The following is a 55,955-nucleotide window of genomic DNA, read 5'->3' on the forward strand; positions in this document are numbered from 1 at the left end:
AGCTTTGTGCCAAGGAATTTGTGCCCGCCCGCAGCGATCACCACATATTGGCGGCCATCCTTTTTCAGGCGGTAGGTCATGGGCGTAGCCTGTCCCCCGGCAGGCAGCCGAACGCGCCAGACGACCTTGCCGGAGGCGATGTCATAGGCCCGCAGATAATTGTCCGTAGTCGCGCCAAGGAAGACCAGCCCCGAAGCCGTGGCGATACTGCCGCCAAGGTTCGGCACGCCAAGCTTCAACCATATGGGCGGCGGCGCCTGGTCGCGCGTGGTGCCGAGCGGTACATTCCACAGCGTCTTGCCTGCTTTCAAATCGATCGCGGTCAAGCGGCCCCAGGGCGGCCGGTTGCACGGCGCACCGAATGGCGAGAGCATCGGCTTCATCTGCAGACCATAGGGCGCGCCTTTGGTGGGCAGGATGGCCTCGCCCGCGGCGGTGCGGGACGCGACCTCTGCCTGCGGGATCAGCTTCATGATCGCGCCCACCTGCGTCGTGTTGGCGATCAGGATGCCGCGTTGCGGATCGATCGTCACCCCGCCCCAGTTGGAAGCGCCCTCGAAGCTTGGCCACTGCAGCCACCCTTTTGTCGAGGGAGGGGTGAAGACGCCCTTATAGTTCACCGATCGGAACAGTTCCCGGCACTTATATTTGTCATAGGGGGTGAAGCCCCACATATCCTCTTCGCGCAAATCCGGGTCACGAATGATGAACGCGGGATTGGCGGGGAATGGCTGGGTGGGCGACAGCTTTTCGCCCGGCACCTTGCCCTCTTGCGGGACGGGCCGTTCGACGACGGGGAAGATCGGCTTGCCGGTGCGCCGATCGAGAATGAAGATATGCCCGACCTTCGTGGTCTGCGCGAGCGCGGGGATGGACCCGTTCGCCGTAGGCAAGTCGAACAGCACCGGCTGCGCAGGAAGATCATAGTCCCACACATCGTTATGGACCGTCTGGAACCGCCATTTGACTTCGCCGGTCGTTCCGTCAAGCGCCACGACCGAACTTGCATAATAGTCCAGGCCACGCCGGTTGGCGGCATAATGGTCGGGCGGTGCGTTGCCCATCGGCACATAGACGAGGTTCAGCTTCGGATCGACCGCCATCGGCGCCCAGCTATTGGGCGTGCGCCGGACGAATTGCTCACCCTCGGGCGCATCCTTGGCATCGCTCATCCCCGGCGGCAGGCCGTTCCACGACCATAAGGGCTTGCCGGAATGGATATCGAACGCACGGATTGCACCCGCGGGCATGTCGACCCGCATATTGTCGGTAAGCCTGCCATTCACGACAATGGCATTGCCGATGACGACGGGCGGCGAAGAGATGGACAGGTCGCCCCGCTCCATCTTGCCAAGGCCAGGTTTCAGATCGACCACGGCGTTGCGGCCGAAGGAGCGGCACTCGCGGCCCGTGGCGGAATCGAGCGCCACCAGCCGCCCGTCCAGCGTCCCGGCGAAGATCCGCCCCGCGCATTCCGCACCGGCTGGCACGCTTTCGTCACGGGCATAGGTGACGCCACGGCAGTTCAGCAGATAGGTGCTGAAATTGTCCGAGCTTGGCTGCTTGGCCCAGATTTCCTTGCCCGTCTCCGGGTCCACCGCAGCGATGCGGCCGTTACCCGAGCAGAGATACAGCCGGTTTTCCGCGATGATCGGCGTCGCCTGGAATGTCGGGGAAAGCGGCTCAGGGGCCGTCACCATCCCGATATGATAGGTCCATGCAGGCTTCAGCGCCCAGACATTTTCAGGCGTGATCTGGGTCAGCGGCGAATAGCGCGTCCCGCCCGCATCCCCGCCATAATAGCTCCAGCCCGCCGTTGGTCCGCTATAGTCGATCGCGGGAGTCGGCCGGAACAGGTTCTCACTATAGGCCCAATATGCGCCGCCCAGGACGGCAATGGCGCCAGCACCGATCAGGACAGCGCGGCGCCAGCCACGGCGGCCCTTCTTCCCCCGCGTCCCATTGCCGCCGCCCGCCGCCGCAGGCTCCACATCCTGAAAGGAAAGGCGTGTATCAGTCCGGTTCATATGGCCTCGATCATCGACATTTCCGGACCGCAGCGCACATTCCCCCGCTGGTTCCGCATGAATATGGGCCGGGCATTCACCCGGCTATTGCGTCCACCGCCTCCGCCGCGCCGCGCATCGCCCCTTCGATATAACCAACCCCCTTGGCATCGCCGACGACGTGAACGGCAAAGCCCTGTTCCTGCAATTGGTTGGCGAGCGTCAGGTCCCCCGTTGCGCCCTTCGCGACAATCACATGATCGGCAGCGGCCGACTGCTCCACCCCATCCTTGTCCATGAAGCGGACGGCATCCCGCTCGATCCGGATTGCGCTCGATCCGGGATGGAGATCAACGCCATGCTCCTTCAGTTCCGCGAGCAACCGCATCCGGCGGACGATCGTCAGACCGGCGCCAAGGCGCGGGGCATCATCGACCACGACCACCTCGCGGCCACGTTCATTCAGGAACTCTGCCAGTTCAAGGCCGACCAGTTCTCCACCGATAATGACTATCCGCTTGCCCAGCGGCATCCATTGGTGCGTCGCCTTGCGCACGAAATCGAGGTTGGCGGTTATGCCCGTCATGGAGCCGAGCTTCGTCGCGGCCCGCGTCAGCAGCCCGGTCTTGCGCTTGAGTTCGTCGGAACTTTGGCCAAGCACCATTCGGCGCATGTCATCGCCCGAGAACACATGGGGCATATCATTGCCCGGTATGTCCGGCATCCCGCGCACCGCGCCCGTCGCGACCACGACCGCGTCAGGCTGAAGCGTACGCAGAAGCTCTGGCGTCGCGGGGGTGCGCAGCCGCACATCGACCTGTGAAGACGCGATCTGCCGTTGCAGCCAGTCAAGCAACCGCTCATTGGCCGGATAGGCGAGCGCCGCGAAGCGCAGCGTGCCGCCCAGATATTCACCCTGTTCAAGCAGGATGACCTGATGCCCCAGGCCATCCAGCCTGCGCGCGGCTTCCATGCCGCCCGGCCCGCCGCCAATGACCACTATCCGCTTGGGCGCCGACGATGGCGCGTCCGAACGCAGATATTCAAATCCCGTTTCCGGATTGACCGCGCAGCGCAGCGGATCGCAGACATAGATGGCGCTGATGCAGGTATAGCAATAGATGCAGGGCAAGACATCTGCCGCCCGGCCTTCCGTCAGCTTGCGCGGCAGGTGCGGATCAGCCAGCAACTTGCGGCCCATTGAAACAAAGTCGATCTGCCGGTTGGCAATCGCCTTGTCGCCGACATCAGGCTCGATCCGGCCGGATGCGATGACGGGAATGGAGACCGCAGCCTTGATCTGCGCCGCATAGGGAAGGTTCACGGCGGGTTCGTGGGGCGTGTGCGATCCCGAGTGCAGCTTTCCCTGCGCCGTGTCGTGATAGGCCGTCACCGTGATCGCGTCGGCGCCTGCGGCTTCCGCCATGCGGGCGACCTGCGCGGCGTCTTCGATCGTCAGGCCGCCCTTTTTCCCGACTTCGCGAGAGTCCAGCTTGCACCAGACGGGGAAGTCAGAACCTACAGCCTGCCGAACGGCCTGGATGACCTCGACCAGGATGCGGACGCGGTTCTCCAGCGGCCCGCCATAGGCATCCGTCCGCCGGTTCGATTTCGGCGAGATAAAGGACGACAGAAGATATCCATGCCCACCATGAATTTCCACGCCATCGAACCCGGCGCGCTTCGCCCGGTCTGCGGCGGCGGCGAACTGGCCGATGACCGTCCGGATGTCTTCAAGCGTCATTTCCTTGAAGCTGACAGCCTGGATCTTGCTGAACGGCGCGACGGCGAGTTCTTCGAGCAGGAACGCCTCTGTAAAGTCGCCTTCGGGTGCTTCGGGCAGCGACGGGCACCAGACCGGTCGGCCGCCCAGCATATCCTCCATCGCGACCAGGCCGCCATGATGGATTTGCGGCGCGATCTTCGCGCCATGCTTGTGGACCGCTTCCACGAGCGCCGTCAGGCCCGGCAGGAAGCGATCGTCGGAAATCGCGATCTGGTTGACCTGATTGCCTCCGACCGGCCACGCCACACCGGCAACGCCCGTTATGATGAGCCCGACGCCGCCCTTCGCCTGCTCCTCATGATAGCGGATGATCCGCTCGCCGCAGTGGCCATCGGCTTCGGCAAGGCTCGCCCCCATGGCCGTTACGGCAATGCGGTTGCGCAATTCCATGCCGCCGATCCGGCCGGGGGAAAGAAGATGTTGCAAAGAGTTGGAGGCCATTGAAGTCGTCGCCTGTCTGGAGAAAGTCCTGATATACGTCGTTCATATCTGTTGAGGATCGGGCGAGATCGTCTCCATCTCATCCCAGATGGGGCCGGTCAGCGTCCGGAACAGCGCTTCGTCCGAATACATGCGCTCTCCGGTCAGCCCTTGTTCTCCAAAGACCAGGATCGCCATGATGCGATGCCAGCTGAGCTCTGTTTCCCCGATTAACCTGATCTGGATGTCATATTCCTGCACTACGCCCTGCGGGCCGACGGACTCACTGATGACATGATAGTTCGCGATACGCGGCTGCACGTCATCGATGAAATGGCGGTAGAGGCGGCGCGTCTTTTCAAAACCCGTAAAGCTTCTCCCAACAGGGAAATATTGGTAGGTCGGCTCGCCTTCCATCGTCGCCATGATCGCATCGAGATCCTGCCCGCTTTCCGTCAGCGCATGCCGGCTCGCCACTCCAATGAGATGGACCAGGCTTGTCCCCACCGGATTTTCTCCCCTGCCTCTCCAACAGCCTTATACCATGCCCGCTCTCGGCCGCCGATGCCTACCGCATGCTCTGGCGCGTCATCAGCCCCAATTTATGTCGCGAAGCGCGCATAATCGTTCGGATCGATCATCCTTCGCCAGCTTCCTTGACCCATCGCATCGGATCGACGCCTGATGCTTCCATCGTTATGGGTCGGCCGATGAGCAGCGAAAATCTTGAATCTTCCCCTGTCGAGGCGGAAGGGCCGCCACCTGCTGCCCGCTCTGTCGGACGGCCGCGGCGATTGACCTTGGCGCAGATCCTGGACGCAGCGATCGAGATGGGGCTGGATGGCCTGAGGATCGCGGCGCTCGCCGATCGGCTCGGCGTTCGCCCGGCGGTGCTCTACACCTATGTCACCGGGCGGAAGGAACTAGTCCGGCTGGCGGCGCAGCGCGCTTCGGGGGCCGCCACCTTCCCGGAGGACGAAGGCCAATCCTGGCGCCAATATGCCACCCAATATGCACAAGCGCTCCACAAGCTGGTGGAGGAGGGGCAGCTTGTCTCCACCCTCGTCAGCGGCAATCTGGGACCTGCGGTCGAAATCGACAGTTCGGAACAATGGCTGCAAGTCATGCTGGCGCGCGGGTTCGACCTGCCGGAAGCGCTCGACCTGTTACGCTCCATCGACCTGATCGTGCTGGGCGGCGCGTTCCTCTCTTCCTACGCCCGCGCGGTGGCAGGCGGCGAAGCGGAATATCGCGACGCCGTGCGCGCTTCGATCGATCAGCGTTCGGCGGAAGATGTGCCGGTCATCGCCGCGCATCCTGACCGTTATGCCGACACTGCCCTCCCCCGCTGGCGCACCACATTGGCACTGGTGCTCGACGGAGTGGCGGCGCGACGCGGCGAATAGTCGAACATCTTTTCGGAAATTATTGCAGGCTGGGCGACGATGGGATATTCCCACCTTCGACCCTGCCGTTCACGTGGGGAAATCGATCGCTGGAGAGAGCATATGCCTGCCGATGTCGCTTCCACTTTCCTGCCCGTCGCGCCGCCCAGGATCGTCGACGATCTCTACACCGAAGACCAGCATCAGCGAGTCTTGGATGTCATTCGCCGCGAAGGCCCCTGGTCCCTCATTCTCGCGCAATATTTCTCTTCGCCCGAAGAAGTGATCGCGACCTCCACCGGCTCCATTCCGGAAGGGTTCACGCCGACCTGGGACATGTTCATGAACCCGGTGTTTCGCGGCTACATCGCCGACAACGGCGTCAATCGCTTTCCCGAACTCGACGACTGCTTCTACAACAAGAAGTTCCTGGACATGGCGCGCAGCTATTGGAACACGCCCTATGTCGAATGCGACCAGCTGATGTTCAACATTCAGGGTCCAAGCTCGGCAGGCGGTTCACCGCATGTCGATGGCACGCAGTTTCGCGGCCTGTACGAAGTCAACTGCCCGATCTGGCTGCTGAACATCATGGCGAAGTCCGGCCTCTTCAAACGCTGGCAGGCGAAGAAGGCGCAGGTCATCGCCTGGTATTATCAGGGTTCGATCGGCGGCGGATTCCACTATTGGCCGAACGGGCCGCAAAATGACCCTGCCTGCCTGGAAGCGCCGATGTGGGGACGCGGCGTCGTCGTGGAAAATGAGATGATGTTCCACACCGCGCAGGGCTGCGGCCCGGTGGATCAGCGCAAACCGGCGGGCCTCGCGATCAATTCGACCATGTCGGCTGATCCTGATGTGGCTGGCGGCTGGCGGATCATGACCGGCGACGATGTGGTGGCGAAGATCCCGGAGCAGGAGTTCCGCCTGCTCCTTCACTGGAACGCCCAGGTTTACACTGACCTTAACGACCTGCGGATTTCGCGCGACCATACAGACGACATCACGACAGACATGGCGTTCGAGATTTTCGTGAAGGACCTTCGGGCGCGCGGCGAAATCTTCGAGATGCCGAGCGATCCGCTGCATGACACCAATTTCATCGGCCTGCTGACCCGCGTCTATGATGTCGGCAAGCCCAAGGGCGTACCGCAGGACCCGGTCGAACCGCGTCTGGTCGCCTGACCTCGCTACCTCCGCCGGGGTGCTTCAACTGACTGAAGCGCCCCGGCCCAGCAGTGCTTCCGATCGTTCTCGCAGCATGTCGGACACCGCCAAGATGCGGGCGAGCTTCGCCATTTCCGGGTGCGTCACCAGCCAGAAGGAGCGTGCAATCTCCACCTCCTCCGGGAAAAGGCGCACCAGCGTCTCATCATCGGCCACGATGAAATCCGGCAGCACGCCGATGCCTGCGCCGTCCAGGATCAGTTGGCGCTGCATGCCGATGCTGCTGGACCTTAGCGAGGCTTCCAACCCCGCTTGCACCTCGTCCAGATAATCCAGTTCCGGCGAATAGAGGAACTCGGGGACATAGCCGATCAGCATATGCTCATGCAGCTGTTCCCGGGCTGCCGGAGCGCCGCGCGCCGCGAGATAGGCGGGCGAGGCATAGAGATGCAGCGTGTAATCAGCGAGCTTGCGCACCGCCAGATGCCCGCGCTGCGGCCGCGCCAGCATCACCGCCATGTCCGCCTCCCGCTTTGACGGATTAAGGAAACCGGAAGCGGTGATGACGTCCAGCCGGATGCCGGGATGACGCGCATGAAAGCCGGGAATCGCAGGCGCCAATATCCATCGGCCAAAGCCTTCCGCCACGGACAAGCGCACCTGTCCGTTCAGACTGTGCCGTTCCCCCTTCACATCGACGATGGCCGACATTGCCGCGCTCTCGATGCTTTCTGCATGGCGGAGCAAGGCCGCACCATGCTCCGTCAGCGCCCTTTCCGCCCCCGTCTGCTCGAACAATTGCGCATCGAGCGCCTGTGACAGGCGCGACAATCGGCGGGAAATCGTCGTCGCATCAATGCCGAGCATCCGCGCCGCCGGAGCCACTCGCTTCAACCGCGCGACCGTCAGGAATATCCGCAAATCGTCCCAATCGAACATCAACCGCACCCATGCAAAAATGCAGATCAACTCTGCAATAAAGGGGAATTGAATGCATTATCGCCTTTCGGCATGATAAGGCAAATCTCATCGAGAGGATGCCATGCGCGATATTTCCCACAAGCTCGCCTTTGCCCATGACGGCGAAGCTGCGCGTTACAGTGATGTGTTCAATCCCAATGACGGGCAGGTTCAGGCCCGCGTCGCCCTGGGCGACCGTGCGCTGCTCGACCGGGCGGTCGAAGCGGCGAAGGCGGCGCAGCCTGCCTGGGCAGCGGTCAATCCGCAGCGGCGCGCCCGCGTCATGTTCAACTTCAAGGCGCTGGTCGAAAAGAACATGGACGAACTCGCCCATCTGCTCTCGTCCGAACATGGCAAGGTGATCGCCGATTCCAGGGGCGACATTCAGCGCGGCCTGGAAGTCATCGAATTTTGCTGCGGCATCCCCCATGCGCTGAAGGGCGAATATACCCAGGGCGCGGGCCCCGGCATCGATGTCTATTCCATGCGCCAGCCGATCGGCATCGGCGCTGGCATCACGCCGTTCAACTTCCCGGCGATGATCCCGCTGTGGATGTCGGGCGTCGCGATCGCCACCGGCAACGCCTTCATCCTGAAGCCATCCGAGCGCGATCCGTCCGTCCCCGTGCGCCTTGGCGAACTCTTTCTGGAAGCTGGCCTGCCCGAGGGCATTTTCCAGGTCATCCAGGGGGACAAGGAGATGGTCGACGCCATCCTCGACCACCCGGATATCGGCGCGATCAGCTTCGTCGGATCGTCCGACATCGCCCATTATGTCTACAAGCGCGGCGTCGACAACGGCAAGCGCGTCCAGGCAATGGGCGGCGCGAAGAACCACGGCATTGTCATGCCGGACGCCGATCTCGACCAGGTCGTCAACGATCTGTCCGGTGCGGCCTTCGGTTCGGCTGGCGAACGCTGCATGGCGCTGCCCGTCGTCGTGCCGGTGGGTGAAAAGACCGCGCTTGCCCTGCGCGAAAAGCTGATCCCCGCGATCCAGGCGCTACGCGTCGGCGTCTCGACCGATCCCGAAGCCCATTATGGTCCGGTGATCAACGCCGCGCACAAGGCGAAGATCGAGAGCTACATCCAGATGGGCGTCGATGAAGGGGCTGAACTGGTCGTCGATGGCCGTGGCTTCACGCTGCAGGGGCATGAGCAGGGCTTCTTCGTCGGCCCGACGCTGTTCGACCAAGTAAAGCCCACGATGCGGACCTACCAAGAAGAAATCTTCGGCCCCGTGCTGCAAATGGTGCGCGCCGAAAGCTTCGAGGACGCGCTCGCCCTGCCCAGCCAGCATCAATATGGCAATGGCGTGGCGATCTTCACCCGCAACGGCCATGCCGCGCGCGAATTCGCCGCGCGGGTGAATGTCGGCATGGTCGGCATCAACGTGCCGATCCCGGTGCCGGTCGCCTATCACACATTCGGCGGCTGGAAGCGGTCGGCCTTTGGCGACACCAACCAGCATGGCATGGAAGGCGTCAAATTCTGGACCAAGGTGAAGACCATCACCCAGCGCTGGCCCGATGGCGGCGCGTCCGGCGACAGCGCCTTCGTCATCCCCACCATGGGATGACAGCCGCGAGGGGAGAGCGCATGCTCTCCCATCACTCCACAGGATGCATGATGACCCAGTTCGACCTTACCGACGACCAACGCCAGATCCAGGAGATGGCGCGGCGCTTCACCGCCGACGCGATCACGCCCCATGCGGCTGAATGGGATGAAAACCATATCTTCCCGCGCGACACCATCCGCGCGGCGGCAGAGCTTGGCTTCGGCGGCATCTATGTGTCGGAAGAATCCGGCGGCATTGGCCTTGGGCGGCTGGAATCCGCGCTCATCATGGAAGCCATGGCCTATGGCTGTCCGTCGACCAGCGCGTTCATATCGATCCACAACATGGCCGCCTGGATGATCGACCGCTTCGGCGCGCAGCCGGTCAAAGACAAATATCTGCCCGCGATGGTGCCGATGGATCGGATGGGCAGCTATTGCCTGACCGAAGCGGGATCGGGTTCGGACGCGGCGGCGCTCAAGACGCGCGCCGTGAAGGACGGCAGCGACTATCTCGTCACCGGGTCCAAGCAATTCATTTCCGGCGGCGGTGAAAACGACCTCTATGTCACCATGATCCGCACGGGCGATGACGGCCCCAAGGGCATCAGTTGCCTCGTCATCGAAAAGGACATGCCGGGCGTCAGCTTCGGCGCGCAGGAGCGCAAGCTCGGCTGGCATTCGCAGCCTACCGCGCAGGTCAATTTCGACAATGTTCGCGTGCCTGCTGAAAATCTCGTCGGCGCCGAAGGGGAAGGTTTCCGCATTGCGATGATGGGCCTTGATGGCGGGCGGCTCAACATCGGCGCCTGCTCGCTGGGCGGGGCGCAGCGCTGCCTGGACGAAGCCATCGCCTACACCAAGGACCGCAAGCAGTTCGGGCAGGCCATCGCCGACTTCCAGAACACGCAATTCACCCTGGCCGACATGGAGACGGAGCTTCAGGCCGCGCGCGCGCTGCTCTACATGGCGGCGGTCAAGGTGACGGAAAACGCGCCCGACAAGACCCGCTTCGCCGCGATGGCCAAGCGCCTCGCCACCGACGCCGGGTCAGCCATCGCCGACCGCGCGCTGCAACTGCATGGCGGCTACGGCTATCTGATGGACTATCCGGTCGAACGCTTCTGGCGCGACCTGCGGGTGCATTCGATCCTGGAAGGCACGAACCAAGTGATGCGCATGATCGTCGCGCGCGACCTGCTGCGTCAGTGAAGGGGCCGACCATGACCGACCAACTGCTGATATCGGCAAGCAACGGCGTCGGGCGCATCCGCCTCAATCGCCCCCGCGCCATCCATGCCCTGACGCTGGACATGTGCGATGCGATCAACGCCGCGCTTCTCGAATGGCGCAGCGATCCGGCGATCAAGGCGGTGATGATCGACCATGCCGAGGGGCGCGGCTTCTGCGCGGGCGGCGACATCGCCCTCATCGCCAGCAGCGCCAAGGCTGACGGGGTCGAAGCGGAGCATTTCTTCCGTCACGAATATCGGATGAACCATCTGCTGTTCACCTATGAAAAGCCCATCGTCGCCTTCATCGACGGCATCGTGATGGGTGGGGGCGTCGGCCTGTCGCTCCCCTGCCGCTATCGCGTCGCGACCGAGCGGACGACCTTCGCCATGCCCGAAACCGGCATCGGCCTTTTCCCTGACGTGGGTGGCGGATGGTTCCTCCCCCGCCTTCCAGGCCGGATCGGCACGTGGCTCGCCGTCACAGGCGCGCGGATCAATGGAGCGGACTGCACCGCGATCGGCATCGCCACCCATTATATCGCTTCGGACAAGCTGGATGCGATCAAGGAAGCCATCCTCGACCGTCCAGATGATCTGGCCGCCATTCTCGACCAAGCGAACGAGACCGCGCCCGCATCCTCGCTGACGGAGCAACGGGCCGACATCGATCGCCTCTTCGCCGCCGATAGGATCGAAGACATCATGGCCGCCCTGCGCGCCGATAGGTCCGACTGGGCGCAGCAACAGCTGGCAACGATCGCCACCAAGTCGCCGCAAACCGTGAAGGTCGCCCTGCGCCAGTTGCGCGAGGGCGCGGGCTTCACCGATTTCGCCGACAATATGCGCAATGAATATCGCATCGCCTGCCGGGTCATCCGCCGCCCCGACTTCATCGAGGGCGTGCGCGCGGTGATCGTCGACAAGGACAATGCGCCCAAGTGGAATCCGGCCACGGCGCAAGAGGTCGATGACGCCGTGATCGACAGCTTTTTCGCGCCCCTGCCCGCTGACAAGGAATGGACGCCGCTGCCCGAAACGCAGCGGTGATGGCGCTGTGCATCAAGATAAGGACGAAGCAGGATGACTGAAACGATCGCCTTCATTGGCCTGGGCAATATGGGCGGCGGAATGGCCGCCAATCTTGCGAAGAACGGCTTCACCGTCCGCGCCTTCGACCTGTCCGACGACGCGCTTGCCAAGGCGGAGGCAGCAGGCGCCATCCGCACGGGCAGCGCTGCCGAAGCAGTCACCGGCGCGGATGCCGTCGTCACCATGCTTCCGGCGGGCAAGCATGTGGAAGCCGTCTATACCGGCGAGGTGTTCGGCGCAGCCAAGCCCGGTGCGCTATTCCTCGATTGCTCGACCATCGACGTGGCAACCGCCCGCCGCGTGATCGCCGCGGCGAAGGCGAAGGGCTTCCAGATGGCCGACGCGCCCGTTTCCGGCGGCATCGCGGCGGCCAGTGCCGGGTCGCTCACCTTCATGGTTGGCGGCGACGATGACGCGTTCTCCAAGGCAAAGCCCATCCTGTCCGCCATGGGCAAGGCGGTGATACACGCTGGCAGCGACGGCAATGGCCAAGCGGCGAAAATCTGCAACAACATGCTGCTCGGCGCGACCATGGTGGCGACCTGCGAAGCCTTCGCCATGGCGGAGAAGATCGGGCTCGACGCGCAGACCTTCTACGATATCTCCAGCGTCTCGTCAGGACAAAGCTGGTCCATGACAAGCTACTGCCCCGTCCCGGGCGTCGGCCCCCAATCGCCCGCCGACAATGGCTATAACGGCGGTTTTGCCGTCGCCCTTATGCTGAAGGACCTCAAACTCGCACTCGAAGCGGCAGCGTCGGTCAACGCCAGCGTGCCCATGGGGGCGCAGGCGGAAAGCCTCTACCAGTTGCTCGCGAACAAGGGGGAAGCGGGTCAGGATTTCTCCTCGATCATCAAATTGCTGTGCTGAACCGGATCAACATACAGGCTGCTTAGCTGCATGATCTGCAGCAAGGCCCATGCAACTGAACGTCGCGCCTTCCGTTACATTGATAGGTCGTCAAAAAAATGAGGCAAATCAATGCGGATGGAAAGCGCGACAGGCTGGTCGGCAACATATAGCTATTCACCCCTCTATCGGGAAGATGAGCCAAACCATTGTCCCGGATGTGACCGGCAACAATGGATCATCGGGCGGATGACTGCCGAATGTACTTTTTGCGGCTCTGCCATGCCGCTTGAACATTTCAGCACCTACAGCGCTTCGCCGCGGATCGAGTGCCGCGATTATTCGGCCGACGATCTGCCTGACCATCTGCGGCCAGTGGCCTGAGCTGTTCCAGACACAAAGAGCCCCACCTCCTGATCAGAAGGCAGGGCAGTTTGGGTCGCACTGCAGGATAACCTGCGGGCAGCCAACCAGCATCTCGGCCCTCGGGTTCCGAGGTCGAAGTGAAGGCGGTATCGCCGCCTCGATGGTTAATATGTTGAAACGTCCCGGAAACAGGGGCCTTTGGCGCCCGCTATAACCAAGGCTATAATCAACAATATCACCCGCCAGGGCACGAAATCGGGCCACTCAACCCCGCGCCACCGCCTCGCTCGTCGCCGCATAGCTGCGCAGCCCGGACCATGCGGCCAGAGCAGCGAAGAGCGACGCACAGAAGCCCACCGTCGCCAGCGCCGGGCCGATCTGCCCCTGCCCGCCAAACAAGGCGCTGTCGATCAACGGCACGATGGCAGTGCCCAGCGACAGCCCCACCAGACTGTTGGCAAGCAGGAACAGCGCAGCGCCCGTCGCCCGCATGCTCGGCGGCGTTGCAAGCTGGATCGCGGCCAGCGAGCAGCCGAAATAGCCGTTGAAGCAAAAGGTCAGCAGGGAAAAGAACAGCAACAACAGCGGCGCCGACGACATGATCGGCGCAAGGGCGGCCGGGACCAGGCACAGGAAGGCGAGGATCATCGTCATCCGCAAATTGGCATCGCGAACGCCCTTCAGCGACAGCCTCTCCGCCGCGAACCCGCCAGCCAGCGACCCGAGGCTCCCGAGGACGAGGTAGATCAAGCCCAGACGAAGCGACGCCTGACCCGCTGTCATGCCAAATGTACGGATCAGCAGCGTCGGATACCAGGCCATCAGGCCATAACCCATGATCCCCAGCATTGTGGAATTGCCGTAGATCGCGGCGAACGTCCGCCAATGCGCGCGCAGATGCGACAGCGCGGCGCGCAACGGCATGCCCGCGCTTACCCATCCCGCCCGGCGCGCCGGTTCACGCGCGAGGAAAACAAGCGCCGTCACCACCAGGCCGGGCAGCGCCACCAGAATGAAGGCCGCGCGCCACGTCGGCATCGGCCCGACTCCGGGAACCATCAAGGCCCCCTGCTCGGCGACCATGTCCACCACTGCGCCCCCCACCAGCAACGCAAGCCCGCCGCCGATCGTGATGCCGAGATTGTAGATCGCCATTGCTCGCGATAGCTGCGCGGGCGGATAGGCATCGCTCAGCCAGCTATGGGCCGATGGAGAAAGCGACGCTTCGCCCAGGCCCACGCCCATCCGCGCGGCGAACAGATGGGCATAGCTTCCCGCAAAGCCGCAAAGGGCCGTGCAGGCGCTCCAGAATAATACGCCCACCGCGATGATCCGGCGGCGGCTGATCCTGTCGGCCAGCATGCCGATGGGGATGCCGACGACCGCGTACAGCATGGCGAAGGCCAGCCCCTGCAACAAGCCGACCTGCAAATCACTGAGGCCCAGATCCTGTTTGATCGGCTCGACCATCAGGCTCAAAATCTGCCGGTCGACGAAGGACAATATGTAGGCGAGAAGGAATATGCCAAGCGCGACATGGGCCCGCCGCAAACTGGTCCTGCCGCCTGCTTCGACAGATTCTTCGCTGCTCACTCGCTCATCCCCTCGCGCCACGGCTTTTGATTCCGCCCTGAATTGTCGTGCGTCTCTGCAGATTTTAGGGGGCAGAGGTCAAGCTTGGACATCGACGCGCTTAGGCGTGACGCTAAACCATTGCCATGGCCTTCTGTACTATATAGTATCGTACGTAAATGATGGAAGAGGTTGGCGAGATGAAGAATGTGCGGCGGCTTTTAAGAACCCTGGCTCTCTCAGCGGCTGGAGTGACCGCAATGGCCCAAGCCCAGCCTCCCGCCACGACCTCAGCCCCCGCGGCCGCCCCTTCGTCACCTCAATATGTGCGCCAAGCGCCGAAGGGAGCACCCAACATCGTTCTCGTGCTGCTCGATGATGTCGGCTTTGGCGCCACCTCGACGTTCGGCGGCCCGGCGCAGACCACGACGCTCGACGGTCTCGCTCGCGATGGGCTGCGCTACAATCGCTTCCACACGACCGCTATCTGCTCGCCGACCCGCGCATCCCTGCTGACCGGCCGTAATCCGCATGCCACCGGGATCGGCTCCGTCATGAATTCCGCCGACGGGCGGCCAGGCTATAGCGGGTTCCAGGGCAAGGATACGGCAACGATCGCCCGTATCCTGCGTGAAAATGGCTATGCGACCGGGGCTTTTGGCAAATGGCACCAGACACCCGATTGGGAACTGAGCCAGGCGGGCCCGTTCGACCGCTGGCCTACGGGAGAGGGTTTCGACACCTTCTACGGCTTTCAGGGTGGAGAGACCGATCAGTTCAACCCGACGCTCTATCAGGGCACCACGCCAGTCATGCGGCCAGCGGGCGACAATTATCACCTGACGGAAGATCTCGCTGCCCGCGCGACGGATTGGGTTCACACCATCGGCTCCTCAGCGCCCGGCCGACCCTTCTTCCTCTATTTTGCGCCGGGCGGCATCCATGCCCCGATTCAGGTGCCCAAGGAATGGATCGACAAATATCGCGGCAAGTTCGACCAGGGCTGGGACAAGATGCGCGAAGAGATTTTCGCGCGCCAAAAGAAGCTGGGCGTGATCCCCGCCAACACCAAATTGACGCCGCGCCCGGCGGAAATGCCCGCCTGGGACAGCCTGACCCCCGAACAGAAGCGCTTCTCCTCGCGCCTGATGGAAAGCTACGCCGCTTTTCTCGCGCATACGGACGCGCAAGTCGGCAAGCTGGTCGACGAACTGAAGGCGAACGGCCAGTTCGACAACACGCTCTTCATCTATGTCGTCGGCGACAATGGCGCGAGCGCGGAAGGCGGGCTGGAAGGCAGCCTCGATTATATGGGCAGGCTGACCGGCGTGTCGCCCGCGCCTGACGCAAAGTCATTCGCCCGCATCGATGAAATCGGCGGCCCTTCGACTTATGCCCATGTCAACTCCGCCTGGGCCTGGGCTTCGGATACACCCTTCCAATGGACGAAGACCGTCGCTTCCCATCTTGGCGGAACGCGCAACGCCATGGTACTCAGCTGGCCCAACCGGATCGAGCAGAAGGGCGGCATCCGCGGCCAGTTCGGCCATGTGAACGACATCGTCCCCACCATATTGGAAGTCACCGGCATCCCGACACCAGCCGAAGTCGATGGTGTACGGCAAAAGCCGATGAACGGCGTCAGCCTCGCCTACAGCTTCAACGATCCCAAGGCGCGCGAGCGGCACACGACCCAATATTTCGAAGTCTTCGGCAATCGCTCCATCTATCATGATGGCTGGATGGCCTCGGCCTTCCATGGCCGCTATCCCTGGATGGCCTATGCCCCAAGGGAGCGCCCGCTGGAAGAAGACGAGTGGGAACTGTACGACCTTCGCACCGACTTCTCCCAGTCCAATGATCTTGCCGCGAAGAACCCGAAGAAGCTGGAAGAGTTGAAGGCGCTCTTCATGACGGAAGCTGCGGCCAATCAGCTCCTGCCGCTGGGCGGCCAGGTGCTCGACAAGAGCAAGCTTCCCGATCCAACCGGCGGCCGCCGCGCTGCGGACTATCGCCAGGGCGACATCGGCGTTCCAGAGGTATCGCTGCCTCGCCTGTTCAGCCGTTCCTGGACCATGCGGGCCACCATCGATGCGACCTCCGGCGCGCGCGGCGTCGTTGCTGCGCTCGGCGGCACGGACTCCGGCATGGCGCTCTATCTCGATGGCGAAGGACGGCCCAAATTCACTTATCGTCTCTACGATGTGAAGACCGTCGACCTCGTCGGCCCTGCTCCCCTGTCATCGGGCAAGCACAGCATCCAGGTGGATTTCGACTATGCGGGCGGCGGCTTTGGCAAGGGCGGCACGTTGAAGATGACGGTGGACGATCAGCCGATCGCTTCCGATACCATCCCGGCCACCCCCGTCTTCTTCAGCATTCACGAAACGTTCGGCGTGGGCCTCGACACGGGAGCGCCCGTGGGCAGCTATCCGTCCGATGCTCCGCTCGGCTACCCCATCAGCGGCGCGAAGGTCGACAAGGTGACCATCCGCACCCGGTAAGGGACCCTGCGCAGGGCGGCCCATCGAAGGGGCTCGCCCTGTGCAGCCATGGCCAGCTATTTGGACGTCGTCGTCTGACGATCGATCACGGGCTTTTCGCCACGTTCCTTGTAGATCGACATGGAACGGGATCGAACCTGCCCATCCTTGCGCACATGGGTGTTGGTCATTGACCGCGCCCGCTCGTCATCATCGCGCGCGGTGGCGACGGAACGCTGCCGCGCCATATTGTCATTGAACTTGGCGCGCGAGTCCGTCGTCGCCGTGCCGCCATCCGCCGCCGTGGCGGTGCCGCCACCCGATACGCCGACGCTGTTCGCATCCGTGGTGCCGGAGCCGTAGGTGCCAGCCGACACGTCGCCTGTCGTCGGGGTGGAGGATTGGGAAGCCGCGCTGTTGGTCTGCGCGGAAACACCGCCCGCGCCAGCCAGACAGGCCGACGCCAGGATTATAGCTATTGCTCGCTTCATCATTCGTTCCTTTCCGGTCGCTCGTCGATGATGATCCGGCATCCTTCCGGCCCGCGCGTCACTGTCATGGATCGCCCGGAACCATCGGACGAGCTGGACGCACTGGACGATGCCCTGGACCCGCCTGCCGATGAGGAAGAGGCACTGACATGCGACGAAGCATGCGCGCCATGCGAACTGCTCGACGCAGCCGAAGCGCCTTGGCCATCATCCGCCATGACAGAGGTTTCAACACGGCCATCAGCAAAAATATGGGTGCGACGGCACGTTCCGTCCGACGACTGAACGCCTGCCGCCGCCGCGATCATCATGATGATGGGTCCCATGGTGACACCTTTCTTGGGGACAAGCATGCTTGTCCCCAAAAGGTGGGAGTAAAATCAGCGAGACGGGTTGGTGGAATTCGCCGTGGAATCACCATAGACCTCGCCGGTCGAGCCATTGCGATCGGTCGATCCATAGGCGTCGATCGACGTCGAAGTGCTCTGCGATCCCGTGCCGCTGGCCGAACCGCCAGCCGTCACGCCGCCCGTCGCACGATCACGATCGGTATAGATGGTGCCCGAACCATAGGTGGACGCCGAATTGGAGGTCGCCCCGTCGCGGCGGCTCTCACGATCATGGCGCTTTGCCTTGTGCTTGCCGTGGGCGCGGTCATTGCTGCCTGCGGTCGCGCCGCCAGCCACCGAACCTTCAGGAGTGGACGCCGATACGCCACCGCCTGCCGTCGTTTGAGCGATCGCGCTCGTTCCAAGCAGGCCCGCGGCGGCCAGAGTAGCGATAATCATTCCGTTGCGCATAATGCTCTCCTTCCATGATTGTCCTGATGCAGCGCATGAGGTCAGTGCACAGCGCAAGGGGAGTGAATTAGTTCAACGACTTGCCGCAGCTTTTCTGTCGCCCTGTCGTGTCTAAACCCAGGATGAACAGAGATCATGCAGTGAAAGTGCGGCGATCCGGCAATCATGCTAAATTAAATGCACCCCTAGAACCAATATCCTTTCCGCGCATTTCTACGAACAACAATGGACTTGTGCCCGGTGCTACCGGTCATATCCATGGCGGTTCCAGGAGAATGCAATGAGCACGAAGATAGAATATAGTTTTTCGACCCGCCGCGAGGCTGAACTGGCGGTGGAGCATCTGGTGCAGGAACATGGGTTCGAACGCACCGACATCTTCATCGAACCCAAGGGATCGAACAACAGTGTCGGCGAGGAGATCAGCGGAAGCGACGCCGCCGCTCCTCTGGAAGAAGAACGGGACGACGCACCGCTGGAAACGCCGATCCTCGTATCGATCGACCTGAACGACGACAGCCGCGCCACTCTTGTCAATGACGTTTTCAGCGAAGCGGGCGGCAACAGGTCCTGAGGATAGAGCCTGCGACTATTCCGAACCGGCGCGGCCCGCAATCGCGCGAGCAGCGCGTCGGCCGGAATAGATGCAGTCGGCATAGGAAAGGCCGCTGACATACAGGTTGGAACAGATGCCGACCGCGTTGCGCCCGGCGGCGTATAGCCCCGGAACCAAGCCGCCATCGCGGCGCACCTGCCCCGTCCGCTCGTCAACCGCCAGGCCGCCCACCGTCATGCAGGCGATGGGAAAAAGCTGCGCATCGACCGATGCATCGATGGCATAATAGGGGCCCTGCTCCAACGGCAGCATCTCATCCGCCGCCTTGTGGAACCGGTCCTTGGCTTCTCCTTTTGCCGCGCGGTTGTAAGCAGCGACCTCCGCCGCGAATGTCGCGGGATCGAAACCCATCTTCCGCGCCAGATCTTCGGGCGTCCGTCCCTTCTTGGCGGCGAAGAAGCAGTTGACGATCGTGATGTCCCGCTGAAAGCCCAATGTGCCACGGCGGAAAGCATCGCGCAGCGCTTTCCGGAACAATCTGCGGTCCAATATGATGTAGCCCCGCCCGCCATTGCGTTCGACCATCTCGTCGCCGATCCGCGCGCCATACCAGGTCTCGTTGACGAAGCGTTCGCCACGGCCATTGACCAGCATCCCCTGCCCCCATGCTTCGGGCGGAGAGAGGAAGCGCCATGCGGACACGCGCCCCATCAACTCGGTCGCGGCGCCAGCCGTCACGCCCAGCATGATCCCGCTGCCATTGTCGCCCAGCGTGCCATTGGGCAGTCCGGGCGCATATTCGGGTGCGAAATGTTGGACCATCGGCGGATTGCAGATGAAGCCTCCAGCGCTCAGCACCAATCCCTTGCGCGCCCGGATCCAGCTGCTCTTGCGCACGCTGCTCTCCAGGCTCCGCGCCTCGGCGAGATAGCGATAGCCTACGGCAATGGTGATGCGTGATCCCGGAAAAGTGCCGGGCAGCATCGACATCCATTTGCCGGCAAGGGCGATGTAGCGCGAATGTTTGCGCCGCGTCTCGGGCTCGGCAAACTCCTCGATCCGCACGCCGATGACGCGGCCTTCGCTGTCCAGCGCCAGTTGCCGGGCTTCCGCCCCGGATCGGAACATCATGCCCTTGGCGAGGGCGCTCGCCCGCAAGGCATTGTACATGCCCGCACCCACGCCCCAGGGCTTGTTGCCATTGCGGAAATGAACCCGGTGGCCACGCGCGGCGGGCTGCGTCAGGTCGCGATAAGGCCCCGCCAGGCTGCTGTCAGGATGATAGAGGAATTTGTCGATGGGCGGATAAGAGGTCTTGCCGGGATGATAGCTTGCCTGGAACGGCGCGCCGTGGCTGCGCAGCCATTCGAACGTGCCTGCGCTGCTCTCGCAGAAATCGCGCAGCGTCTCGTCGGAAACGATGCCGCCCGTCTCCATCTTCAGATAGGCGAACATGCGCTCCGGATCATCCGTGATCCCCGCTTCGTGCTGGATCGACGTGCCGCCACCGGCATAATAGACGCCGCCATTGGCCGCCGACGATCCCCCGCCATCATATTGATCGACGGCAATGACGCTCAGGCCCTCTTCCAGTCCGTGCAAGGCAGCCGCGATCCCCGCGCCGCCAAGGCCCACGACCACCATATCCGCTTCCTCGTCCCACGAATGAGCGTCCGGATCAGCGACATGCAGCGGCGCTTCGATCGCGAGGCCCCAATCCTTTATCGCCTTCCCACCAGGCGGAACGGGTGCGTGATCCGGCTTCTTGCGCGGGTCATGATCCAGGGCAGCCATTGCGACGTCGGACATTCATCTCTCCCCCAGGCGAGAGTCGCCCGCCAGCTCTGATTCAATTTGACATGAAGTTGACGATAACTTGTCTATCCGTCAAGTTAAGCTGGAGCGAAAGACATCAACCTCCGGCCGGAAAGGAAAATTGCAGATGGGAACGGTCAGGCCAGCGAGGGACAAAGGCGGACGCCCGGACACTGCGACCGCGTTACGCCTCAGCCACGCGATCCTGGACGCCGCCGAACGGATTTTCCTCGCCCAGGGATTTACCGGAGCCAGCATCGAAGCGATCGCCACTGCGGCTGGCACGAGCAAGCAGACCATCTATGCGCGGTTCGGCAGCAAGGAAAAACTGTTCCTGGCCGTCAGCGAAAGACTGCTCAAACCCAAATTCCCGGTACAGCCCTCGGGCGACGCCAGCCTCGCCGCCCGGCTCGGCACAGCGGCGTGCCAGATATTGGAAGCCATGCTCGACCCGAAGATGGTGCGAATGTACACCATCATCACCGCCGAGGCCCATCGCTTCCCCGAACTCGCCCACGCCGCCGATGACAACCAATCCTTCCCCGCCCGCCTGCTCGTCCTGCACATCATCGAGCGAGCTTTGGAACGCGGAGAGATTTGCTGCGATGATCCCGCAAGCGCCATGCTGATGTTCCAGGACATGGTTCTCGCCGCCCCCCTCCGCTCGACCGCGCTGGGGATCAGAAAGTGGAGCCCGCAAGATCTGGAACGTTGGGCCGACAGCGCCGTGGCGATTTTCCTCAACGGGGTGCGATCATCACCGCTTTAAGCCACGCGCAACCCTATGCTATGGGGTTCCCTCGAAAGCCATGATGGCACGCTATCGTTTCTGGCAGAGGATCAAGCGACACGATGAGGGCGGGCATGCGCCACGTTCCCGGCGGGACTTTCCGCATGGGATCGGACAATTTCTATCCCGAGGAAGCGCCCTCGCGCCAGGTGCGCGTCGATCCTTTCTGGATCGATGAAACGCCTGTCACCAACGCCGATTTCGCGCGCTTTGTCGAAGCGACCGGATATCGCACGCTGGCTGAGACAGCGCCCGATCCCCGTGACTATCCCGGCATGGACCCCGCCATGGCCAATGCAGGCTCCTTGCTGTTCCAGCGGACGCGCGGTCCGGTCGACCTCATGGATTACAGCCAGTGGTGGACATTCAGCTTCGGCACCGATTGGCGTCATCCCCACGGGCCGGGCACCACCATAGTGGGGTTGGAGGACCATCCGGTCGTGCACGTCGCCTTCCCCGATGCGGAAGCCTACGCCAAATGGGCGGGGAAGCTTTTGCCGACCGAAGCGGAATGGGAATTTGCAGCCAGGGGCGGCCTTGATAACAGCGAATATGCCTGGGGTGACGAACTCGCGCCCGGTGGCAAGATGCTGGCCAATTATTGGCAGGGCGCCTTCCCCTATGGCAACACGCTTGAGGACGGCTATGAACGGACTTCGCCCGTCAAAAGCTATCCGGCAAACGGCTTCGATCTCTACGACATGATCGGCAATGTCTGGGAATGGACGACAGACTGGTACGCCCAGCCGCGCATCGAGCGCAAGGCGAAGGGAAGCTGCTGCGTCCCCGCCAACCCGAGGGGCGGGACGAAGCGGGAAAGCCTGGACCCGGCCATGCCGCACACGCCGATCCCGCGAAAGGTGCTGAAGGGCGGATCGCATCTGTGCGCCGCCAACTATTGCCAGCGCTACCGCCCCGCCGCCCGCCACGCGCAGGCGATCGACAGCTCGACCAGCCATATCGGCTTCCGCTGCATCGTCAGGGGCGACTAGAGCGTTTTCCAGGCAGATGAAATCATCTGCTGGCCCGGAAATCGCGGGAAAAAGCGAAATTTTAGAGCAGCCGAACCGATGGCATCGGATCGGATTTTGCCCTGGATTCAGCTCTTCGGGATGCTCCGAAGAACCAGCTTGCCGATGGCCGTGCCCGTTTCCACCAGCGCATGCGCCTGCCTCAGCGCCGCCGCGCTCATCGGTCCCAGATCGCGTGTCATCGTTCCCTGCAACACGCCCTCGTCCACCAGCCGCGCGATCTCGCACAAGGCATGATGCTGCTCGACCATGTCGGACGTTCCGTAGATGGAGCGCGTGAACACGCCTTCCCATGCCACCGTGACCGACTTCTGCCGCAGCGGCACGATGTCGAAGCTCTTCACGTCATCGATGATGGCCATCCTGCCCTGCGGCGCGATGATGCGGGCATAGGCGGGCAAATGCCGGTCGCTGGCGGCCAGACTGGCGATGAAATCGACCGATTTTACACCGATCCCGCTCAGCCCGTCATGCAGCGGGGCGTGATGGTCGATCACATCATGCGCGCCCATTTGCCTCACCCATGTGATGCTCTCGGCGCGCGAGGCCGTCGCGATGACGCGTAGCTTCGTCAGCTGCCGGGCCATCTGCACCAGCATCGAACCGACGCCGCCCGCGCCATTGACGATCAGGATCGACTGTCCCTCACCCCCGCCGCGCGCGACGCGCAGCCGGTCGAACAGCAGTTCCCAAGCCGTCAGCCCTGTCAGGGGCAGCGCCGCCGCCTGCGCAAAGTCGATCGAGCGTGGCTTGCGGCCAACCAGGCGTTCGTCAACCGCATGCAATTCAGCATTGGTGCCCGGCCGCTTGACCGTGCCCGCATGGAAGACCTCGTCGCCCGGCGCGAACAACGTCACCTCCGAGCCAACGGCTTCCACCACGCCAGCCGCATCATAACCCAGCACCATCGGCTCGCCCGCAGGCTTGGCGCCGCCACGCAGCTTCGTATCTATCGGGTTCACCGACACGGCATGGACACGGACGATCAGGTCGCGCGGACCTGGCGACGGATCGGCGACCTCGATGTCGATCAGCGCATCCTCCCGATCGATCGGGCCGCCCTGCCTGAAACCCACCGCCTTCATGCCCAGCCTGCTCCCCAAAAGCCGATCATCCGCCACCCGCTTACCGGCTTCCGGCCAAAAGGAAAGCCGCCCGCTATGTCAGGCCAGTTCCAGCGCCATTGCCGTCGCTTCCCCGCCACCAATGCACAGGCTCGCCACCCCGCGCTTCAGGCCGCGCTCCTGCAATGCGGCCAGCAGCGTCGCCACGATGCGCGCGCCCGACGCGCCGATCGGATGCCCCAGCGCGGTGGCGCCGCCATTCACGTTCAGCTTGTCGGCCGGAATGCCAAGCTCCTTTGCGGCGATCATCGCCACCACGGCAAAGGCTTCGTTCACCTCGAACAGGTCGACATCCTCCACCTGCCAGCCCGCCTTTTCCAGCAGCTTGCGCATTGCCGGGACGGGCGCCGTGGTGAAGCGTGATGGTTCATGCGCATGGGCGGCGCTTGCGACGACCGTTGCGATCACCGGCAGCCCCAGCCGCTCGGCCACGCTCCGCCGCGTCATCACCAGCGCCGCCGCGCCATCGGAAATGGAGGAGCTGTTCGCCGCCGTGATCGTGCCATCGGCAACGAAAGCGGGCTTGAGCGACGGAATCTTGTCCGGCCGCGCCTTCCCCGGCTGCTCGTCCGTGTCGACCACAGTATCGCCGCCACGGCCCCGCACCGTCACCGCCGCAATCTCCCGCCGGAAAGCGCCGCTCGCAATGGCCGCCTGCGCCCGTTCCAGTGATCGCACCGCATAGGCATCCTGCTCTGCGCGGGTGAACTGATAGTCACGCACCGCGTCCTCGGCAAAGACGCCCATCGCCTTGCCCGGCTCATACGCATCTTCCAGCCCGTCCATCATCATCGTGTCGATGATCCGGTCATGGCCGATCCGTGCGCCTGACCGGTGCTTTGGCAGCGCATAGGGGGAGTTGGTCATGCTTTCCATGCCGCCCGCGACGACCAGATCGGCCGCCCCCGCCATCAGCGCCTCCTGCGCCATGATCGCTGCCTGCATGCCCGAACCGCACATCTTGTTGACGGTGGTCGCCTCCGTATTGAGGCCGAGCCCCGCACCCAGAGCCGCCTGCCGCGCGGGCGCCTGACCCAGCCCCGCAGGCAATACGCAGCCCATATAAATGCGGTCGATCGCATCTACCGGCGCCCCTGCCCGCTCCATCGCGGCCTTCACCGCCGTAGCGCCCAGATCAGTGGCCTTCAGCGGCGAAAGCACACCCTGAAAGCCGCCCATGGGCGTCCGGGCATAGCCAGCAATCACAACAGGATCATCCTGCATGGCATTTTCCTTTACCTGTCGGCAGGGGCGGTGCAGCGCCCCGGCCATCGTCTGGCTCGATATAGGAACCTGGCGGTCCTTATGCATCGTCCCGACGACCAGGAAAATGGCTCAGCGCGCGGGCAGAACCTCCTTGCCGCCAGCACAGCGCGCCCCCTCCAGCCCCGCCGCCCAGGCGATCGCCCCGCCGATCATCTTGCGATGCAGCGGCTCGCCATAGGTCGACGCAGCATGGCCCAGCGCCGAATAGAAAGCGCGGCCATCGCCCACGCAATGCGTCCACACCATCGGGTGATCCGCGCCCATGCGGATGTCCTTCGCCTTGGTGAAGGATGTCAGCTTCTGCAGCGGACTGTAGCTTTTCTCATCGATGGTGACGAGGATGCGATAGCCCTTGGCGCGCGGGCTCGCGTCGAAGCTGTACCACTCATCCGTCCGCCGCCACGTCTTGGGCAGGTCGCGGGTCGCGGGATGATCGCGATCCTCGACGTTCAGCGTCGCCTGCTGAAACTGCGGACCCATGATATGGCCGATGAACTGCGCGCCGATCAGATTATCGACATACCAGCGCCACGCATATTGCGGATCGCCACCGGCACCATGCAGCCCGACAAAGCCGCCGCCCCTTTCCAGCCAGGCACGAAAAGCGTCACGCTGCGCCGGCGTCAGCACGTCGCCGCTGACGCTGCTCCACACCACCGCCTTGAACCGATTCAGCTGCGTAGGATTGAATATGGCCGCATTTTCGGTCGTGTAGCTGCTCCACCCCCGTTGCTTCGCGATCTCCGCAATCGCCCGGTTCGCCGCCACGATCTGCTCATCGTCGCGAAAGCCGTTGGTCTTGGAAAAGATGAGGATCGCCTTGTCCGACAGCGCAGGCAGCACAGGCGGCGTCTCGTCATAACTTACGCCCACGCCCAGCACGATGCGCCCAAAATTGCCCGGACCAATCGCCCGCACCATCATCGCCACCAGGATGGCTACCGCCAGCAGGACGATGATCGCCACCCATTTGACGATGCGCCACGCCTTGCTTCTACCCTTCGCCATCCCGTCATCCCCCTTCATGCTTTTCAGCGCCGCGCGTTCAGAAGCGCGGTCCCTAAACCCAACTACGTTCAGCAGCGCGAAAGGCATATCCGGATATTCGGGCAGAAGTAAACATGTGCGTTGCGTTGTCCGCAATGCTGCAATAGTTTCTCGCCACAGTTGAACGGAGACCATGATGAAGAACTGGATGATCGCGGCGGCCCTGATTGCGATGTCGCCGATGCCCGCCTTCGCGCAGACCGCCTATTCCACCGCCACGACCGAACTCGGCACGCTGCTCGACGACCCGGCGGCCAAGGCTGTCCTGGAAAAGCACGTCCCCGGCATGACCACCAATGATCAGGTCGACATGGCCCGCGCCATGACGCTCAAGGATATTCAGCAATATTCGCCCGATGACATCACGGACAAGGTTCTTGCCGCCATCGACGCGGACCTCGCAAAGCTCCCCGCCAAGAAATAATCACCGCTTTTCTGGCCGGGGTGGTTCATCCCGGCCAGCCCGATCACCAGCTTTCCCGTCCGCGCAGCAGGACGTCCACCGCATCGGCGGCAAAGCGCGCGGCCTCTTCCCGGCTCACCTCCCGGATCGTTTCTTCCGTCCTGCGCCAACCCTGTATCATGCTGAGCAACTGCCGCGCCACGCGCTCGGGATCGACCGGCGGCGCCAGGTCGTCCTTCGTCCCTGCGACGATCTCGCCGGTCAGGAACTGAAGCTCATAGCGATAGCCGATCTGATAAAAGCTCTGCGCGATCTCCGGAAAGCGTGACGCGGTCGTCAGGATCAGCCGGTCGAACTGCGCGACTTCGGGATTGCCCAGCGACTCCATCAAAATCTGCGCGTGGCGCTTCAGCCGGTCGGGAAATGGCTCCGGCAGATCCGCATTGCCCGCGCTGGCATCGCTCGACCATCGCTGAACCCGGTCCTCAACCACCGCTTTCATCAGCGCTTCCTTGGTCGGATGGCGCGCATAGAGCGTCCGTTTCGACACCGCCGCCGCCTGGGCCACCGCCTCCATCGACGTCGCTTCATACCCCGTCGACAGGAACAAGTCCCGCGCCGCCGTCAGGATGGCTTCATCAATCTGGCCCGCCTTCTTGTTCGGCGGCCTCCCCGTCCGGCGCGCGGGGGCGTGCTGTCCGGCCGCTTTCGCCTCGCCAGTGTCAGCCTTTTCTATCCCTTTTCCGGTGCGCGGCATGCTCTGTCCAAAAACCTAAATCCGACGCCTCCTTATGTCGGTTTGATTTGGCATCACAAGCAAAGTCTCTGGTGCCCGGACCGTGTCGGCAATCGGGCCACATCCGGGACGCGACGTCGCGCCCCGGTTGCGGCCCGCGCCTCACGCGGCTTCGTCCAGTGCGTCGGGCGGGATGTTGGCCGGGCCGCCGATATCGTAGACGCGGGCAAGAAGGCCCACAAACGCGTTGTCGTTCATCGGATCGGTCGGCACCTCAAACTGGACGCCGCGCTTCTTCATGTCGTCGATCAGCATGCTGATCGCCAGTTCCTGATCGATATCGTCGCGATGGTCATAGGTCAGCTTGAAATCATCGATATCCTTGAACAGGCGCGCGCCCCAGTGAACAAGGAAGCGCATTTCCTGCTCCGGCACCTTCTGATTGACCTTGCCGAATGTTTCGATCTGCCAACCCGTCGAATCCTGCGGATCAGCGCCAAAGGTCGAACTGATGTCCAGCCCCTGTGGCTTGCGAAGCGCGACTGGCCCGGTCGCTTGTCCATGGTGGAACATCATCTCGTTTTCGACCACCACCGCGCGGCCCCACATGGGCGCGTTGATCTGTAACGGTTCAGCCCTTGGTCCATCTGGCCAGCAATTGAAGCCGCCGCCGATCTTGCCGTTGTAGTACCACGCGATCACCTGCCCTTTCTTGGAGCGCCAGCGATCGAACAGGCGCGACTTGGCCATCGTCAGAAGCAGCCACAAGGGACTGTTTTCCATCGTCAGCCCCCGAAAGACCGCGCCATCCAGATGCGGCGGCCCGCCGATCGGGGTCGGACCCTGGATGTTGAACAGAAACGTCTCGGGCTCAGCGAACTGGCAGTTCCAATATTTGCGGACGAGATCAAGGAAGCGCGAATTATAATAGCAATCCTCGACCTCTGGATAGAAGCAGGTCCCCCCGCGCGCCAGATACCCGCGAAAGACGGGATTGAGGCCGATCATGTCCCAGGTAAGCTCCACGCCTTCGGGCAATTGCTTGCCCGCGCCGGACGTCGTTGCGATAACTTCTTCGGGCGTCTTGAAATTCTCCGCCATGATGAGGGGCCATGGGCCATTATCCCGCACCACCTGCAACAGTCGGGCATGTTGATCGGCGCTGTAGGCATCTTCGATCAATTGCGGCGGCGCCACCGGCCGGAATGTGTCGGCAAGTTCATGCAGCATGAAAATCTCTCCTCTAACCTTCAACCCAAAGCAAGCGTTGCGGCGGCACGTTCAGGAACAGCCGACCGCGCCACTATCTCGCGGCAGGCGTCGCCGGGCGTCATCTCCTCGCACCATTCCCGCAAGATATTATCGATCCATATGATTGCGGCGATCAACCCGGTTTCCGCCAGCCACAGATCCGACTGGCTCTTCAAGGACGCCCAGGCTTCCACCGGGACCTGATCCAATGCCCCCACGACGATATCCAGGATCATCGCGATCGCCGTGGAATAGAGCGAAGCCTTGTACTGCAGCCGCAGCTCGGCAGGGTCTAGAACAACGCCCGACTTGTCCGCCAGCTCCTCCACGAACGTTCCAAGCACCAAGTCGACAAGTTCGGCATATCGGAGCGGCTGCGGCATCATCATCATGCCGCTCAGCGCCTGGGCGATGCTCATCTGCCCGGCGCCGCCCCAATCAAGCAGCCCGACGTGCCGCCGCCCCGCAGGATCGCGCCAATACCAGGCATTATCGACATTCAGGTTCGGATGGCAAAGGCCGGTATAATCCCTGTTCGCATGCAGATAGGCGATGACGGCATCCTTATGCTCCAGCCCAAACAGCACATCCTCCGCCCAACGCTCCATGAACGACGGTTCGCGAGCCTCGGCCACGAAAAGCTGCGGCGCCGTCTGCGTCACGAACGTGCTCAGCCGCGCGATCTTCGCCCCGGCATCGCGCACGGGGTCAAAGTCCCGCGCCGCGCCGCCAAAGGGAAACAGGCTCTCGATTTCCGGCCCCAGCCTGCCACATTTATGCGCCGCCACCAGATGCGCGAGCGACCGGGCGAGCAGCGCATAATGCTCCTCTACCCCGCCTATCTCATGATCATAGCCCTTCCGGTACGCAGGTTCGACCGGCGGCACGCCAAAGGCGATGCGCTCGGTAATCAGGATGAAGTTGGTCGTCCGCGCACAATGATCCCCGAAATAATATTTCGCCGTCGTGACCGGCAGGTCGATCTCACTGCCAAGCCGCTGCATGTCCACTTCGCCGCTGCCGAGCCGGATCAGTCCGAATTTGTGATCCGGGTCCGCAGGCGGGAACTTGGCGAACAGATGCGTGTGCAATCCCGGCTCGTCCCGCGCGTAGGCGAGGGTCAGCAGAGACCGCTCCGAAGCGCCCGGCACACCCACCGGCTTCAGCTCGACTATCTCGGTCACTTCATTGTCTGCCGACATCACGCCCGAAGCCCGGAAAGCCTTTGTCAGGAATGCCGTGCCGAACTCCGCCAGCATTTTGGGAGAGATGGGGAACGCAAGGCCATAATGATCGCCCGGCGCGACCGTCCGGTGCAGTTCATCGAACAGCTTCCTGTCAGGCAGCGGCCTGCGGCACATCGTCATATGGCCTTGCACCACCGCTCAGCCCTGTCGCTGGCTGATCTGAAGGAGATGCCCTTCAGGATCCTTCACGAAGGCATGCCGGCCAAAGCCGGGGACTTCCCGGTCTTCCACCACCGTGCCGCCCGCTTTCTTGATGCGCTGCAAGCAGGCGCTCAAGTCTCCGCTCGCAAAGCCGATGATGGATTCATTGTTCGCCGGCTGCGTGTCCTCGGGAAAGCTCGCCAGAATGAACAGCGGACCGCCCTTGTAGGTCGGCTGGTAAACGATCTCCACGACATCGCGCCCCGTGATCTTTGCATCCATCCGGTTCATTTCCACTAGCCCGAACACCGATTTGTAGAAGACTTCGGACTTGGCGATGTCGTGGACGACCAACTTCAGGAACATGAAGTCGATATCCTGTTCCGCACCAAAAGGCAGTTCCATCCATTCTCTCCTTGCTTGATTGCCGTTCGTCTTACCGTGTCAAATGGTCAGCATTTCCATCTCGCGCGCCACGTCCTTGGCAATATCCCCCTCAGCGCGCGTCACATTGAAATCTTCCTGTCGAGGCGCGCGCAGGTCATGCCAGATCCGCGAATTGTGACGCGGAATGGCCAGGATCACCTTTTTCTGTCCATCGGCGCCTTTGTCGCGATAATAGCCATGCGCGCTGCCACACTGCACCCAGGCGGTCTTCGCCAGGTTCGTATCGACATCGTCGATGAAGGCGTCCGTCGCCTGCTGAGTGACGTCGAAGGACGACAGATGATCGTCCACCATCCATTGCAGCAGTTCGACGATGTAATGGACCTGCTGCTCGCTTACCACGGCATGGTTAGCGACCAGATAGCTGTAAGGCGCGCCCATGAAGACGAAATTGGGGAAACCGGTGATTAACATGCCTTCATAGGAGAAGGGATGCGGATCAAACGCGTCCTTCAGCGTTTTCCCGCCAGCGCCACGAATGTCGAACTGCCGCCCGAAATGCAGGTTGTAACCGGTCGACAGCAGCAACACGTCGCATTCGATCCGCGTACCATCGGCCAGGATCACTGCATCCTGGTCGGCCTCCGCCAACTCGCCGCGCACGATCGACACATTGGGCTTCTTCAGCGTATCGTAAAATCCGCAATCCAGGATCGGTCGCTTTGCAAAAACCGGGAAGTTGGGTGTCAGCAGTTCCACCATCACCGGATCGTCGGGGAAATGGCTCTTCACATAACCATCGCACAACATGCGCATGCCATCATTGATCGGGCCGAAGCCGCCCGTCTTCGCGGCATGTTCCTCATCCTTCATGATCATTCCATGCATGTCGCGCATCTGGCTGTGCAGGCTCTGCAGCCGCTTCCACTGGGCGACGAAGGGCACATGTTCCATGGCCCAGCGCTCCAGTTCCGCCACCGGAGCATGGGCGAGCGGATTGGGAAGGATATGTTCCGGCTGGCGCTGCACGATCACCAGTTCGCCGACCTTGTCAGCGATGGCGGTCGCAACCTGCACGCCCGAACAACCCGTCCCGACCAGCACGACCTTCTTCCCCGTCAAATCGACGGAATGATCCCAGGCTGCCGAATGGATGACCGGCCCCTTGAAGCTATCGAGATTCTTCACCTTGGGGTAGTTGGGATTATTGTTCGGCCCAACCGACATGATGAGGACATTGCATTCATGGGCTTCCGGCTTGCCGTTCCGGACCGCCTTGACAGTCCAGATCTTGCGGGCGTCATCCCATTTGGCGCCCTCGACCCAGGTGCCGAACTGAATGCGGTCACGAAGGCCATATTTGTCAGTGACCCGATCCAGATAGGACAGAAATTCCGGCCCGCGCGGGTAGAATTGGGTCCACGAAGCATTGGGCTCGAAGGAGAAGGAATAGATGCGGCTCGGCGTATCGACCGCCGCGCCGGGATAGGTGTTGGTCAGCCAGTTGCCGCCGACCGTGTCCATCGCTTCCAGCACCGTGAAGTCGAACCCAGCCTGCTGCAGCTTGATGGCGGCGTTGATGCCCATCATGCCGGCGCCGACCACGATCACCTTGAAATCGGCAGGCGGCACGTCAGCAGCCTTGCGGATGCGGGTGTCGGTCGTGAACCCGGCATGCTGAAAAGCGACATCCACCGACATTTCCGGCAGGTCTTGACCCAGCAGCAGACGGCTCATCCGCTTGAACATCGGCCGGTCCAGCTGAGGCATGACCGGCGGCTTGCCCGACTTCACCGCGAGGCGCAGGCGATCGCGAATTTCGGCGGCGATCGCCGGATCGATGGTTGGCCGCTCTTCATGGGCGTTGATATCGACGAAGGTCTCAACCAGTTCTTCCTGACGCCCGTCGATTGCATCCCAATATTGGTTGAGCAGCGTCCGGTTGCCCGTCATCTGGATCAACGCCATGAGCGCCATAGTTGGGTCCAGCGCGTCGATGGCAGCGTCGATCCTGGAATTCATGTCCATCACGCGCTCATGCATCCTGTCTCTCCTTCAATTTTCCGGCCCACTTTCGGAGTCGATGGACATGAATTACACATAAATGTGTAATTGGTCAAACAATACTGTGCTTGCCATTGCCCACCGGCTGCGCGACGAGGCAAAAGATGAATGAAGTGCGTATCAAGAGGCGTGCGGGCCGCCCGACGGCGGAGGTGGCCGAACAAAAGCGCATGAACCTGATCCTCGTCGCGCTTGAGGAATTTGCGCGCTCCGGCTTCCACGCCGCATCCCTGCGCGACATCGCGGAAAAGGCTGAGGTGTCGAGCCGGACGCTCTACAATCACTTTCCCGACAAGCTGGCGCTTTTCGAAGCCAGCCTGGAACATTCGGGCGCGCAGCTGATGCCTGACCTGCCCGACCTCGAAGGCGACCTGAACACCCGGCTCGTCACCTACGCAACGGAGATGCAGCGCCAGCTTTCATCCACGCGCAGCACCCGCATCGCGCGCCTCATCTATCGGGAGGGCGGCGAATTTGACGAACTGCGCCAGATCGCCCGCCACCAGTTCGAACGGCATCAGGTCAGCCCGGTCGCGGAACTGCTGGAAAAGGAAGGCGTGGCGGAAGAGGATAGCCGCAACTTCGCCAAGCAGTTCGTCGCCATGGCCTTTGGCGAATGGCAACGCCGCCTGTTGTTCGGTGGTCCTCCCCTGACCCCCGAAGAAATGGCAGCGCACGCGCGATTTGTGACCCAACTCTTCCTGAACGGCATCACCCCCACCCTTCGCGGCAATGACGCGGGCATTTGAAGGCTCCTTCTCCGTCACCCCGGGCTTGACCCCGGGGTCCCGTTGCCTCCGCAGCGCCAGATAGCAAGTCCAGGTGCTCCTGAACGCCCCTCGGAGCCCGCCCCGGACCCGATAGGCCGTTCCCGGCGTTCTCTAGCCGGAAGGGAGAATGATGCATGGAGCAAATGGCATCAGGGGCGCTATTTGACGACGATCCGTCGCAGGAACAGGGCTGGAACCCGTCTGTCGCGGATACTGACGGCAGAGCAGCCGCCCTGCTGGACCTGCTCGCCCTGCTCAAGGCGCGCGGCTATCATTTCATCACCCCCACCCCCGCGACCCATGCACGCCTGATCGAACGCGCGCCACTGCGCCGCGCCCACGACCTGCGCGACGTGTTCGGCTGGTCGCTGCCATTCGACGCCGATCTGCTTGAGCCCGAACTGCTCCATATTCTCGACCGAGCGAGAGCGCTCGAACAGCATGGCGACGGCCTCAAAAGCCGCTTCCGCGTGTCGTCGCTCGGCCCTGATCTGCTGCTGCATTCCGCCTATCCCACCGATGATCAGGACGCGATCTTCTTCGGGCCGGACAGTTACCGCTTCGCCCGCCTGATCAGCGATGAACTGTCCCGATGCCCGCAGCGCGACGGCGCACGGCTTGTCGACATGGGGACGGGCGCGGGCGTCGGCGGCATCGTCGCCGCGCATCATTGCCCGCGTGTCGAAATCATCATGACCGACGTCAATCCCGCCGCGCTCCGCCTCGCCCGGATCAACGCGCAGGCGGCGGGTGTCGATGCGCGCTTCTGCGAGGCTGGGGATCTGTCGCCGATCGGCGGAACGTTCGATCTGCTCCTCGCCAACCCGCCCTATATCGTCGACTCCGCAGGCCGCGCCTATCGCGACGGCGGCGGCATGCACGGGGCTGAGATATCACTGACGATGGCGCGGCAGGCCGTGCCCCGGCTGGCTGATGACGGCCGCTTCATCCTTTATACCGGCAGCGCGATCGTCGGCGGCAACGACGAACTGAAGGTGCGCCTTGCCAGCCTTGCGCAAGAGCATGACTGCCTGCTTCGCTATGCCGAAATCGATCCGGACGTGTTCGGTGAGGAACTGGAAAACCCCGCCTATGCCGATGTCGAGCGCATCGCGCTGATCTCCGCGGTGATCGAACGCCGGGCGGCCTCGAATTGATCTCCGTAAAGGCGCGGCCCCTGCACTTGCTGGCTGGCCTTGTCCTCGGCCTGGCGGCGGGCATCATCACCAGCGGGCCGCTGCAGCAGACCCTTGGGACCATTCTTCAGCCGGTCGGCAGCCTCTGGCTCGATGCGCTGACCATGACGGTCGTGCCGCTGGTCTTCGGCTTGCTCGTCACCGGCATCGCTTCGGCCTCTCGCAACGCCGCTGCTGGCAGCATCGCGGGCCGCGCCCTCATCCTCTTCGCGCTGATGCTGACGGCAGCTTCGGTCTGCGCGGCGTTTCTGGCGGAGGGGCTGTTGCGGCTCTGGCCGGTCGCGCAGGGTTTCGCGCCGGTCGGGGCGCCGCCGCCCCCTACGCCGCAGAGCGCATGGTACAGCGGCATCATCCCCGCAAACCCGCTCAAGGCCGCCGCTGAAACGGCCATGGTGCCGCTGGTCGTCTTCGCGATCTTCTTCGGCTTCGCCATCGCGCGCATCACTCGGGATCTGGCCGACGCCTTGCTCAAGCTCCTGACCGGCCTTGTCGAAACCATGCTGGTCATCGTCGGTTGGGTGCTGGCGGTCGCGCCCCTCGGCATCGCGGCCTTGGCCTTCGGCGCAGGGGCGAAGCTCGGCGTCGGCGCGGTGGGTGCCTTTGCCCAATATATCGCGGTCGTCGCTGCCTGCTGCCTTGCCGCGACGCTGCTCGCCTATATCTGGGCAGCGCTGGCGGGGCGCCGCTCTCCCCTCCGCTTCGCCCGATCGGCCCTCCCGGCCCAGGCAGTCGCGCTCGGCACGCAATCCTCGCTCGCAACGCTGCCCGTCATGGTGGACGCTGCCCGCGACCTCGACGTTCCGGAAGAAACCGCCGCCATCGTCCTGCCGATGGCCGTGTCGCTGTTCCGCGCCTCCAGCGTCGCCGCGAACGTCGCTGTCGCCATCTATCTCGGCCACATGCATGGGGTAGCGATCGGCATCGCCACCCTGGCGCTGATTGCCCTCGTCGCCGTGCCCGTCAGCCTCGGCGCGGTCGGCCTTCCCGCGCAAGTCTCCTTCTTCGCGACGATCGCCCCCGTCTGCATCGCCGCTGGCGTGCCCGTGACGGCGCTCCCACTACTCCTGGCGATAGAGGCGATCCCCGACCTTTTCCGCACCGTCGGCAACGTCACCAACGACACCGCCGCCGCCTGCATCGTTACGCCGCCGCAACGACATTCTTTTTAGAAACCGCGTTTATTTCGCTATTTCCTTTTGGCATTTGCGTAATCCGCGCCACTCCCGCCTCATATTTCAGATTATGCACGGAAATCCCCGTCTCCACCCGCTGCACGCCAGGCAGGGTGCGAATCTTGGCCGAAACCAGGTCATTCAGCTGCTCGATATTCGTGAAAAGACCCATCGCCAGCAAATTGAACCGGCCCAGCAGCAGCACGACGCAATTGATCTCCGGCATCCGCCTCAATTGCTTCGCGATCGCCGTCACCTGCGACGGATCGGCGTTGATCCCCATCATGCAAAGGTTGGGCGACCCCGCGAGGCGGAAATCCGTCACCACCGTGAAATGGATCAGCCCCTCATTCTGCAACCGCTTTATCCGCGCCCGGATCGTCCCTTCGGTGACGCCCAGTTCAGCAGCAATCGCCCGGTTCGAAATGCGCGCATCGAAGGACAGCTTGTCCACGATCCTCCGGTCCAGCGGATCTAGCAGCGGCGCGCTCATGTCGGCCCCAGCGGCACGACGTTGAACTCATATTTGACGATGTCCACCGCGACGCCGGAATCAATCTGCGCCACACCCTCGATGCCGGAGATATGGTCGTAGAGAAATTCCTGAACCTCGGAAAAATCATGGAGCGCCACCATCAGCTCCAGATCATAACCGCCGTTCATGGCATTGACGCTCAGCACTTCGGGGAATTTGGCAAGGTCGCGTCCCACTTCCTGGATGCCACGCCCCTGCACCCTGACGCCGACGGCAATGATGACATTATACCCTCTCGCCGCGAAGTCGGTCACGGCGACGACACGCATCGCCCGCGCATCCTCCATCTTCTGCAACCGTGCCGAAACGGTAGCGGCGGTCACCGACAGTTGCTGCGCAATGTCCTGGTTGGTTGCCCGGCCATTGGTCCGCAGGATTTCGATGATGCTATTATCCAGTGCATCCAGTGCGGGCGGCGCTGCCATCCGCCCATTCCGTATCTGCATTCCCCATGCCTCCCGTAGATGCGCGGGTTATAGCGTGCAGGAATTCAGAGTGCCACCTGACGGCCGGGAGCGGATGACTGGCCGTGGCCGCCCGGTCTTCAACAATGCACAGTTCTGCGCACCGTCACGCCGCATGTTTTGATGGCAACGATCATCCATCATGACGATGCGTATGAAACGGGTGGTTCAGCTATGCGAAAAAAATCCGCTATCTACCGCCCAATCTCGATGGCCCTCCGCAGCCTCACTGGTCCAGCAATGCCTTCACGCAATCCACCGCGTTCTTTGCGCGTTGTTGTGGTGTTGTTCCTGCGTCTATTTGTTTTTGCTGTGGTATTTCGACGCTGAGTGGAGTGTTGGGGTTTAGGGTTTGTGCGAACGCTGTGATGTTGAAGCTGCCTTGTCCGGGGAGGAGGCGCTGGATGCCGGCTTCATGTTCGATGCTGTCTGGATCGATGGTTGCGGGTCCGTCGGAGATTTGGGCGATGGCGATGGCGGGGTGACGGAGGAGCGCCATGCTGGTGTCTGCTTCGCCGCCACGCATGATGTGGAGGAGGTCGGCTGTGACCTTGATGTCGGGGCGGCCGGCGCGGGCTATTTCCTCGAGGGCGGCGCTGAGGGTCCGGACCTGGGAGGGGGGATAAAATTCGAGTGACAGGGCGATGCCGAACGAGGCGGCGAGTTCGGCGAGTTCAACGAGCCTTTCGGTGCGGCGGACAGGATCGCGGTCGTAGCACAGGACATTGGCAAGGGGCGCGCCCAATGCTGCGCCGGTTTCGAGCGCGGGAACGAAGTCCTGGGGGTTGGTACGCCCTGCCATGGTGAAGGGGTAGATGAGGTCGACCTTGACCCCGGTGGCGGCGAGCGCGTCGCGGGTCTTGCGCAGCGCCTGGGGATCGCGCACCAGGTCATAGCTGGGCATGGCGGGCAGCACCTCCATGGAATGGAGGAACGGGCAGATGCCTTCACACCCTACCTCTGCGGCGATCTGCGCCAGTTGCCAGGGGGTGGTGTCGGTGACGGTGATATGGTCGAGCGACAGGCGCTTGTCGGCCATATCCTCTCCTCTTTTGGCTTTGCGTGCGAGCGATGCCGGGCGCGAATGGACGCGCCCGGCGGCATGTCAGGCCGCTGTTGCGCGTTCTTTCAGCATGTCCAATGCGACATCGACGATCATGTCTTCTTGCCCACCGACCATCTTGCGGCGGCCAAGTTCCACCAGGATGGTGCGGGTGTCTAGGCCGTAGGTTTCGGCGGCCTTCTCGGCATGGCGCAGGAAGGAAGAATAGACCCCGGCATAGCCAAGCGCCAGGGTTTCGCGGTCGACCCGGACCGGGCGGTCCTGCAGCGGACGAACGAGATCCTCGGCCGCGTCCATGAGCGCGTTGACATCGCAGCCATGGTTCCAGCCCTTGCGGTCGGCAGCGGCGATGAACACTTCCAAGGGCGCATTGCCAGCGCCCGCGCCCATGCCGGTGAGCGAGGCGTCGATGCGCACCGCGCCGCATTGCGCCGCGACGATCGAGTTGGCGACGCCAAGCGAGAGGTTGTGATGGGCGTGGATGCCGCGCTGGGTCTCGGGTTTCAAGACCCGGTCATAGGCTTCGAGGCGGGCCTTCACCCCATCCATGTCGAGCGCGCCGCCGCTGTCGGTTACATAGACGCACTGCGCGCCATAGCTTTCCATCAGCAGCGCCTGCTCGGCGAGCTTCTCCGCATCGATCATGTGGCTCATCATCAGGAACCCTGAGACGTCCATGCCAAGGTCGCGGGCGATGCCGATATGCTGTTTCGAGACATCGGCTTCGGTGCAATGGGTCGCGACCCGGACCGAGCGCACGCCGATATCATAGGCGCGGCGCAGTTCCTCGACCGTGCCGACGCCCGGCAGGATGAGCGTGGTGAGAACCGACCGGGTCAGCACCGAGGCAACCGCCTCGAGCCATTCCCAATCGGTATGCGCGCCAAAGCCATAGTTGAAGCTGGCGCCATTGAGGCCGTCGCCATGGGCGACCTCGATCGCGTCGACGCCTGCGTCATCCAATGCCTTGGCGATCGATTTCACATGGTCGATGCCATACATGTGGCGGATGGCGTGCATGCCATCGCGCAGCGTCACGTCCTGGATGTAGAGCTTGTCGCCCGCCTCGACGTTGAACGGCTTGTTGGACTGGGCGCTCATGCTGCCACCTTCTTTCCTTCTGCGATGCGCTGCGCGAGCAGCTCGCCGGTCGCCTTGGCGGCGGCCGTCATGATGTCGAGATTGCCCGAATAGCTCGGCAGATAATCGCCCGCCCCTTCGACCTCGAGCAGGATCATGGTCTTGATGCCGGTGAACTCGCCGCGGCCGGGGATGGTGAGCTTGTTATTGTCGCCAAAGCGCTCGAACTGCACTTCCTGCTTCAAGCGATAGCCCGGCACATAGGCCTGGACCTTCTTCACCATGGCTTCGACCGAGGCGCGGATGGTCTCTTCATCAGCGCCTTCGGACAGGGTGAACACCGTGTCGCGCATGATCATCGGCGGTTCAGCCGGGTTCAAGATGATGATCGCCTTGCCCTGCGCCGCGCCGCCGACCTTTTCGATGGCGCCAGCGGTGGTGCGGGTGAACTCGTCGATATTGGCGCGGGTGCCAGGCCCCGCCGAGCGCGAGGAGACCGATGCCACGATCTCGGCATAATGGACGGTCGCGACCTCAGAGACGGCAGCGACCATCGGGATCGTTGCCTGTCCGCCGCAGGTCACCATGTTGACATTGCCCGCGTCGAGATTGGCTTCGCCGTTGACGGTGGGGATGGTGTAGGGGCCGATCGCGGCGGGGGTCAAATCGACCACCTGCTTGCCGTCCTTGCGCAGCGCTTCGTCATGCACCTTGTGGGCGTAGGCGGAGGTCGCGTCGAACACGATGCCGATCTCAGGGTAAACGTCCATCTTCATGAGGCCTTCAAGGCCCTCATGGGTGGTGGCGACGCCGCGCTCGCGCGCCATGGCGAGCCCTTCGGACTTCTCGTCGATGCCGACCACGGCCACCAGTTCCATATTCTGGGGATATTTGATCATCTTGATCATGAGGTCGGTGCCGATATTGCCCGACCCGATGATCGCCGCCTTGACCTTGCCCGTCATTCTTCACTCCTCACGGCATCGCGACCGGGCGATGCCCACTTCGATATTCAGATAAAGCGCGCGGTGCAGCTGCCGACCCCGTGGAGCTGCATCTCGAACACATCGCCTGGCGCTGCCGGTTCGAGTGGCACCAGGCTGCCCGACAATATCACATCGCCAGCCTCCAAGGTAACGCCATAGGCACCCAGCGTATTGGCAAGCCAGGCGACCGCTTGCGCGGGCGAGCCCTGCACCGCATGGCCATAGCCTTCGCTGAGCGGCGCGCCATTCTTGGTGACGGTGACGTGGAGATTGGGAAGGTCGTGGTCGCGCGGGTTCACACGCGCCTCGCCCAGCACATAGACGCCGCAGGACGCATTGTCGGCGACGGTGTCGACGATGCCGATCTTCCAGTCCTGGATGCGGCTGTCGACGATCTCGAAACAGGGGACGATGCTGTCCGTCGCGGCGATCACATCGTCCGCCGTCACGCCCGGCCCCTTGAGGCTGTCTTTCAGGATGAAGCCGATCTCGGCCTCGGCGCGCGGGGCGATGAGGCCGTTTGCCGCGACATCGATGTCGCCCTCGATATACATGCGGTCAGTGAGGAACCCGAAGTCGGGCTGGTGCACGCCCAGCATGTCCTGCACCGCCTTCGACGTAACGCCGATCTTCTTGCCGATGACCTTCTCGCCATCGGCCTTGCGGCGTTCGAGCGCGCCAAGCGAGATGGCATAGGCGTCATCGATGGTGAGCTCAGGGTGACGCGCCATCAGCGGCGGCACGGTGCGCTTGTTGCGCAGGGCCTGGTAGAGCTCCTCTGCAAGCTGGTTATTAAGGTCGCTCACAGATAGGCTCCGTCCTGGAAGATGAGGGGATCGACCGCGTCGCTCAGGCGCACCGCCTTGACCCGTGCGATGACGATGCTGTGCGTGCCAAAGGGGGTCATGCTCTCGATCGTGCAGGAGAGGTTGGCCTGCGCCTCTTCGAGGATCGGCAGGCCATGGGGATCGGCGGTCCATTGCCCCACGCCAAAGCGCGCCTCGCGCGCGACCGCGCCCCCGAACGCTGCCGACACCTCTCGCTGATGACGCGAGAGGAGGTTGATGCTGACCGGGCAGCCGGGCGAGAGATGGGCGTGGATGCCGGCTGTCTGGTTGACGCAGACGAGCACCGCTGGCGGGTCCATGGTGAGCGAGGTGATCGAGGTCGCGGCCATGCCGACCGGCGCCTTGCCCTCGCCCAGCGCGGTGACGATCGCCACGCCCGAGGGCAGGCGGCGCATCGCGCCCTTGAGGCCCATGGTGACGTCCACGGGCTCGGGAACCGGCACGGATGGCGCAGGCGCGGGGTCAGCCATTCAGGAAGTCCAGCGAATAGCGGTTGAACTCCTGAGCCCGCTCGACCTGCACCCAATGGCCAGTCTGCGAGAAGGTGAGGCAGCGCACGTCGGGACAAGCGTCGAGGAAGAGCCGCGCATGGCTTTCGGGGCAGAATTCGTCATTGAGGCCCCAGAGCACGAAGATCGGCTGCGCAACCTCGCCAAGGCGCGGGCCAAGGTTGGGGGTCTTCACCCGGGCGAGCACATCCTTGGGCTGGGTGCGCGCGACGGCGAAGCGCTCCTCGACCAGTGCATCGGTCACATGATGGGCCGAAGAAGGGTGCATGAGGTTGCCGATGAGGCGGCGCTGTTCCTCGACGTTGAATTCCGGGCTGCCAAAGCCCGAGCGCATCTTGGCGATGCCGGGCATGGTGAAATAGCTCGCCTGTTCCGCCACGCAGCCGGGCGCCATCAGGATGAGCTTGCCGACGGCAAATTGAGGATGGTCGAGCGCGATCTGGAGGGCGATGCCGCCGCCCAGCGAATTGCCGATGAGGTGGCCGCCTGTGATCCCATGCTGGGCAAGGGCATCGAGCAGGGTCTGCGTAAACAGTTCGAGCGGATAGTCGGCTTCGGGCTTCGACGAGGTGCCATAACCGATGAGGTCAGGCAGGATGACGCGATAGCCAGCGTCAGCGAAGACTTGCGCATTGTTGCGGAAGTTGGACGCGCCCGATGCGCCGGGACCACTGCCATGGATGAAGATGACGGTCGGGGCATCGGCCGCAGCCCCTGCGATTTCCGCGATCGAAATCTCATATCCGCCCGCAACGCTATAGGTCTTGCGGATCAATTCACTGCCCATGGGCAATCCTCTTTTTGCCTGTGCCAGATGCCATATGCGCGATCAGATAAAGGTGAAGGCGGGCGGTTCACCATTCATCGTGCCGATGACGTCGCTGGTGCGGTTGGCCGGGTCGTTGGCGACATGGGCGCGCGCGGCGTGGAGGTCGAGCCAGGGCTGGAGGATCGGGCTCGACATGTAGATCGCCCGGCCGCCCAGCAGCTTGACCATGCCATCGGCAAGCTCGGCCATGCGGCGCACGACGCTGGCGGACTGGTAGGCAAAGAGCGCGCGCTTTTCCATTGGGACGGGCTCGTTACGCTCGGCATAACCCATCAACTCGTTGAAGGTCGTGCGGTGGGTGAGCTCCATCTCGTTGGTCTCGGCGATCGCGCGGGCGATGGCGGCGTGGAGATTGGGGTCGGCCTTGGACGCCTTGCCGGTGTTGGTCGAGACGCGGCTGCCCATGATCTCCATGGCGGCTGAGGTCGCGGCGCGGATGCCGCCGAAGGCAGCGCTGGAGACCGAGCGGATGAAGAGCTGCGCCCAGGGGATGCGGTAGAGCGGGGCTGCGTTGGTTTCCTGGCCCGGATTGGTGCCGGCAAAGCCGTCGCTCGCCTTGTGGGTGCGGTGTTCGGGCACGAAGACGCGCTCGACCACGATGTCGAAGCTGCCGGTGCCCTGGAGGCCGAACGTGTCCCAGGTGCCTTCGATCACCTGATAGTCCGAGCGCGGCAGCAGGAAGGTGCGCATGTCGGGCGGGCCGCCATTGGTGTCGAAATTGATCGCGCCAAGCAGCACCCAACCGCAGTGGGAGGAGCCCGACGAAAAGCCCCAGCGGCCCGAGAGGTAGAAGCCGCCATCGGCCTTTTCCACCTTGCCGACCGGCTGATAGGTGGAGGAGACGAGCATGTCGGGGTCCTCGCCCCACACTTCCTTCTGCGCCTCGTCATGGAAGAGGGCGAGTTCATAGGGGTGGCAGCCAAGGACGCCGTAGATCCAGCCTGTCGACATGCAACCTTCAGCGAGCGCCTTCTGAATCTCGAAGAAGACATTGGGGTGCATCTCATAGCCGCCATAGCGCTTGGGCTGGAGCACGCGGAAGAAGCCTGCCGCCTTCATCTCGGCGACGGTCTCGGGCGGCACGTCATGGGCGATGGTGCAGGCCCGGGCGCGTTCCCGCAGCACCGGGATCATCGCCTTGGCTTTGGCGATCAGGCTTTCGGGCGAAGCTATTCCTGCATTCGCCTCGTCAATGGGTCGGCTTGCTACTGCCCCAGTCATCATCTTCTCCATTGTAGGCGACTCTGCTTCAGATTTGCTATATGCGTAGTTTATATAAATACCCGTTACGCAAACTGTCAAGGCAAACAGGGCTTGCGCATTTGGGCCGTTGCTTATAGGCGGATCGGGAACGAATTGCCATAAGCTCGTTGAGCGCGCTTAACGCGCCTCCCCAGGCCCAGGCGCAGAACAAGGGCGGCAGCGCCTGCCTCATGCGTATGGGCCCTGTGCATATGGGGAAGGCCATTTTGCAACGCTTGGGCAGAGATGATGGCCGGAAACATGGGAAAGGCCCGTAAAAGACGGGAAGACCCCTTGGTACGGAAAGATAGGGCGAGGTGCTTAAAATGGCAGTGATATCCCTGGGCTATGTGGTGATCGAGGCGCAGGACCTTGGGCGCTGGCAGGATTTTGCCTGCAATATCGCAGGGCTGATGGCAGCGCCTTCGCCCAGCGAGGATGTGGCGCTCTTCCGCATGGACGACCGGCCCTACCGCCTGTGGGTGGAAAAGGGCGCGGCCGACCGTTTCGTGGCGCCGGGCTGGGAATGCGCGAATCGCGAGGCGTTCGAATCGGCGCTGGCCCGCCTCGAGGCGGCAGGCCGCCCGGTGACGCGCGCGGGCGTCATGGAAGCGCGCGCGCGCCAGGTCTATGAGCTTGCCCGCTCGTCGGACCCTGCGGGCAACCCGATGGAGCTCTTCTACGGCCGCTTCGTCGACTATGCCCCCTTCACCTCGCCCGCGGGCGTCAGCCGCTTCGTGACCGGCAGCCCGGGTGGGGCGGACGGCGACATGGGGATGGGCCATGTCGTGCTCACCGCCCCCAATTTCGAGGAAACCCACGACTTCTACAGGGACGTCATGGGCTTTGGCGACACCGACCTTGGCCGCTTCTACCTCCAGGGCGGGGGCGAGGATGATCCGGGCGTGGGCTTTGCCTTCATGCACTGCAACCCGCGCCACCACAGCCTGGCGCTGGGGCAATTGCCCGAAAGCCCCAATGGCGCTGTGCACATGATGCTGGAGGTCGGCTCCCTCGAAGATGTCGGCCGCGCCTATGACCGGGTCTTGAAGAGCAAGGGCAAAGTTCCCCTGTCGGCGAGCCTTGGCCGTCATGTCAACGACAAGATGACCTCTTTCTACATGCAGACACCAGGCGGTTTCGACATCGAATATGGCTGGAACGGCCTGGTAATAGACCCCGACACATGGGTCCCCACCACCAGCCTCGCGGTAAGCGACTGGGGCCATAAATGGGCCCATGAACAGGACTGACTGGCAGGACTGCGCACGGGACCGGACGAGACTGACGTAAAAGGATGACTGAGACTATGCTCGACAAGCGCATGACGGTGGACGACATCGTCGACCAGATTTCCGACGGGATGACCATCGGCATCGGCGGGTGGGCAACGCGCCGCAAGCCCATGGCGCTGATCCGCGCCATCGCCCGGTCGAACCTGAAGGACCTGACCCTCATGGCGGGCTATGGCGGCATGGACATCGGCCTGCTCGCCGCCACCGGCAAGATCCGTAAGCTCGTCTTCGCTTTTGCCAGCCTCGACCATTATCCGCTCGAGCCCCATTTCCGCAACGCCCGCCAGGCCGGTGCCTTCGAGGTGCTGGAACTGGACGAGGGCATGTATCATTGGGGCCTGCGCGCAGGCGCCATGAAGCTGCCCTTCCTGCCGACCCGCGTCGGCATCGGCACCGACATCATCAACCAGTCGGGCTTCGACTTCAAATTCGTGAAGAGCCCCTATGCCGATGGCGAGGAATTCGTCGCCATGCCAGCGCTCGTCCCCGACATCGCGCTGATCCACGCCCACCGTTCCGACGAGCGCGGCAACATCCTCACCCTCTCGGTCGATCCGATCTTCGATGAACTGCTCGTGCGCGCTGCAGGCAAGAGCTATGTGACGGTCGAGAAGATCGTGCCGACCGCAGAGCTCGATATGAAGAAGAACAGCCGCTACAACCTTGTCGAGCGGGCGATGATCACCGGCGTCGCTGAAGCGCCGCTCGGCGCGCACCCCACCAGCGCTGATCCCGACTATCAGCTCGATTTGAAGCACATCAAGACCTATGTCGAAAGCGCCGCCTCGCCCGAAGCCTGGGCCGACTACAAGGCGAAATATATCGACGTGTCCGAAGCGGACTATCAGGCAGCGATCGGCGGCGAAGAAGCCGTCAAGCAGCTTCCCGTCCCCATTTACTAAGAGCGAGACCGAACATGACCCAGAATAGCTATTCGCTCGCTGAACTCGTCATCGTCGCCTGCGCGCAAGTCTGGCGCGATGATGGCGAGGTGATGGCGACCGGCATCGGCCCCCTCCCCCGCATCGGCGCTGGCCTTGCCAAGCTCTCCTTCGCGCCCGCGATCCAGACCACCGATGGCGAGGCCTGGTATACGAGCGAGCCCGTCGGCCCGGGCAAGCGCGCCACCGAGCCCGAGTTCGAAGGCATCGCCAATTATGACCGCGTCTTCTCCGCGCTGTGGAGCGGCCGCCGCCATGCGCTGGTCGGCCCGGTGCAGATCGACCGCTTCGGTCAGGCGAACATCTCGGTGATCGGCGACCACAAGAAGCCCAAGGCCGCGATGCTCGGCGCGCGCGGTTTCCCGGGCAACTCGATCAGCCACCCCAACAGCTTCTTCTTTGCGAACCACAACAAGCGTGCGTTCGTGGAAGGCGAAGTCGATTTCGTCTGCATGGCGGGCTACAACCCGGCGCGCTACCGCAATGGCGCTCCGCCCCAGGGCCTGGACCTGCGCCGCATCATCACCAATTTGTGCGTGATGGATTTCGGCGGCCCCGATCACCAGATCCGCGTGATCTCGCTGCATCCGGGCGTCACCTTCGAGGAAGTGCAGGACAATACGGGCTTCCCGCTGGCGAAGGTCGAGGGCGAAATCCCGGTGACGCCTGCGCCGACGGCCGAGCAGCTGGAGCTGATCGCCAAGATCGACCCCAACAATGTCCGGGCCACCGTGTTCAAGGACAATCCGGCCGGAGACAGAAGGGCAGCCTGAGATGAACGAGACCGACCGCCTGGTCGAACCGCAGCAGGTCGACATTGTTTACGAAACCGATGAGCCGGTCACCTATGAGGTGATCGATCATGTCGCATGGATCATGATGAACCGCCCGGGCTTCAACAACGCCCAGAACGGCCAGATGACCTATGCGCTTGACGACGCGTTCGTGCGCGCCGTGAACGATGACGATGTGCGCGCGATCGTGCTGGGCGGCAACGGCAAGCATTTTTCGGCAGGCCACGACATCGGCACGCCGGGCCGCGACGTGCACCAGCATTTCGAGAACCGGCTGCTGGTGCCGGGCCATGTCAACAAGCCTGCGGCCGAACTGCTCTATACCCGCGAGAAGGAGCAATATGTCGGCATGTGCCGGCGCTGGCGCGACGCGCCAAAGCCCACCATCGCCATGGTGCAGGGGGCCTGTGTCGCGGGCGGCCTCATGCTCGCCTGGGTGTGCGATCTGATCGTCGCCACCGACGACGCCTTCTTCCAGGACCCGGTCAACCGCATGGGCATCCCGGGTGTCGAATATTTCGCCCATGCCTATGAACTCCCCCCGCGCGTCGCCAAGGAATTCCTGCTGCTGGGCGAGCGGATGAGCGCGCAGAGGGCCGAGCAGTTCGGCATGGTGAACAAGATCGTGTCGCGCGAAGCGCTGCGCGAGACCGTCGCGGCCATGGCGGCCAAGCTGGTCGCCCAGCCCCGGCTTGGCAACTGGCTGACCAAGCAGGCGATCAACCATGTCGAAGAGCTGATGGGCAAGAGGAACGCGATGGAGGCGCAATATCATATGCACCATTTCGCCCATGCCCAGAATGACCTCGTCCAAGGCAGCTCGATTGCGGGGCTCGACGCCAAGAAGATGGCTGAGGCCAATAAGAAACAGGCGAGCGAATGATGGGCGACCCGCTGCACACGATCATGACCGAGCGGCTTGGCTGCCGCTGGCCGATCATCCAGACCGCGATGGGCTGGGTTGCCGAGCCTTCGCTGGTCATTGGCTCCAGCAATGCGGGCGCCTTCGGCTTCCTGGGCGCCGCCGTCATGACCCCGGACGAAGCGCGCGAGAAGATCCTCGCCGTCCGCAACGGCACCGACAAGCCCTTCGGCGTCAATTTCCACAGCTTTCAGCCCGGCGCTGACCAGATTGTCGAGCTGATCCTCGCCAACAAGGATCAGGTCCGCGCGGTCAGCTTCGGCCGTGGTCCCAATGCCAAGATGATCGGCCGCTTCAAGGATGCAGGGATTCTCTGCGTCCCCACCGTCGGCGCGGTCAAGCATGCGCAGAAGATGGTGGAACTCGGCGTCGACATGGTCAATGTCCAGGGCGGCGAAGGCGGCGGGCACACCGGCTCCGTCCCCACCACCGTCCTGCTCCCCCAGGTGCTCGACGCGGTCAAGGTGCCGGTGATCGCCAGCGGCGGCTTTGCCGATGGACGCGGCCTTGCCGCAGCGCTGGCCTATGGCGCGGTCGGCATCGCCATGGGCACGCGCTTCCTGCTCACCAAGGAAAGCCCGGTGCCCGACAGCGCCAAGGCGGAATACTTGAAAGCCTCGACCGACCGGATCGTCGTCACCACCAAGCTGGACGGCATCCCCCAGCGGATGGTCCGCACCCGCCTCATGGACCGGATCGAGAAGTCCGGCTCTTTGGGCATGTGGCTGCGCGCGATCGAGGCGGGCATGGCGATGAAGAAGCAGACCGGCGCAAGCTGGATCGACTTCATCAAGTCGGCGCGCGGCATGACCGCCCATGGCGCGATGCCCTTGAAACAGGCGATGATGGCCGCAACTATGCCGATGCTGATCCAGAAGGCGGTGGTCGAAGGCGACATCGAACATGGCGTGATGGCGACCGGCGTGGTCGGCGGGCGGATCGGCGAGATCCCGACCTGCCAGGAGCTGGTCGATCGCATCGTCGCCGAAGCGCATGAGCGCCTTGCAGCGCTCGCCGCGATGGGCCGGCAAACCGCCAGCGCCGCCTGAGAAAGAAGGACAAGACCCATGCCGATCACGCTCAGCATCAACGGCGCCATCGCCGAAATCCTGTTCGACCATCCCCCGGTCAACGCCTTCGACACCAAGGGCTGGGAGTCGATCCCCGCCATGGTGTACGAAGCAGCGGCGAACGAGGATGTGAAGGTCATCCTGATCCGCGCCGAGGGCCGCGGTTTCTGCGGCGGCGTCGACATCAAGGAGATGCAGGCGCATCCCGAGCGCATCGCAAAGCTCAACAAGGATAATTATCTCACCTTCAAGGCGATCCGCGAATGCGCGATCCCCGTGGTCGGCGCGCTCCATGGCTTCGTCATCGGCGGCGGCGTCAATATCGCGGGCGCCTGCGACGCGCTGATCGCGGCCGAAGGCGCCTATTTCTCGCTGCCCGAGATCGATCGCGGCGCGATGGGGGGCGCTGCCTTCATGAGCCGCATGCTCCCTGTCCAGATGGTGCGCGCCAATTTCTTCACCGGCGGCCGCATTCCGGTGGAAGACGCCTACCGCCATGGATCGGTGCACAAGGTCGTGCCGCTCGAGCAGCTGAAAGAGGAGGCCTATGCCTTCTGCGAGGTGATCGCGTCCAAGAGCCGCGCCGCGCTCGTCATCGCCAAGCAGGCGCTGAACCTCATCGAGCCGACCGATCCCTCGGCCCATTACCGGATCGAGCAGGGCTTCACGCTCGAAATGTACATGCATGAAGACAGCCAGAAGGCGCGCGACGCCTTCGTGGAAAACAAGGGCGCGGCGAAATTCTGATGGACCTGACTTATACTCCCGAGCAGCAGGCGTTCCGCGCCGAAGTGCGCGCCTGGCTCGACGCCCATGTGCCGCAAGAGCCGCTCGAACATTTCGACGCGACGCGCGAGGGTTTCGAGGCGCACCGGCAATGGGAAAAGACGCTCAAGTCCGGCGACTGGGGCATGGTCACCTGGCCACGCGAATATGGCGGGCGCGGCCTCGACCTCATTCAGTGGCTGATCTTCGAGGAAGAATATTATCGCGCCGGTGCGCCCGGCCGCGTCAACCAGAATGGCATCTTCCTGCTGGGGCCAACGCTCATCGAGTTCGGCACCCATGAGCAGAAGCAGCGCTTCCTGCCCAAGATGGCGTCGGGCGAGGAAATCTGGGCGCAGGCATGGTCCGAACCGATGGCGGGCTCCGACCTTGCCGGCGTGCGCGCCACGGCGGTTCGTGAGGGCGACGAGTATATTTTGAACGGCCACAAGATCTGGTCGAGCCGCGCGGTGTTCGCCGACTGGGCGTTCGGCCTGTTCCGCGAGCCCGGCTCCGAGCGCCACAAGGGAATGAGCCTCATCTTCTTCCCCTTGAATGCGCCGGGCGTGACAGTGAACGCGATCAAGAAGATCAACGGCCATGTCGGCTTTGCCGAGATCTTCCTGGAAAATGTCCGCGTCCCCGCCTTCAATCGCTTGGGCGAAGAGGGCCAGGGCTGGCACATCTGCATGGCGACCGCAGGCTTTGAACGCGGCCTCATGCTGCGCTCGCCCGCCCGCTACCAGGTGGCGGCCAAGAAGCTGGCCGAACTTTGGGCCGCCAACAAGGAAAGCGCTGATCCTGGCCTCGAGGCCGATGTGGTGCGCGCGCACATGAATGCCGACGCCTATGCGCTCAACATCTACCAGACCGCCTCGCGGCTGATGGCGGGCGCGAAGATCGGGCCGGAAGCCTCGACCAACAAGATCTTCTGGTCCGAGCTCGACATTCATCTGACGCAAACCGCGCTCAACATCCTTGGGCCCCAGGCGGAACTGACGCACGAGGCCCCGGACGCGAATGCCGTCGACTGGATCGACGACTATATCTTCGCGCTCGCCGGGCCCATCTATGCAGGCTCCAACGAGATCCAGCGCAACATCATTGCCGAGCGCATGCTCGGCCTGCCGCGCTAAGGGGAAATTGAGATGGACTTCACTTTAAGCGAAGAACAGCTGATGTTCGCCGAGACCGCGCGCTCGCTGTTCGCCGACAGCTGCACGCCCGACCATTGGCGCCGCATGATGGAGGCAGGCGAAGCAATCGACCCCACACGCTGGGCCTCGATCGTCGAGACCGGCCTCACCCTCGTCCTGCTGCCCGAAGAAGCAGGCGGCATCGGCCTTGCCGAAACCGACTTCGCCTTGATCGCACAAGAGGCGGGCTATGTCGCCCTTCCCGAACCGCTCATTGAAAGCGCAGGCGTCGCCGCGCCGATGCTCGCCGCCCTTGCGCCCGATCATCCGCTGCTGGCCGATCCCAGCGCGACGATCGCCATCGCGCATCCCGCCAATCCCTATGTGGCGAACGCGGACAGCGCAGGCGGCATCATCCTGCATGCCGATGGCGAGGCTTTCCTCGCCACCCCCGACCAGGTGACGCTGACCGCCCAACCCAGCATCGATCCCTTCCGCCGTTTGTTCTCGGTCGAATGGAGCAAGGATAAGGCAACGCCGCTTGGGCCAAATAACCAAAATGGGGCCGACTGGGACCTCGCCTTCGACCGCGCCGCGCTCTTCAACGCGGCCTTTGGCCTTGGCCTTGCACAGCGCGCGGTCGACCTCGCCGTCGACTATGCCAAGGAACGCCAGCAGTTCGGCAAGCCCATCGGCAGCTACCAGGCGGTCAAGCATCATCTCGCCTCCGCCCAGGTCGCAATCGAGTTCGCCAAGCCCGTAGTCGCCGCGGCGGCCGCCGAGATCGGCGCGCGCGACACCCAGGCCCGCGCCCGCGTCAGCCATGCCAAGCTCGTTGCATTGGAAGCCGCCGACAAGGCCGCCCGCGCATCGATCCAGGTGCATGGCGCCATGGGCTACAGCTGGGAGGTGGACGTCCACCTGTTCTTGAAGCGCACGGTTGCGCTCACCCAGACATGGGGCACGCCCGCCCACCACCGCGCGCGCATCGCCACGCGCATCTTCACCCAGCCCATGGGGCCGGACCAGACCTTCGCCCGGGAAAAGACCAATGCCTGAAGCCTATATCATCGACGCCGTTCGCACCCCCATCGGCCGCAAGAAGGGCAGCCTTGCCCATGTCCATCCGGCCGATCTGGGCGCGCACCCGATCAAGGAACTGGTGACCCGCACCGGCATCGACCCGTCAGGGGTCGATGACGTGGTGTGGGGCTGCACCGAAACGATCGGCGGCCAGGCGGGCGATATCGGCCGCACCGCATGGCTGGTCGCTGGCCTGCCGGAAGAAATCCCCGGCGTCACCGTCGATCGCCAGTGCGGCTCCAGCCAACAGGCCGTCCACTTCGCCGCGCAAGGCGTCATGAGCGGCACCCAGGACCTGGTGGTCGCAGGCGGTAGCCAGGCGATGAACCAGATCCCGATCATGGCCGCCATGATCGCAGGCGCGCAATATGGCTTCGACAGCCCCTTTTTCGGCTCCAAGGGCTGGGTCGAGCGCTATGGCACCGAAGAGGTGAACCAGATCCGCTCGGCCGAAATGATCGCCGACAAATGGGGCATCAGCCGTCAGGCGATGGAAGAATTCGCCCTCGCCTCCCACCAGCGCGCGCAGGCCGCCTGGGACAATGGCTGGTTCGATTCCGAAGTGGCTCCGCTCGAGGGCCTTGGCCGTGATGAAACCATCCGTCCCACCACCTCGCTCGAGGGCCTCGCGTCCTTGAAGCCGGTCAATGAAGGCGGTGTCATCACCGCAGGCGTCGCCAGCCAGAATTGCGATGGCGCAGCAGCCCTCCTCATCGCCAGTGAAAAGGCGGTCAAGGAGCATGGCCTCAAGCCCCGCGCCCGCATCCACCACCTCTCGGTCCGCGCCGCCAATCCGGTCTGGATGCTGACCGGCCCCATCCCCGCCACTCAATATGCGCTCAAGAAGGCGGGCATGAGCCTCAATGACATCGACCTTTTCGAATGCAACGAGGCCTTCGCCAGCGTCACCATGGCCTGGATGAAGGAACTCGACATCCCCCATGAGAAGGTCAATGTGCAGGGCGGCGCGATCGCGCTCGGCCACCCGATCGGCGCGACCGGCGCGCGGCTCATGACGACGCTTTTGAATGCGCTGGAACGCACCGGCGGCCGCTATGGCCTCCAGACCATGTGCGAAGGCGGCGGCCAGGCCAACGTCACCATCATCGAGCGATTGTAAGAGGCGCGCCCATGCCCGCCTACGCCTATCAGGGGATCACGCCTGTCGTCGATCCATCGAGCTACATCCATCCGCTCGCCTCGCTGATCGGCGACGTAATCGTCGGGCCGGGCTGCTTCATCGCGCCCGGCGCTTCCCTGCGCGGCGATTTCGGAAGGATCATCGTCGAGGGCGACAGCTCGATCCAGGACAGCGTGACGGTGCATGCCAACCAGCTGCGCGACACGGTGATCAAGCGCGGAGCGACCATCGCGCACGGGTCGATCATCCATGGCTGCGAGATCGGCGAAAATGCGCTCATCGGCATGAACGCGGTCATCCTCGACAATGCCGTCATCGGGGATGAAAATCTCGTCGCGGCGCTCGCCCTTGTGAAGTCCGATACGGTCACGCCGCCACGCAGCCTGGTCGCGGGCAACCCCGCCAAGGTGGTCAAGACGTTCGAGCCGCACCAGGTCACCTGGCGCAACAATGGCGAGGGGGAGTATCAAAAACTCGCCCGCGCAGCCTTGACCGACCTCGTCGAAGCGCAGCCGCTGCGGCAGGCCAGCCCCGAGCGGCTTAGCCAGCGCAGCCAGTCGGAAGCGGTCGCCGTGCGCCTCTCGGGCGCAACCGCACAGCTGCGCGAGGAACGCGCCGCGCAAACAGAAATAGCCAAGGAGTAAGAAGACGTGGGTATCTGCGAAGGACGTGTTGCGATCGTGACCGGGGCCGGCAATGGTCTGGGCAAGGCCTATGCGCTGGGCCTCGCGGCGCAAGGCTGCAGGCTTGTGGTCAATGATCTTGGCGTTGGCACCCATGGCGAAGAAGGCGCGACCAAGGGCGCGGCCGAACAGGTGGTGGACGAGATCAAGGCGATGGGGGGTGAGGCCGTCGCCAACACCGACGACGTCGCTGAATGGGAATCCGGCAAGCGCATGGTCGAACAGGCGCTCGACAGCTTCGGCGGCTTGCATGCCGTGGTCAACAATGCCGGCTTCGTGCGCGACCGCATGTTCTTCACCTGCTCCCCTGAAGAATGGGACGCGGTGATCCGCGTCCATCTGCGCGGCCATTTCTGCACTTCGCGCCACGCCGCTGAATATTGGCGCGCGCAGAGCAAGGCGGGCAATCCGGTCGATGCGCGCATCATCAACACGACCTCGGGCGCAGGCCTGCAGGGCTCGGTCGGCCAGTCGGCCTATTCGACCGCCAAGGGCGGCATCGCGACGCTCACCCTGGTGCAGGCCGCAGAGCTTGGCCGCCTCGGCATCACCGCCAACGCGCTCGCGCCCAACGCCCGCACCCGCATGACCAATACCGGCGCGTTCGACATGGAGGCGAAAGAAGGCGAGTTCGACCTGTTTGCGCCGGAAAACATGGCCCCGCTCGTCGCCTATCTCGTCTCGGAACAGTCGAAGGGCGTCACCGGCCAGGTGTTCGAGCTGAAGGGCGGGCAGGTCTTCCTCTCGCAAGGCTGGACCGACAGCCCGGCCTTCGACAAGGGCGCGCGCCTCGAAGCCAGCGAGATGGACGCGATCGTGCGCAAGCTCATCGAAACGCGCGAGCCCGCCAAGCCCGTCTACGGAGCCGCCTGATGGATTTCGCGCTCAGCGACGATCAGCGCGCGATCCAGGAAGCCGCGCGCGACTTCCTGACCGACGCCGCCAACCCGGACGTCATCCGCGCCGCCGTCGAAGGCACCACAGGCTTTGATGAAAGCCTGTGGTCGAGCCTTGGCGAAATGGGCTTTGCCGGGCTCATGATTCCGGAAGGCCAAGGCGGGCTTGGCCTGGGCGCGGTCGAAATGGCGCTGGTCCTGGAAGAAACCGGCCGCGTCCTTGCGCCTGTTCCCTTCTTCGAAACCGCCGTGCTCGCGGTACAGGCCGTGCTCGCCGCAGGCAGCGAGGAACAGAAGGCGGCGCTGCTCCCCCGTCTCGCCTCGGGCACGCGCGCCTGTTTCGCTGGCACCGCAAGCCGTCCCACCCTGTCGAACGGCCGCTTGACCGGCCAGGCCAAGTTCGTGACCTTCGGCCATGTCGCAGAGCTCATCATCGTCGCCACCGCCGACGACAGCCTGGTCGTGCTCGAAGCGAACACGCCGGGCCTTGCCATCGAGGCGCTGCCCGCGCTCGACCGCACCCGCCGCTTTGCGACCCTGACCTTCGACTGCGACGTCACCCCGGACATGATCCTGGGCGCGCCTGGCAGCGCCAAGGCGGCGATCGACCGCACGCTGACCATCGGCGCTGGCCTGCTCGCGGCTGAACAGACCGGCGGCATGCAATACAGCCTCGACGCCACGGTCGACTATGCCAAGCAACGCGTCCAGTTCGGCCGCCTCATCGGCTCCTTCCAGGCCTACAAGCATATGCTCGCCGACATGATGCTGCTGGTCGAAGCCTCACGCTCGGCCGCTTATTATGCCGCCGCCGCGATCGACGAGAACGGCGAAGAGCTGGCCGAAGCCGCCCATGCCGCACGCGCCTATGTGTCGGACGCCTATTGCTCGGTCACGGGCGATGCCATCCAGCTCCATGGCGGCATCGGCTTTACCTGGGAACATCACGCCCATCTCTATTTCAAGCGCGCTAGAGCTTGCGCGAGCTGGCTCGGCACCCCCGAACAGCATCGCGAAGCGCTCGCTGCCCTGCTGATCGATGGAGACAAGATCGCCGCATGACGGGCGCGCCCGCCCTCCCCTCCACCATGCAGGCCATGGCGATGGACGGCTTTACAGGGCCGCAGGCGATCCGCGCCCGCGACCTGCCCGTCCCCGTGCCCGGCCCGGGCGAAGCGCTGATCCGGATCGCGGCGGTGGGGGTCAACCCCGCCGACTGGAAAGCCTGCGCGGGCTTCCTCCCCTTCCTGCCCGACAGCTTCCTGCCGCTGGTGCCCGGCTTTGACGGCACCGGCACGGTCGTGGCGCTCGGCGAAGGGGTGAGCGCGCTGCAAGCGGGCGAGCGCGTCGCCTTCCTCTCCAGCCTGCCGCTGGGGCGCGGCGGGACCTGGGGCGACTATGCCATCTGCCTGGCCGCACAGGCCGTGCCCCTGCCCGGCAATCTCTCCTTTACTCAAGCGGCCACCATCCCGGTGCCCGGCATCTCCGCGCGCGAAGCCCTGCTTGTCCAGGGCAAGCTGGCGCCCGGCGAGCGCGTGCTCGTCAATGGCGGATCGGGCGGCACCGGCCTCTGGGCGATCCAGATCGCGCGGGAGCTTGGCGCCCAGATCGCCGCGACCGCAGGCCCCGCCAACCAGGACCTGCTCGCCAGCCTCGGTGTCCACTGCCCGATCGATTACCGCCATGAAAATGTGGCGCACAAGGTCGCTCAATGGGCGCCCGAAGGGGTCGACCTCCTCCTCGACACCGTCGGCCAGGGCAGCATCGCCGATCCTGCCGCGCTCATCCGTCCGGGCGGCCGCTATGTCGCGATCGAAACCATGCTCCCTGATGAAACATTGCCCGATGCGGAGCGCTTCGCCGCCAAGGGCATAGCCGCCCTCCGCGCCTCGGCCAGTTACGAAAGCGCGCCCGAGCATCTCGCCGCGCTCGTCGCCGCCACCGCGCAAGGGCGCATGACGCCCCCGCCGCTTGAAACCCTCTCTTCAAACGAGGCCGCCGCTGCCATGGCGCGCGTGCGCGAGGGCCATGTGCGCGGCAAGATCATACTTGTCACAGACGATCATCTGACGGCAAAGACCGCAGCAACCATGAAGGACCCCGCATGACCCCGACCTCGCCCGTGCCGCCCTATCCGACGCCTTTGGGGATGCTCAAGGGCAAGACCGTGGTCGTGACCGCGGCAGCGGGCACCGGCATCGGCTTTGCCGCCGCCAAGCGCGCCGCCGAAGAGGGCGCAAAGCTCCTCATCAGCGACTTCCATGAACGCCGCCTCAATGAGGCCGCCGATCGTATCGCCGAGGAAGTCGGCTGCGAACGGCCCGCTGTGTTCGTGTGCGACGTCACCAGCGAAGAGGCCGTGCAGGCCCTGCGCGACGCCTCCCTGGCCGCGCTCGGCAAGGTCGATGTCCTCATCAACAATGCAGGCCTTGGCGGCGAGGCCGATATCGTCGACATGACCGACGAGCAGTGGGCCCGCGTGTTCGACGTGACGCTGACCTCGCTCTT

The 55,955-nt window shown here is 63.5% G+C and carries 55 protein-coding genes (2 of these 55 cut by a window edge); 29 read left to right on the forward strand and 26 right to left on the reverse strand.

Annotated elements, in window-relative coordinates:
- The 3 genes from ACYU8T_RS14665 to ACYU8T_RS14675 form a co-directional block, all read right to left on the reverse strand.
- A protein-coding gene (locus ACYU8T_RS14665) for a pyrroloquinoline quinone-dependent dehydrogenase (RefSeq protein ID WP_461160051.1) crosses the window boundary here: on the reverse strand, positions 1–2,027 show its 5' portion. The gene continues 37 nt to the left of window position 1, outside the view; the window shows 2,027 of its 2,064 coding nt (coding positions 1–2,027); it begins with the start codon at positions 2,025–2,027; its stop codon lies off the left edge, out of view.
- A 76-nt stretch (positions 2,028–2,103) separates the two neighbouring features.
- Positions 2,104–4,233, reverse strand: a complete 2,130-nt coding sequence (locus ACYU8T_RS14670) for an oxidoreductase (protein WP_461160052.1) — start codon at positions 4,231–4,233, stop codon at positions 2,104–2,106.
- Positions 4,234–4,275: 42 nt separating this feature from the next.
- Positions 4,276–4,719, reverse strand: coding sequence for a hypothetical protein (locus tag ACYU8T_RS14675; RefSeq protein ID WP_461160053.1), 444 nt, complete (start codon positions 4,717–4,719; stop codon positions 4,276–4,278).
- Between the two features lie 203 nt (positions 4,720–4,922).
- Here ACYU8T_RS14675 and ACYU8T_RS14680 point away from each other — a divergent pair, with 203 nt between their 5' ends.
- Positions 4,923–5,618, forward strand: a complete 696-nt coding sequence (locus ACYU8T_RS14680) for a TetR family transcriptional regulator (RefSeq protein ID WP_461160054.1) — start codon at positions 4,923–4,925, stop codon at positions 5,616–5,618.
- Between the two features lie 102 nt (positions 5,619–5,720).
- A complete protein-coding gene (locus tag ACYU8T_RS14685; RefSeq protein ID WP_097093616.1) occupies positions 5,721–6,782 on the forward strand; it encodes a hypothetical protein in 1,062 nt (353 codons plus the stop codon).
- Positions 6,783–6,806: 24 nt separating this feature from the next.
- On the opposite strand, the gene ACYU8T_RS14690 is transcribed toward ACYU8T_RS14685, so the two are convergent.
- Complete coding sequence (locus ACYU8T_RS14690; RefSeq protein ID WP_097093617.1) at positions 6,807–7,703, reverse strand: LysR family transcriptional regulator; 897 nt, start codon at positions 7,701–7,703, stop codon at positions 6,807–6,809.
- 103 nt (positions 7,704–7,806) lie between these two features.
- On the opposite strand from ACYU8T_RS14690, the gene ACYU8T_RS14695 reads away from it, so the two are divergent.
- From ACYU8T_RS14695 to ACYU8T_RS14715, 5 genes are all read left to right on the forward strand, one after another.
- Positions 7,807–9,303: a CoA-acylating methylmalonate-semialdehyde dehydrogenase gene (locus ACYU8T_RS14695; RefSeq protein ID WP_461160055.1), complete on the forward strand. Its 1,497-nt coding sequence runs from the start codon at positions 7,807–7,809 to the stop codon at positions 9,301–9,303.
- A 47-nt stretch (positions 9,304–9,350) separates the two neighbouring features.
- Complete coding sequence (locus ACYU8T_RS14700) at positions 9,351–10,496, forward strand: acyl-CoA dehydrogenase family protein (protein WP_461160056.1); 1,146 nt, start codon at positions 9,351–9,353, stop codon at positions 10,494–10,496.
- An 11-nt stretch (positions 10,497–10,507) separates the two neighbouring features.
- Positions 10,508–11,566: an enoyl-CoA hydratase/isomerase family protein gene (locus ACYU8T_RS14705; protein WP_461160057.1), complete on the forward strand. Its 1,059-nt coding sequence runs from the start codon at positions 10,508–10,510 to the stop codon at positions 11,564–11,566.
- Positions 11,567–11,599: 33 nt separating this feature from the next.
- Positions 11,600–12,478 (forward strand): 3-hydroxyisobutyrate dehydrogenase, encoded by an 879-nt coding sequence (mmsB, locus tag ACYU8T_RS14710; protein WP_461160058.1) that lies wholly within the window; start codon positions 11,600–11,602, stop codon positions 12,476–12,478.
- Positions 12,479–12,595: 117 nt separating this feature from the next.
- A complete protein-coding gene (locus ACYU8T_RS14715; protein ID WP_461160059.1) occupies positions 12,596–12,841 on the forward strand; it encodes a hypothetical protein in 246 nt (81 codons plus the stop codon).
- Between the two features lie 246 nt (positions 12,842–13,087).
- Here ACYU8T_RS14715 and ACYU8T_RS14720 read toward each other — a convergent pair whose 3' ends face one another.
- On the reverse strand, positions 13,088–14,416 hold the full coding sequence (locus ACYU8T_RS14720; protein ID WP_461160060.1) for an MFS transporter: 1,329 nt from the start codon (positions 14,414–14,416) through the stop codon (positions 13,088–13,090).
- Positions 14,417–14,655: 239 nt separating this feature from the next.
- On the opposite strand from ACYU8T_RS14720, the gene ACYU8T_RS14725 reads away from it, so the two are divergent.
- The gene (locus tag ACYU8T_RS14725; protein WP_461160061.1) at positions 14,656–16,899 is read left to right on the forward strand and encodes a sulfatase-like hydrolase/transferase; all 2,244 of its coding nucleotides are present in this window, start codon (positions 14,656–14,658) and stop codon (positions 16,897–16,899) included.
- A 56-nt stretch (positions 16,900–16,955) separates the two neighbouring features.
- On the opposite strand, the gene ACYU8T_RS14730 is transcribed toward ACYU8T_RS14725, so the two are convergent.
- From ACYU8T_RS14730 to ACYU8T_RS14740, 3 genes are read right to left on the reverse strand one after another with little or no spacing between them, the layout of a single operon-like run.
- Positions 16,956–17,369, reverse strand: a complete 414-nt coding sequence (locus ACYU8T_RS14730; protein ID WP_141397899.1) for a hypothetical protein — start codon at positions 17,367–17,369, stop codon at positions 16,956–16,958.
- The gene (locus ACYU8T_RS14735; protein ID WP_461160062.1) at positions 17,369–17,695 is read right to left on the reverse strand and encodes a hypothetical protein; all 327 of its coding nucleotides are present in this window, start codon (positions 17,693–17,695) and stop codon (positions 17,369–17,371) included. Before ACYU8T_RS14735 ends, ACYU8T_RS14730 begins: the two co-directional genes overlap by 1 nt.
- 54 nt (positions 17,696–17,749) lie before the next feature.
- On the reverse strand, positions 17,750–18,169 hold the full coding sequence (locus ACYU8T_RS14740; RefSeq protein ID WP_097093625.1) for a hypothetical protein: 420 nt from the start codon (positions 18,167–18,169) through the stop codon (positions 17,750–17,752).
- A gap of 280 nt (positions 18,170–18,449) precedes the next feature.
- Here ACYU8T_RS14740 and ACYU8T_RS14745 point away from each other — a divergent pair, with 280 nt between their 5' ends.
- A complete protein-coding gene (locus ACYU8T_RS14745) occupies positions 18,450–18,743 on the forward strand; it encodes a hypothetical protein (protein ID WP_097093626.1) in 294 nt (97 codons plus the stop codon).
- Between the two features lie 15 nt (positions 18,744–18,758).
- Here the strand turns inward: ACYU8T_RS14745 and ACYU8T_RS14750 are convergent, their stop codons facing one another.
- Entirely contained in the window at positions 18,759–20,534 is a 1,776-nt protein-coding gene (locus ACYU8T_RS14750; protein ID WP_461160063.1) for an FAD-binding protein, read from the reverse strand.
- A 133-nt stretch (positions 20,535–20,667) separates the two neighbouring features.
- Between ACYU8T_RS14750 and ACYU8T_RS14755 the strand changes: the two genes are divergently transcribed.
- Together ACYU8T_RS14755 and ACYU8T_RS14760 are read left to right on the forward strand one after the other, a co-directional pair.
- Entirely contained in the window at positions 20,668–21,309 is a 642-nt protein-coding gene (locus ACYU8T_RS14755; RefSeq protein WP_461160064.1) for a TetR/AcrR family transcriptional regulator, read from the forward strand.
- Between the two features lie 95 nt (positions 21,310–21,404).
- Positions 21,405–22,322: a formylglycine-generating enzyme family protein gene (locus tag ACYU8T_RS14760; RefSeq protein ID WP_461160065.1), complete on the forward strand. Its 918-nt coding sequence runs from the start codon at positions 21,405–21,407 to the stop codon at positions 22,320–22,322.
- Positions 22,323–22,429: 107 nt separating this feature from the next.
- Here ACYU8T_RS14760 and ACYU8T_RS14765 read toward each other — a convergent pair whose 3' ends face one another.
- The 3 genes from ACYU8T_RS14765 to ACYU8T_RS14775 form a co-directional block, all read right to left on the reverse strand.
- Entirely contained in the window at positions 22,430–23,446 is a 1,017-nt protein-coding gene (locus ACYU8T_RS14765) for a zinc-binding alcohol dehydrogenase family protein (RefSeq protein WP_461160066.1), read from the reverse strand.
- Positions 23,447–23,524: 78 nt separating this feature from the next.
- Positions 23,525–24,709 carry an acetyl-CoA C-acyltransferase gene (locus tag ACYU8T_RS14770; protein ID WP_461160067.1) on the reverse strand — a complete coding sequence of 395 codons (1,185 nt, stop codon included), beginning with the start codon at positions 24,707–24,709 and terminating at the stop codon, positions 23,525–23,527.
- A 111-nt stretch (positions 24,710–24,820) separates the two neighbouring features.
- Positions 24,821–25,759, reverse strand: coding sequence for a ThuA domain-containing protein (locus ACYU8T_RS14775; protein ID WP_461160068.1), 939 nt, complete (start codon positions 25,757–25,759; stop codon positions 24,821–24,823).
- 175 nt (positions 25,760–25,934) lie between these two features.
- On the opposite strand from ACYU8T_RS14775, the gene ACYU8T_RS14780 reads away from it, so the two are divergent.
- Positions 25,935–26,222 carry a hypothetical protein gene (locus ACYU8T_RS14780; protein ID WP_097093631.1) on the forward strand — a complete coding sequence of 96 codons (288 nt, stop codon included), beginning with the start codon at positions 25,935–25,937 and terminating at the stop codon, positions 26,220–26,222.
- 43 nt (positions 26,223–26,265) lie between these two features.
- On the opposite strand, the gene ACYU8T_RS14785 is transcribed toward ACYU8T_RS14780, so the two are convergent.
- The 5 genes from ACYU8T_RS14785 to ACYU8T_RS14805 all read right to left on the reverse strand — a co-directional run bounded on the left by ACYU8T_RS14785 (position 26,266) and on the right by ACYU8T_RS14805 (position 32,006).
- Positions 26,266–26,958, reverse strand: coding sequence for a TetR/AcrR family transcriptional regulator (locus ACYU8T_RS14785; RefSeq protein WP_461160069.1), 693 nt, complete (start codon positions 26,956–26,958; stop codon positions 26,266–26,268).
- A gap of 141 nt (positions 26,959–27,099) precedes the next feature.
- Positions 27,100–28,167 (reverse strand): hypothetical protein, encoded by a 1,068-nt coding sequence (locus ACYU8T_RS14790; RefSeq protein WP_461160070.1) that lies wholly within the window; start codon positions 28,165–28,167, stop codon positions 27,100–27,102.
- Positions 28,168–28,187: 20 nt separating this feature from the next.
- Complete coding sequence (locus tag ACYU8T_RS14795; protein ID WP_461160071.1) at positions 28,188–29,549, reverse strand: hypothetical protein; 1,362 nt, start codon at positions 29,547–29,549, stop codon at positions 28,188–28,190.
- A gap of 24 nt (positions 29,550–29,573) precedes the next feature.
- Positions 29,574–29,981: a VOC family protein gene (locus tag ACYU8T_RS14800; protein ID WP_461160072.1), complete on the reverse strand. Its 408-nt coding sequence runs from the start codon at positions 29,979–29,981 to the stop codon at positions 29,574–29,576.
- Between the two features lie 39 nt (positions 29,982–30,020).
- Positions 30,021–32,006 (reverse strand): flavin-containing monooxygenase, encoded by a 1,986-nt coding sequence (locus ACYU8T_RS14805; RefSeq protein ID WP_461160073.1) that lies wholly within the window; start codon positions 32,004–32,006, stop codon positions 30,021–30,023.
- A gap of 134 nt (positions 32,007–32,140) precedes the next feature.
- Between ACYU8T_RS14805 and ACYU8T_RS14810 the strand changes: the two genes are divergently transcribed.
- The 3 genes from ACYU8T_RS14810 to ACYU8T_RS14820 all read left to right on the forward strand — a co-directional run bounded on the left by ACYU8T_RS14810 (position 32,141) and on the right by ACYU8T_RS14820 (position 35,162).
- Positions 32,141–32,776, forward strand: a complete 636-nt coding sequence (locus tag ACYU8T_RS14810; protein ID WP_461160074.1) for a TetR/AcrR family transcriptional regulator — start codon at positions 32,141–32,143, stop codon at positions 32,774–32,776.
- Between the two features lie 155 nt (positions 32,777–32,931).
- Positions 32,932–33,954: a methyltransferase gene (locus ACYU8T_RS14815; protein ID WP_461160075.1), complete on the forward strand. Its 1,023-nt coding sequence runs from the start codon at positions 32,932–32,934 to the stop codon at positions 33,952–33,954.
- Positions 33,951–35,162, forward strand: coding sequence for a dicarboxylate/amino acid:cation symporter (locus ACYU8T_RS14820; protein WP_461160076.1), 1,212 nt, complete (start codon positions 33,951–33,953; stop codon positions 35,160–35,162). Before ACYU8T_RS14815 ends, ACYU8T_RS14820 begins: the two co-directional genes overlap by 4 nt.
- Here ACYU8T_RS14820 and ACYU8T_RS14825 read toward each other — a convergent pair.
- From ACYU8T_RS14825 to ACYU8T_RS14865, 9 genes are all read right to left on the reverse strand, one after another.
- A complete protein-coding gene (locus tag ACYU8T_RS14825) occupies positions 35,134–35,658 on the reverse strand; it encodes an Lrp/AsnC family transcriptional regulator (RefSeq protein WP_461160077.1) in 525 nt (174 codons plus the stop codon). The genes ACYU8T_RS14820 and ACYU8T_RS14825 overlap by 29 nt on opposite strands.
- The gene (locus ACYU8T_RS14830) at positions 35,655–36,125 is read right to left on the reverse strand and encodes an Lrp/AsnC family transcriptional regulator (RefSeq protein ID WP_201516144.1); all 471 of its coding nucleotides are present in this window, start codon (positions 36,123–36,125) and stop codon (positions 35,655–35,657) included. The genes ACYU8T_RS14825 and ACYU8T_RS14830 overlap by 4 nt, the downstream gene beginning before the upstream one ends.
- Before the next feature lie 265 nt (positions 36,126–36,390).
- Positions 36,391–37,203: a sugar phosphate isomerase/epimerase family protein gene (locus tag ACYU8T_RS14835; RefSeq protein WP_461160078.1), complete on the reverse strand. Its 813-nt coding sequence runs from the start codon at positions 37,201–37,203 to the stop codon at positions 36,391–36,393.
- Positions 37,204–37,269: 66 nt separating this feature from the next.
- Positions 37,270–38,328 (reverse strand): 4-hydroxy-2-oxovalerate aldolase, encoded by a 1,059-nt coding sequence (dmpG, locus tag ACYU8T_RS14840; RefSeq protein ID WP_461160079.1) that lies wholly within the window; start codon positions 38,326–38,328, stop codon positions 37,270–37,272.
- The gene (locus ACYU8T_RS14845) at positions 38,325–39,272 is read right to left on the reverse strand and encodes an acetaldehyde dehydrogenase (acetylating) (protein WP_097093809.1); all 948 of its coding nucleotides are present in this window, start codon (positions 39,270–39,272) and stop codon (positions 38,325–38,327) included. The genes dmpG and ACYU8T_RS14845 overlap by 4 nt, the downstream gene beginning before the upstream one ends.
- Positions 39,273–39,319: 47 nt before the next feature.
- Positions 39,320–40,024 carry a fumarylacetoacetate hydrolase family protein gene (locus tag ACYU8T_RS14850; RefSeq protein ID WP_461160397.1) on the reverse strand — a complete coding sequence of 235 codons (705 nt, stop codon included), beginning with the start codon at positions 40,022–40,024 and terminating at the stop codon, positions 39,320–39,322.
- Between the two features lie 71 nt (positions 40,025–40,095).
- Positions 40,096–40,611: a flavin reductase family protein gene (locus tag ACYU8T_RS14855; protein WP_201516794.1), complete on the reverse strand. Its 516-nt coding sequence runs from the start codon at positions 40,609–40,611 to the stop codon at positions 40,096–40,098.
- Positions 40,604–41,437, reverse strand: coding sequence for an alpha/beta fold hydrolase (locus ACYU8T_RS14860; RefSeq protein ID WP_461160080.1), 834 nt, complete (start codon positions 41,435–41,437; stop codon positions 40,604–40,606). The genes ACYU8T_RS14855 and ACYU8T_RS14860 overlap by 8 nt, the downstream gene beginning before the upstream one ends.
- 42 nt (positions 41,438–41,479) lie before the next feature.
- Positions 41,480–42,700 carry an acyl-CoA dehydrogenase family protein gene (locus ACYU8T_RS14865; protein ID WP_461160081.1) on the reverse strand — a complete coding sequence of 407 codons (1,221 nt, stop codon included), beginning with the start codon at positions 42,698–42,700 and terminating at the stop codon, positions 41,480–41,482.
- A gap of 347 nt (positions 42,701–43,047) precedes the next feature.
- On the opposite strand from ACYU8T_RS14865, the gene ACYU8T_RS14870 reads away from it, so the two are divergent.
- The 14 genes in view from ACYU8T_RS14870 to ACYU8T_RS14935 are tightly spaced (at most 44 nt apart) and all read left to right on the forward strand, a layout consistent with a single transcriptional unit that may run on beyond the window.
- On the forward strand, positions 43,048–43,974 hold the full coding sequence (locus ACYU8T_RS14870; protein WP_461160082.1) for a VOC family protein: 927 nt from the start codon (positions 43,048–43,050) through the stop codon (positions 43,972–43,974).
- A gap of 44 nt (positions 43,975–44,018) precedes the next feature.
- Positions 44,019–44,918: a CoA transferase subunit A gene (locus ACYU8T_RS14875; RefSeq protein ID WP_097093813.1), complete on the forward strand. Its 900-nt coding sequence runs from the start codon at positions 44,019–44,021 to the stop codon at positions 44,916–44,918.
- 14 nt (positions 44,919–44,932) lie between these two features.
- Positions 44,933–45,730 (forward strand): CoA-transferase subunit beta, encoded by a 798-nt coding sequence (locus ACYU8T_RS14880; protein ID WP_461160083.1) that lies wholly within the window; start codon positions 44,933–44,935, stop codon positions 45,728–45,730.
- A gap of 1 nt (position 45,731) precedes the next feature.
- Positions 45,732–46,634: an enoyl-CoA hydratase gene (locus ACYU8T_RS14885; protein WP_097093815.1), complete on the forward strand. Its 903-nt coding sequence runs from the start codon at positions 45,732–45,734 to the stop codon at positions 46,632–46,634.
- Positions 46,634–47,722: an NAD(P)H-dependent flavin oxidoreductase gene (locus ACYU8T_RS14890; RefSeq protein ID WP_461160084.1), complete on the forward strand. Its 1,089-nt coding sequence runs from the start codon at positions 46,634–46,636 to the stop codon at positions 47,720–47,722. Before ACYU8T_RS14885 ends, ACYU8T_RS14890 begins: the two co-directional genes overlap by 1 nt.
- A gap of 18 nt (positions 47,723–47,740) precedes the next feature.
- On the forward strand, positions 47,741–48,490 hold the full coding sequence (locus tag ACYU8T_RS14895) for an enoyl-CoA hydratase family protein (protein ID WP_461160085.1): 750 nt from the start codon (positions 47,741–47,743) through the stop codon (positions 48,488–48,490).
- On the forward strand, positions 48,490–49,644 hold the full coding sequence (locus tag ACYU8T_RS14900) for an acyl-CoA dehydrogenase (protein WP_461160086.1): 1,155 nt from the start codon (positions 48,490–48,492) through the stop codon (positions 49,642–49,644). Before ACYU8T_RS14895 ends, ACYU8T_RS14900 begins: the two co-directional genes overlap by 1 nt.
- A 12-nt stretch (positions 49,645–49,656) precedes the next feature.
- Positions 49,657–50,703, forward strand: a complete 1,047-nt coding sequence (locus tag ACYU8T_RS14905; RefSeq protein WP_461160087.1) for an acyl-CoA dehydrogenase family protein — start codon at positions 49,657–49,659, stop codon at positions 50,701–50,703.
- A complete protein-coding gene (locus tag ACYU8T_RS14910) occupies positions 50,696–51,847 on the forward strand; it encodes an acetyl-CoA C-acetyltransferase (RefSeq protein WP_097093820.1) in 1,152 nt (383 codons plus the stop codon). The genes ACYU8T_RS14905 and ACYU8T_RS14910 overlap by 8 nt, the downstream gene beginning before the upstream one ends.
- Positions 51,848–51,858: 11 nt before the next feature.
- Positions 51,859–52,512, forward strand: a complete 654-nt coding sequence (locus ACYU8T_RS14915; protein WP_097093821.1) for a gamma carbonic anhydrase family protein — start codon at positions 51,859–51,861, stop codon at positions 52,510–52,512.
- 6 nt (positions 52,513–52,518) lie between these two features.
- Complete coding sequence (locus ACYU8T_RS14920; protein ID WP_461160088.1) at positions 52,519–53,424, forward strand: SDR family oxidoreductase; 906 nt, start codon at positions 52,519–52,521, stop codon at positions 53,422–53,424.
- Positions 53,424–54,509, forward strand: coding sequence for an acyl-CoA dehydrogenase family protein (locus ACYU8T_RS14925; RefSeq protein WP_461160089.1), 1,086 nt, complete (start codon positions 53,424–53,426; stop codon positions 54,507–54,509). The genes ACYU8T_RS14920 and ACYU8T_RS14925 overlap by 1 nt, the downstream gene beginning before the upstream one ends.
- Positions 54,506–55,555, forward strand: coding sequence for an NADP-dependent oxidoreductase (locus ACYU8T_RS14930; RefSeq protein ID WP_461160090.1), 1,050 nt, complete (start codon positions 54,506–54,508; stop codon positions 55,553–55,555). Before ACYU8T_RS14925 ends, ACYU8T_RS14930 begins: the two co-directional genes overlap by 4 nt.
- Positions 55,552–55,955, forward strand: the 5' portion of a protein-coding gene (locus tag ACYU8T_RS14935; RefSeq protein WP_461160091.1) for an SDR family oxidoreductase. 388 nt of this gene lie beyond the right edge of the window; 404 of the gene's 792 nt are visible here — the first part of the coding sequence; it begins with the start codon at positions 55,552–55,554; its stop codon lies off the right edge, out of view. The genes ACYU8T_RS14930 and ACYU8T_RS14935 overlap by 4 nt, the downstream gene beginning before the upstream one ends.

The sequence above is a fragment of the Sphingobium sp. TomMM35A genome (assembly GCF_054771735.1).

Excerpts from the sequence above, each read along its gene's own strand:
- ACYU8T_RS14700 (WP_461160056.1), top strand. The coding sequence starts at position 9,351 with ATGATGACCCAGTTCGACCTTACCGACGACCAACGCCAGATCCAGGAG.
- ACYU8T_RS14815 (WP_461160075.1), top strand. The coding sequence starts at position 32,932 with ATGGAGCAAATGGCATCAGGGGCGCTATTTGACGACGATCCGTCGCAG.
- ACYU8T_RS14825 (WP_461160077.1), bottom strand. The coding sequence starts at position 35,658 with ATGAGCGCGCCGCTGCTAGATCCGCTGGACCGGAGGATCGTGGACAAG.
- ACYU8T_RS14795 (WP_461160071.1), bottom strand. The coding sequence starts at position 29,549 with ATGTGCCGCAGGCCGCTGCCTGACAGGAAGCTGTTCGATGAACTGCAC.
- ACYU8T_RS14740 (WP_097093625.1), bottom strand. The coding sequence starts at position 18,169 with ATGCGCAACGGAATGATTATCGCTACTCTGGCCGCCGCGGGCCTGCTT.
- ACYU8T_RS14905 (WP_461160087.1), top strand. The coding sequence starts at position 49,657 with ATGGACTTCACTTTAAGCGAAGAACAGCTGATGTTCGCCGAGACCGCG.
- ACYU8T_RS14790 (WP_461160070.1), bottom strand. The coding sequence starts at position 28,167 with ATGCTGCATGAACTTGCCGACACATTCCGGCCGGTGGCGCCGCCGCAA.
- ACYU8T_RS14845 (WP_097093809.1), bottom strand. The coding sequence starts at position 39,272 with ATGACGGGCAAGGTCAAGGCGGCGATCATCGGGTCGGGCAATATCGGC.
- ACYU8T_RS14725 (WP_461160061.1), top strand. The coding sequence starts at position 14,656 with ATGGCCCAAGCCCAGCCTCCCGCCACGACCTCAGCCCCCGCGGCCGCC.
- mmsB (WP_461160058.1), top strand. The coding sequence starts at position 11,600 with ATGACTGAAACGATCGCCTTCATTGGCCTGGGCAATATGGGCGGCGGA.
- ACYU8T_RS14880 (WP_461160083.1), top strand. The coding sequence starts at position 44,933 with ATGACCCAGAATAGCTATTCGCTCGCTGAACTCGTCATCGTCGCCTGC.
- ACYU8T_RS14765 (WP_461160066.1), bottom strand. The coding sequence starts at position 23,446 with ATGAAGGCGGTGGGTTTCAGGCAGGGCGGCCCGATCGATCGGGAGGAT.
- ACYU8T_RS14705 (WP_461160057.1), top strand. The coding sequence starts at position 10,508 with ATGACCGACCAACTGCTGATATCGGCAAGCAACGGCGTCGGGCGCATC.
- ACYU8T_RS14930 (WP_461160090.1), top strand. The coding sequence starts at position 54,506 with ATGACGGGCGCGCCCGCCCTCCCCTCCACCATGCAGGCCATGGCGATG.
- ACYU8T_RS14800 (WP_461160072.1), bottom strand. The coding sequence starts at position 29,981 with ATGGAACTGCCTTTTGGTGCGGAACAGGATATCGACTTCATGTTCCTG.
- ACYU8T_RS14785 (WP_461160069.1), bottom strand. The coding sequence starts at position 26,958 with ATGCCGCGCACCGGAAAAGGGATAGAAAAGGCTGACACTGGCGAGGCG.
- ACYU8T_RS14925 (WP_461160089.1), top strand. The coding sequence starts at position 53,424 with ATGGATTTCGCGCTCAGCGACGATCAGCGCGCGATCCAGGAAGCCGCG.
- ACYU8T_RS14670 (WP_461160052.1), bottom strand. The coding sequence starts at position 4,233 with ATGGCCTCCAACTCTTTGCAACATCTTCTTTCCCCCGGCCGGATCGGC.
- ACYU8T_RS14715 (WP_461160059.1), top strand. The coding sequence starts at position 12,596 with ATGGAAAGCGCGACAGGCTGGTCGGCAACATATAGCTATTCACCCCTC.
- ACYU8T_RS14875 (WP_097093813.1), top strand. The coding sequence starts at position 44,019 with ATGACTGAGACTATGCTCGACAAGCGCATGACGGTGGACGACATCGTC.
- ACYU8T_RS14750 (WP_461160063.1), bottom strand. The coding sequence starts at position 20,534 with ATGTCCGACGTCGCAATGGCTGCCCTGGATCATGACCCGCGCAAGAAG.
- ACYU8T_RS14865 (WP_461160081.1), bottom strand. The coding sequence starts at position 42,700 with ATGACTGGGGCAGTAGCAAGCCGACCCATTGACGAGGCGAATGCAGGA.
- ACYU8T_RS14780 (WP_097093631.1), top strand. The coding sequence starts at position 25,935 with ATGAAGAACTGGATGATCGCGGCGGCCCTGATTGCGATGTCGCCGATG.
- ACYU8T_RS14830 (WP_201516144.1), bottom strand. The coding sequence starts at position 36,125 with ATGGCAGCGCCGCCCGCACTGGATGCACTGGATAATAGCATCATCGAA.
- ACYU8T_RS14870 (WP_461160082.1), top strand. The coding sequence starts at position 43,048 with ATGGCAGTGATATCCCTGGGCTATGTGGTGATCGAGGCGCAGGACCTT.
- ACYU8T_RS14915 (WP_097093821.1), top strand. The coding sequence starts at position 51,859 with ATGCCCGCCTACGCCTATCAGGGGATCACGCCTGTCGTCGATCCATCG.
- ACYU8T_RS14690 (WP_097093617.1), bottom strand. The coding sequence starts at position 7,703 with ATGTTCGATTGGGACGATTTGCGGATATTCCTGACGGTCGCGCGGTTG.
- ACYU8T_RS14680 (WP_461160054.1), top strand. The coding sequence starts at position 4,923 with ATGAGCAGCGAAAATCTTGAATCTTCCCCTGTCGAGGCGGAAGGGCCG.
- ACYU8T_RS14855 (WP_201516794.1), bottom strand. The coding sequence starts at position 40,611 with ATGGCTGACCCCGCGCCTGCGCCATCCGTGCCGGTTCCCGAGCCCGTG.
- ACYU8T_RS14805 (WP_461160073.1), bottom strand. The coding sequence starts at position 32,006 with ATGCATGAGCGCGTGATGGACATGAATTCCAGGATCGACGCTGCCATC.
- ACYU8T_RS14730 (WP_141397899.1), bottom strand. The coding sequence starts at position 17,369 with ATGAAGCGAGCAATAGCTATAATCCTGGCGTCGGCCTGTCTGGCTGGC.
- ACYU8T_RS14890 (WP_461160084.1), top strand. The coding sequence starts at position 46,634 with ATGGGCGACCCGCTGCACACGATCATGACCGAGCGGCTTGGCTGCCGC.
- ACYU8T_RS14885 (WP_097093815.1), top strand. The coding sequence starts at position 45,732 with ATGAACGAGACCGACCGCCTGGTCGAACCGCAGCAGGTCGACATTGTT.
- ACYU8T_RS14685 (WP_097093616.1), top strand. The coding sequence starts at position 5,721 with ATGCCTGCCGATGTCGCTTCCACTTTCCTGCCCGTCGCGCCGCCCAGG.
- ACYU8T_RS14895 (WP_461160085.1), top strand. The coding sequence starts at position 47,741 with ATGCCGATCACGCTCAGCATCAACGGCGCCATCGCCGAAATCCTGTTC.
- ACYU8T_RS14860 (WP_461160080.1), bottom strand. The coding sequence starts at position 41,437 with ATGGGCAGTGAATTGATCCGCAAGACCTATAGCGTTGCGGGCGGATAT.
- ACYU8T_RS14835 (WP_461160078.1), bottom strand. The coding sequence starts at position 37,203 with ATGGCCGACAAGCGCCTGTCGCTCGACCATATCACCGTCACCGACACC.
- ACYU8T_RS14850 (WP_461160397.1), bottom strand. The coding sequence starts at position 40,024 with ATGGCGCGTCACCCTGAGCTCACCATCGATGACGCCTATGCCATCTCG.
- ACYU8T_RS14760 (WP_461160065.1), top strand. The coding sequence starts at position 21,405 with ATGCGCCACGTTCCCGGCGGGACTTTCCGCATGGGATCGGACAATTTC.
- ACYU8T_RS14695 (WP_461160055.1), top strand. The coding sequence starts at position 7,807 with ATGCGCGATATTTCCCACAAGCTCGCCTTTGCCCATGACGGCGAAGCT.
- ACYU8T_RS14735 (WP_461160062.1), bottom strand. The coding sequence starts at position 17,695 with ATGGGACCCATCATCATGATGATCGCGGCGGCGGCAGGCGTTCAGTCG.
- ACYU8T_RS14770 (WP_461160067.1), bottom strand. The coding sequence starts at position 24,709 with ATGCAGGATGATCCTGTTGTGATTGCTGGCTATGCCCGGACGCCCATG.
- ACYU8T_RS14900 (WP_461160086.1), top strand. The coding sequence starts at position 48,490 with ATGGACCTGACTTATACTCCCGAGCAGCAGGCGTTCCGCGCCGAAGTG.
- ACYU8T_RS14910 (WP_097093820.1), top strand. The coding sequence starts at position 50,696 with ATGCCTGAAGCCTATATCATCGACGCCGTTCGCACCCCCATCGGCCGC.
- ACYU8T_RS14755 (WP_461160064.1), top strand. The coding sequence starts at position 20,668 with ATGGGAACGGTCAGGCCAGCGAGGGACAAAGGCGGACGCCCGGACACT.
- ACYU8T_RS14745 (WP_097093626.1), top strand. The coding sequence starts at position 18,450 with ATGAGCACGAAGATAGAATATAGTTTTTCGACCCGCCGCGAGGCTGAA.
- dmpG (WP_461160079.1), bottom strand. The coding sequence starts at position 38,328 with ATGAGCGCCCAGTCCAACAAGCCGTTCAACGTCGAGGCGGGCGACAAG.
- ACYU8T_RS14775 (WP_461160068.1), bottom strand. The coding sequence starts at position 25,759 with ATGGCGAAGGGTAGAAGCAAGGCGTGGCGCATCGTCAAATGGGTGGCG.